The sequence below is a fragment of the Variovorax sp. P2_H12 genome, from assembly GCF_056403395.1.
Window position 1 is genome coordinate 112,623 of sequence record NZ_JBFUFO010000005.1, and the last position, 54,438, is coordinate 167,060.

Consider the following 54,438-nt stretch of genomic DNA (forward strand, 5'->3'; position numbering starts at 1 on the left):
TCGGCCGCGGTGCAGGAGAAGATCAACGCCGTCACGGCCGGCTTCGGCGGCGGCACCCGCATCGCCACCAGCGTGGCCGACTTCCACGCCGTGCATGCGCGCGCACAGCTGCAGCGCAACGCGCGCGTCTGGGTGCTGTCCGATGGCTTCGATGCCGATCCACCGGAACGGCTGGCGCAGGAACTGGCGCGCGTGCGCGCGCGCGGCGCACGGGTGCACTGGTTCCATCCGTCCGAGGCGCCGCCGGCATCGCAGGCGATGCAGGCGGTGATGGCGCAACGCGAACTTGTGGACGGTTTCTCGCGTCTCAACAGTCTGAGCGATCTTGCCGATCTCGCGAAGCACCTGCGCTGAATCGCCCGCATCCCCCTGAAGGAGAAGATGACATGAGCCACGCAGACACCGTCCTCGAGGCCGCGCGCCGGCTGCAGCAGGCCGGCACGCCCTGTGCGCTGGTCAGCGTCGTGAAGGCGCTGCCGCCCGCGTCCGCGCATCCGGGCGACAAGGCGGTCGTCACCGCCGACGGCGAGATGCGGGGCTGGGTCGGCGGCGGTTGCGCGCAGCCGGCGGTGATCCGCACCGTGCGCCAGGCGCTGGCCGACGGGCGGGCCCGGATGATCCGCATCGCGCCGGCCGAGGAGGGCCACGAACGCGACCTGGGCGACGTGCTCGAGTTCGGCATGGCCTGCCATTCCGGCGGCACGCTGGAGCTGTTCGTCGACCCCTTGCTGCCGCGCGCTGAACTGGTGGTGATCGGCAATTCGCCGGTGGCGGCCAGCCTGGTGCAGCTCGGGCCGCGCGTCGGCTTCGCGGTGACGCTGGTGGCGCAGGGCGCGAAGGCGGCGGACCACCCCGATGCCTGCCGGGTCATCGACCGCGACGATGTCGCCACCGTGGGCCCGCAGATCGGCGCCGGCGCCTGGATCGTCATCGCGACGCAGGGGCGCCGCGATCTGCAGGCGCTCGGGCTGGCGCTGTCGCTGAACGCGCGACAGGTGTCCTTCGTCGCCAGCGCGCGCAAGGCCCGGGTGCTGAAGGATTCGTTGATCACCGCGGGCGCCGATGCGGCCGCCGTGGCCGCGATCGTGGCACCGGCGGGCTACCCGATTTCGGCATCGACGCCGGAGGAGATCGCGCTGTCGGTGCTGGCGGCGGTGGTGGCGAATCGGCGCCGGTCCGCCGCGGCCCCAGTGCTCTGCGCCACGCAAGAGGCTTCGACCGACGACAGGCCGGTCGCCGCGCTGCCGGCCCGCTCGCCGTGCTGCGGAGGCTGACATGGGCTGCATCCTCAAGGGCGGCGGCGGGCTCTATGCGCGCCTCGTCGTGGGTGCGGTGCTGCTGGCGGCGGGCGCCGGCACCCGGCTCGGCGGACGGCCCAAGTCGCTGCTCGAACTCGGCGGCGTGCCGCTGATCCGGCGCCAGCTGATCGCGCTGTCGGGCGCGGGCGTCGACGAGGTGGTCGTGGTGCTGGGCCACCATGCGGAAGCGATCGAGGCGGCGGTGCGCGAATTTCCGGTGACGCTGGCGCGCAACCCGGCGCCCGACGACGGCCAGGCCTCGTCGGTGCGCATCGGCCTGCAGGCCCTCACGGGAAAGCTCGACGCGGTGGTCGTCGCGCTGGCCGACCAGCCGATGATCAATGCGCAGGACATCACGGCGCTGATCGGTGCTTTCAAGAAGCGCGGTGAGGCGTCGATGGTGGTGCCGCGCGTGGCCGGCGAGCCCGGCAACCCGGTCATCTTCGAGGCCGAGTTGCGCGACCAGTGGCTGGCCGGGGATGTCAACGGCGCCTGCCGCCGCTGGCGCGAGACCCATCCCGAGCGGGTGCACTGGCTCGACACCGACAACCAGCGCTACCGTGTCGACATCGACACGCCGGAAGACCTCGAGCGCTTCGCGAAGCGCACCGGCCACATGCTGCGCTGGCCCGCCGCGCTGGCGGCCGCCTGAATCCCGCGAGGCGGCCCCTGGCCGAAGGCTTCGATGGGCCGCTATTGCTGTTCGACGTTCGCCTTGACCGCGATGCGCTTCCACAACTGGATCTCGCTCGCCTGGAAGGCGCGCATCTCGTCCGGACCGCCCTGCATGACCTCGGCGCCGATGCGCTCGTAGAACTCGCGCGTCTCGGGCATCGTCTCGATCTTCGTGAGCAGCGCCGCCAGCCTGTCCGTTTCGGCCTTCGGCGTCCTGGCCGAGACCATCGCGCCGACCCAGGTGTAGGCCGCGAAGCCCGGCAGGCCTGCCTCGCCGGCCGTGGGCACCGAGGGCAGCGCGGGTATGCGCTTGTCGGCGGCCACGGCGAGCGCATGCAGCTTGCCCGACTTGGTGAGCTCCTGCACGCTGGTGATCTCGGCGAAGGCCATGTCGACCGTGCCCGCCACGACCGCGATCACCGCCTCGCCCGCACCCTTGAACGGCACGTGGCTGGTCTGCACCCTGGCGGCGTCGTTGAAGAGCTCGGACATCAGTTGGTAGCCCGCCGAACCCGCGCCGTAGTTGAGCGCGCCCGGCTTGGCCTTCGCGCCGGCGATCAGTTCGGGCAGCGTCTTGTACGCCGAGTTGCCGGGCACCACGATCAGCGCCGGCGCTCGCATCATCATCGTGAGCGGCGCGAGGTCGGCGACGGGGTCGTAAGGCAGCGACTTGAACAGCGCCGCGTTGACCGCCAGCGTCGAGTTGCTGCCGACGAAGACGGTGTAGCCGTCGGCCGGTGCACCGAGCACGGCCTTCACCGCGATGAAGCCATTGGCGCCGGGCTTGTTCTCGACCACCACCGGCTGGCCGGTGAGTTCGCCGAGCTTGCGGCCGAAGTAGCGCGCCGAGGTGTCGGTGCCGCTGCCCGGCGGGAATGGCACGACGAACTTGATGGGCTTCGACGGGAAGTCCTGGGCGGCCGCAGGGCCCGCGCCGAGCACCAGGCCCAACGCCAGCAGCGGCGCCATGAAGAGAGGACGGGCGGTCATGAGCTTCACCTTCAGTCGAGCGTCACGCCCGTGGCCTTGACGACACCGGCCCAGCGGGCCAGTTCCTTCTTCACGTAGGCGCCGTATTCCTGGGGCGTGGAGCCCAGCGGCTCGGCGCCCTGCAGCGCCAGCCGCTCGCGCACGTCGGGCGACTTGAGCGCCTTGACGATCTCTGCGTTCAGCCGCTCCACCACGGCCGGCGGCGTGCCGGAGGGCACCATCACGCCCTGCCAGGCGCCCACTTCGAAGCCCGGCATGCCGGACTCCGCGAGCGTGGGCACATCGGGAAACAGCGACATGCGCTTGGCCGTCGTCACCGCCAGCATCTTCAGCCGCTTGTCGCGCACGAAGCCCATCACCGAATTGACGGTGTCGGTCATGAACTGGATCTGGTTGCCGACCAGGTCGACGTCGGCCGGCGCGCTGCCCTTGTACGGCACGTGCGTGGCGTCGATGCCGTTGGCCTGCACGAACTGGAACGCGCCCAGGTGCGTGACGTTGCCGTTGCCGGCGGAGCCGTACGAGAGCTTGCCCGGATGCGCCTTGGCGTAGGCCACGAACTCCTTGACGTTGTTGGCCGGGACCGACGGGTGCGCGACGAGCGCGAGCGGCACCACGGCCACCAGCGCGACCGGTGCGAAGTCCTTCTGCACGTCGTACGACACGCTCTTGTAGAGCGCGGGGCTCAGCGTGATCGACGAGGTGTTGTAGAGGAGGGTGTAGCCGTCGGCCGGCGCCTTGGCGACCATCTGCGCGCCGATGTTGCCGTTGGCGCCGCCGCGGTTGTCGACCAGGATGTTCTGGCCCAGCTGCTCGCCGAGCTTCTGCGCGAGCACCCGCGCGACCAGGTCGGTGGGCCCGCCGGGCGGGAAGGGCACGACCATCGTGATCGGCTTGGTCGGGAAGGCCGCCGGGGCTTGCGCGAAGGCGCCCGAGCCCGCGAGGGCGAGCAGCGCGGCGCTCGCGGCCAGGGTGGCTGCGCGCCGCGTCGCTAGGCGATGAAAGAGGATTGACATGTCTTTGGGTCTCCGATGATGTTCTTGAAGTTCACGGGTCCGCCACGCTGCGCGTCGTATGAAACCGGCGCAGCCCAGCCCAGGGATACCGCGGATCTGGCTTTGCCAGGCCGCTGGTATCGCCCCCTGGGGGGAGGCGCCGCCAGGCGCATCGGGGGGATTTCCATCTCAGCGGCCCGCGAGAAGGCGGCGCGCGTCGTAGTGCATGACGCACCGGCCATGCTGGTTGAAGACCTCGATGCGCGAATCGACGATGGCGCGGCCGCCCTTCGACGTCGGCCGGATGCCGGTGACTTCGATCGCCGCCTCGATGCTGTCGCCGACGAGCACCGGCGCATGGATCTTCTGCACCAGTTCGAGCATCGCGAGCCCGGTGCCCTGGATCATGGTCTGCAGGATGAAGCCTTCGATCAGCGTGTAGGTCAGGGCGGCCGGCACCGGCCGGCCCGCGATGGCGCTGCCTTCGTAGTCGGCATCGATGAAGATCGCCTCGAGCATGCCGGTCACGCCGATGAAGTTGACCAGGTCGGTCTCGGTGACGGTGCGGCGGAAGGTCCGCAGGCGCTGGCCGACCGCGAGGTCCTGCCAGACGAAGCCCTGGCCCAGGCGGGGCAGGGCGGCGTGCTCGGGCGAGCGGTCGGGTGGGGCGTTCATCTCTGGTTCTCCGTGGGCATGGTGGTGGGTACGGGGGCCGCGGCGCCCGCCGCGCCGTCGGCCATCAACGCGTCGATCCGGGAAGCCGTCAGGCCCGCCGCTGCGAGGCTCTGGCGCGTGTGCTCGCCAAGTCGCGGCGGCATGCCGACCGCGGGGCGCTGGCCGTCGAACTTCACGGGCACGCCGGGGAAGCGCACCGTTCCCATGTGCGTGTCTTCCAGTTCGGTGAAGAAGCCGGTCGCGGCCAGATGCGGATCGTCGGGCAACTCGTCGAGATGGCGGACGGGTGCGGCCGGGATCTCCAGCCGCTCGCAGGTGGCGAGCCAGTGCGCGGTGGTGCCGCGGGCGACGAATCCACCCGCCAGAGCCAGCAGTTCGCCGATGTGGCGCGTGCGCGCCGCCATGTCGGCGAAGCGCGGGTCCGCAGCCAGGCCGGGCTCGCCGACTTCGGCGAAGAAGCGCTGCCAGTGCTGGCTGGTGTACGGCATCATGCAGATGTGCCCGTCGGCCGTGCGCCAGGGGCGCCGCCACGGCGTGAGCACGCGCGGATAGCCGGCGGGGCCGAGCGGCGGCTCGAAGTGCCGGCCATACATGTGCTCGACGAGGTTGAAGGCCACCATGGTCTCGAACATCGGAATCTCCACGAACGCGCCGTGCCCCGTGCGCTCGCGCCGGAACAGCGCCGCCAGGATGGCCTGCGCGCCGACCAGCGCGCAGGTCTTGTCGGCGGCGATGGTGGGCAGGTAGCGCGCCTCGCCGCCCTGCTGCGCCATCAAGGCCGCCAGGCCCGACATGCCCTGGATCACGTCGTCGTAGGCCGGCCGCCCCGCATAAGGGCCGCCCTGCGCGAAGCCGTGCAGGCCGGCATAGACCAGGCGCGGAAAGCGGGCCATGAGCGTCTCGGGATCGATGCCCAGCGGAGCCAGCTTCTGCGGCCGCATGCTGTGCATGAACACGTCGGCGTCGGCGAGCAGCGCCATCAGCGCCTCGCGGGCCGCCGGGCGCTTGAGGTCGAGCACCACGCTCTTCTTGCTGCGGTTGCTGCCGAGGAACATCGCCGACATGCCGGCCTCGGAGGCCGGACCGGTGTGGCGGGTCGAATCGCCCTCGGGCGGCTCGATCTTGATCACCTCGGCACCGTAGTCGGCCAACGCCTGGCTCGCCAGCGGACCGAACACCACGCTCGAGAGGTCGAGCACCTTCACGCCTTGCAGGGGCAGCATCGTCTGTTTGTCTCCTGGGCGCATTCTGCGAAGCGGATTCGTTGCCGTCCAATATCAAATTGCTGCTCTGTGATACCTTTCAGAGATCATGGATGCACGCCAGCTTCGTCACTTCATTGCCCTGGCCGAGACGCTCAACTTCCATCGCGCGGCCGAGCGGCTGCACATGGCGCAGCCGCCGCTGTCGGCGTCGATACGGCGGCTGGAGGAACAGGTGGGCGTGCAGCTTTTCATTCGCAACCGGCGCGGCAGCGAACTGACGGCGGCCGGCGCGGCCGCGCTGGAGAATGCGCGCCGCGCGGTGTTCCACACCGAGCAGTTCGCGCTCGCGGCGCAGGCCGCCTCACGCGGCGAGGCGGGCATCCTGCGCGTGGGCTTCGTGGGCTCGGCCACTTATGCACTGATGCCGCGCCTGCTGCCGCGCTTCAGGCAACGCTATCCGGGCGTGCAGCTGCAGCTGGCCGAGTCGACCACGGCGCGCATCGTCGGGATGGTGGAGAGCGGCGACGTCGACGTGGGGCTGGTGCGCTTCCCCATCGGCCGCGCCTGCAAGGCGCGCATCTTTCCGGCCGAGCGCGATGTGTTCATGGCGGCGCTGTCGGTCGATCATCCGCTGGCGCGGCGGCGTCGGCTCACGCTGGCGGACCTCGCGCCGGAAACCTTCGTGATGTACGGCGCGATGGAAGTGCCCGGCCTGCATGCCGCGGCGCTGCTGGCCTGCCAGCAGGCCGGCTTCATGCCGAACGTGCAGCAGGAGGCGGTGCAGGTGCAGACGCTGATCAGCCTGGTGGAAAGTGGCCTGGGCGTGGCGCTGGTGCCCTCGGTCGCAGCGCGGCACGCGACGCGCAGGATCGTCTTCAAGCCGCTCACGGGGCCGGGCGCGCAGACGGCGATCGGGATCGCCCTGGCGCTGCCGCCGGGCGGCCAGACCTCCGCGGCGCAGCGCTTCCTGGAGAGCGTGCTGGAGTTGCCGGGCGAGTAGCGGCTGCCTCCATGGCGCATGCGGCGCGCCACGGCGACTGCGGCGAGCTCAGGCGTAGTCGAGCGGCAAGGCCGTCGTGTACTTGATCTGCTCCATGGCAAAGCTCGAACTCACGTCGGACAACTCGATCTCGCGGATCAACCGCTTGTAGACCGCGTCGTAGGCCGCGATGTCCGGCACCACCACCCGCAGCAGGTAGTCGGTGTCGCCGCTCATTCGGTAGAACTCGACGATCTGCGGAATGGCCGCCACCACGCTGCTGAAGCGCTTGAACCACTTGTCGTTGTGCTGGCTCGTGCGAATGGCGACGAACACCGTCACGCCCACGTTGAGCTTGCCGGGATCGAGCAGCGCCACGCGCTGACGGATATAGCCCTCGCGCTCGAGCCGCTGGATGCGCCGCCAGCAGGGCGTCGCCGACAGGCCCACCTGTTCGCTGATGCTCTGCAGCGAGGCGCTCGCGTCGTCTTGCAGCACTTCCAGGATGGCCTTGTCGATCTTGTCCATCGAAGTATTCCAATCCAATTTTCTGCGGTGGGTGAGTAATATTTTGCTCGCGTCCGGATCGCGCACAATGGGCACTCGGGTCTTGGTTGGAATAATTTTCCAGGCTATATGAATATAGCGCAAAGTTATATTTGCGAATCGCCCATCATCCGCTCATAACTTACTACTTGGCATAGACATTGCCTTTGCAAGGTGTCCGCTTTTCTTTCCTGCCGAGAACCGAATGACCTGCTCACTGATCACTGATTTCCCGCCGAACCGGGCCGAGCTCGCCAAGGCAGCTCACATCGGCATCGACTGAACGCCCGGATACGATATTTATCCAATGACCACCCCTTCTCTCTCCCATTCCCAGGCCGCACCCGGCGGACTGGCCGCGCTCGAGCAGCGCCTGGCCCAGGATCTCGAATGCCTGGGCTGGCCGGCACGCGACTGGATGCCGCAGCAAGCGGCCGAAGATGGCCTGTCCGTGCTCGACGTCGCCATCATCGGCGCGGGCCAGGCCGGTCTGGCCGCGGCGGCTGCGCTGGCCCAGCAGGGCATCCACGCGGTGGTCTTCGACCGCGCGCCGCGCGACTTCGAAGGCCCCTGGGCGAGTACCGCGCGCATGGAGACGCTGCGCTCGCCCAAGGAACTCACCGGTCCGGCGCTCGGCCTGCCGGCACTGACCTTCCGTGCCTGGTTCGAGGCGCAGTTCGGTGCCGACGCCTGGACCCGGCTCGACAAGATCCCGCGCCTGCAGTGGATGGACTACCTGCGCTGGTACCGCCGCGTGATGTCGGTCGACGTGCGCAACGACACCGCCATCACCGCCATGACACCGCGTGCCGACGGCAAGGTGCTGCTCGAACTGCGCACGCCGGGCGGCGCATCGCGCGCGCTGGCGCGCCGCGTGGTGCTGGCCACCGGCCGCGACGGGCTCGGCGGCCCTGCCATTCCGGCCTTTGTGCGGGCGCTCGACCGCACGCGCTGGGCACATTCCTCCGACGTGATGGACTACGGTCGCCTCGACGGCCTGCGCGTGGGCGTGGTCGGCGCCGGCTCCTCGGCCATGGACAGCGCGGCGACGGCACTGGAAGCGGGCGCAAAGAGTGTCGACCTGCTGATCCGCCGCGACGACCTGCCGCGCATCAACAAGTCCAAGGGCGCCGGCGTGCCGGGCCTGACGCAGGGGCACTTCGACCTGCCCGACGAACTCAAATGGCGCCTGCGCCACTACATCAACGTATCGAACGTGCCGCCGCCGCACGGCAGCACGCTGCGCGTGTCGCGTCATCCGAACGCGCGCTTCAACTTCGGCTGCCCGATCCTGTCGGTCGAACCGGACGGCCAGGCCCTGCGCGCGAGCACGCCCAGGGGCGAGTTTGTCTTCGACTTCCTGATCGTGTCGACCGGCTTTCGCATCGACTGGAGCGTGCGCCCCGAGTACGCGGCCATCGCGCCGCACGTGCGTGCCTGGAAGGACCGTTTCACCCACGCGCCCGGCCAGGACGACACGGAACTGGCCGACTCGCCCGACCTCGGGCCGGTCTTCGAACTGCAGGAGAAGACCACGGGCGCCTGCCCCGGCCTGGACCGCATCCATTGCTTCTGCTACCCGGCGGTACTCTCGCACGGCGCCGTCTCCGGCGACATCCCGGCCATCAGCGACGGCGCACGACGGCTGGCGAACGGCATCGCGAGCCTGTTCTACCGTGAGGACTTCGAGCATCACTTCGCGCGGCTCGAGGCCTACGACGATCCGGAACTCCTCGGCAACGAGTGGGTGGCCGCCTGAGCGCGCGCTTTTCTGTTTTCGACGTTTCAACCCTCCAGGACCCCACATGACAATTTCCTCCCCCGTCGACGTGATCGACCACGCGGTGCCGCTCGCGGCATCGCAGACGACGCACGCCGTGCGCCACCAACGCACCAAGGTGGTGGCCGCCACGCAGGCGAGCTACGAAGGCATGTTCACGCCCGAGGTCGAAGGCATCTCGGTCGTCGAGCGCCTGCTGACCGCCTTTCACGCCTGCCGCCTGTCGAAGTCGGCCAGCCTGGGCGCGCACTACCGCGAACGCCTGGTCGCCGAGAAGGCAGACCCCGCGCTGATCGACGCCGTCGGTGCCGGCCGCACCACCGCGCTCGGCGACGCGCGCATCGAAACCATCCTCGGCTTCACCACCAAGCTGATCGAGCGCCCGATCGAGGGCGACCGCGATGCGGTGCAGGCGCTGGTCCGCGCCGGCCTGAGCACGCCGGCCATCGTCGCGCTGGCGCAGCTCGTCGCCTTCCTCTCCTACCAGGTGCGCGTCGTGGCAGGCCTGCAGGCGATGGCCGCCGCGGAGGGCGCGAAATGAGCGGAGTCATCCAGATCAACGGCTTTACCAACGAAGTGCTCGACTGGGCCTCCTGGCTCGACACCGTGCAGCTCGAAAGCGCCACGCCCGAGCAGATCGCCGCGCTCGACGAGATGAGCCCGACGGCCAAGCAGTCGGCCTACTTCCTGCTGCTGGCGCACCAGCCGGAAATTCTGCTGCAGCGCTCGATCGCCTTCAACGCGATCATGTTCGCGCCCGGCGGCATGCCGCGCGCAGAACGAGAGCTCGGCGCCACGGTGGAATCGCGCATCAACGGCTGCGTGTACTGCACCTCGGTCCATGCGCAGCGCTTCGAGCAACTGGCCAAGCGAAGCGACGTGATCGAGCAGGTCTTCGAGGACCCGGCCACCGCCGGCACAAGCGCGCGCGAGAAGGCCATCGTCCAGTTCTCGGCCGAACTCACGCTGCGGCCCGACGCGCTGTCCGCCGAGCATGTGCAGGCGCTCAAGGCCGTGGGCCTGAGCGACCTGGAAGTGCTCGACCTCGTCCATTCGGTGGCGCTCTTCGCCTGGGCCAACCGCCTGATGCTGAACCTCGGCGAGCCGATCTTTCCGGCGCCGGCCGAAGCGGCACCCGCATGACGCGCCGCAGCCCCGGCGCTTTCCCCCTGTCTCGCCTCCCGTTCTTCCTCTTTCCAGGAGCTTCCATGAAATCCATCCTCCGCACGGCGGCGCCCGCCCTGCTGGCCGCCGGCCTCGCGCTGGCGGCGTCGGCCGCTTTCGCGCAGAACAAGATCGTGATCGGCTACCAGCTGCCGCTGTCGGGTGACAACTCGCAGTACGGCACGCTGTTCAAGAACTCGGCCAATCTCGCGCTGGGCGACTTCAACAAGGCCGGCAAGCTCAAGGGCAGCACGGTCGAGATCCGCTTCGAGGACAGCAAGAGCGACGCCAAGGAAGGCGTGAACATCGCGAAGAAATTCGCCGACGACCCGGCCATCGTGGGCGTGCTGGGCGACTTCAACTCCACCGTGTCGATGGCCGCCGGCCAGGTCTATGCGCAGCAGAAGCTGCCGCAGCTGTCGCAGACCGCGTCGCATCCCGACTTCCTGAAGATCAGCGACTGGCAGTTTCGCAACATCACGACGATGGACATCGAGTCGCCCTTCATCGCCAAGTGGCTGGCCGAGAACGGCCTGAAGAAGTACGCGGTCGTCGCGATCCAGAACGACTGGGGCCTGAGCGCCGTGAAGGCCTTCACCGAAGCCGCCAAGGCCGCGGGCACGCAGATCACGAGCACCGAGTTCTTCAACCCGGGCAACCGCGACTTCCGCTCGATCATCACCAAGCAGAGCCGCGACAAGCCCGATGCGATCGTGATGTTCATGTTCTACGAGGAAGGTGCCTCGTTCCTGCAGCAGCGCACGCAGCTCGGCGTCAAGACGCCGACCTACGGCGCCTCGTCGATGTACGCGCCCAAGCTCATCGAGCTGGCCGGCCCGAGCGCGGACGGCGTGAAGTTCCCGACCACCTTCGTGGCGAGCAACCCGGCGCCGAAGGTCAAGGCCTTCGTCGACGACTACAAGAAGCACTACAGCGCCGAGCCCAGCATGTTCGCGGCGCAGGCCTTCGACGCCACCAACATCATGCTCGATGCCATCGTCGCGGCAGGCCCGAACCCGACGCGCCAGAAGGTGCGCGACGCGCTTGCCGCCACCAAGGGTTTCCCGGGCGTCACCGGCGACACCACCTTCGACCCGAAGACGCGCGAACCGTCCAAGGGCCTGACCCGCATGGAAGTCCGCTCGGGCGCCTTCACCGTCGTCGCCCAGTAAAGCCATCGGCCGCAGGAGGAGGGCTGGGCGGTTCCTGCGCCTCGCACGTCAAGGAAGAATATGTTCGATGCAATCTTGGTGCAGCAGCTCGCGAACGGGCTGAGCCTCGGGCTCGTCTACGCACTGATGGCGATCGGCTTCACGCTGATCTTCGGTGTGCTCAACGTCGTCAACTTCGCCCACGGCGAGATCTACATGCTCGGCGCCTACGCCGGCCTGCTGTTCATCACGAGCACCGCGCCGCCGCTGTTCGCGGTGCTGCTGTTTGTGCTGGCCGTGGGCGCGGCGCTGGGCTTCAGCCTGGAGCGCATCGCCTTCCGGCCGTTCCGCCGCTTCCGGGACGAGGCCTCGCTGAAGTCGAAGGCGATCCGCGAGGCGACGCTGCTGTCGTCGCTGGCGCTGTCGATCGTCATCCGCGAGCTGGTCGAGAAGTTCTTCGGGGCGAGCATGCAGACGATTCCGCAGGCGTATCTGCTGATGACGCCGATCGAGATCGGCCCGATCTCCTTCTCCAGCGGCCAGTTCGTGATCTTCGGCCTGTCGATCGTCATGCTGGCGGGCCTGTACTTCCTGCTGTTCCGCACCCGCATCGGGCTGTCGATCCGCGCCGTGGCCAACAACCCGATGGGCGCGATGTACGTCGGCCTGAACACCGAGCGCACCATCGTCGCGACCTTCGTCATCGGCTCGATGATGGGCGCCGTGGCCGGGCTCGTGGTCGGCCTGTACCAGGGCTCGATCTTTCCGTCGATGGGCTTCACGCCGGGCGTGAAGGCCTTCGTCGCGATGGTGATGGGCGGGCTCAGCTCGATCGGCGGCGCGGTCGTCTGCGCGCTGATCCTCGGGATGGCCGAGGCGCTGACCACCACATTCTTCGCGCAGGGCTGGGGCGACATGGTCGCCTACCTGTTCCTGCTGATCACGCTGGTGTTCTTCCCGACCGGCCTGTTCGGCGGCGGGCGCGAGCGCGCCTGAGCACCGGCCCACGCAGTCCCCCATGAAATCTTCCCGAACCCTCACGCTCGCGCTGCTGGCCGTGCTGATGCTGGCGGTGCCGGCGCTCGGCCTGCTGGTCGGCGGCGGCTACATCTTCCGCATCGCGACCACCATCTGCGTGTTCTCGATCCTGACGCTCAGCGCCAACCTCATCACGGGCACCACCGGGCTGCTGTCGCTCGGCCATGCGGCCTTCTACGGCATCGGCGCGTACACCGCGGCGCTGCTGGGGACGGTGCTGCACTGGCCGGTGTGGCTGACGCTGCCGGTGGCCGGCATCGTCACGGCCTGCGCGGGCATCCTGCTGGCGCTGCCGACGATGCGGCTGGTCGGCATCTACTTCGCGGTCGCCACGCTGGGCGTCGGCGAGATCATCCACGTCACGCTGCTCAACTGGGTCGGCTTCACCCGCGGGCCGATGGGCATCAGCGGCATCCCGCCGCTGCACCTGCCGGGCCTGCCGGCCAACAGCGACATGGCGGCCTATCTGGTCACTGCGCTGTGCCTGGCGGCCACCGTGGCCGTCGTGCACCGGCTCTCGCATTCGTACTTCGGCAACGCGCTGCGCGCAGTGCGCGAAGACGACCAGTGCGCCGAAGCCATGGGCCTGAACGTCGTGCGACTGAAGGTCCAGGTGTTCGGCTTCTCCTGCTTCTTCGCCGGCGTGGCGGGTGCGCTGTGGGCGCACAGCACCGGCTACGTGTCGCCGGCCGATTTCCGCTTTTCCGAGTCGATCCTGATCATCTCGATGATCGTGGTCGGCGGCCTCGGCAGCGTGCCCGGCGCCATCATCGGTGCGGTGCTGCTGATCGGCCTGCCCGAGCTGATGCGCCCGATCGGCGACTTCCGCATGATCGTCGTCGGCCTGGTGATGTTCCTGTCGATCATGTTCCGGCCCAAGGGCCTCTTCGGCGAAGTCTCGGCCATCGAACTGGTGCGCAAGCGCTTCGGCGCGGCCTGGCGCGCCAACGGGCAGCTGGGCTGGCGCTGAGCGGGAGCCAAGGCAAACGACATGACCCATCTTCTCGACATCGACAACGTCTCGCGGCACTACGGCGGCCTGACCGCCGTGGGCGAGTTCAGCGGCCACATCGCCAGGGGCGAACGCGTCGGCCTGATCGGCCCCAACGGCGCGGGCAAGACCACACTGTTCGACCTGATCACCAGCTACACGCGCCTGTCTTCCGGCGACGTGCGCTTCGAAGGGCGCTCGATCTCTGCGCGCAAGCCCCACGAGGTGGCGCGCCTGGGCATCGCGCGCACCTTCCAGAACCTGCGCACCCTGCCGAACGTGACGGTGTTCGACAACGTGTCGATCGGCGCGCTCGGCCACGTGGGCCACAGCCCGTGGAACAGCCTGTTCGCGCGGCGCGCCATTTCCGAGCGCATCAGTCGCCTCACCATGCAGGCGCTCGAGCGCACCGGCCTCGAGTCGCTGGCCGGCGAACTGGCCGCCAATCTGTCCTACGGCAAGCGCAAGTACCTCGAGATCGCGCGGGCGCTCGCGCTGCAGCCGACGCTGCTGATCCTCGACGAACCCGCGGCCGGCCTGAACGACACCGAGACCGCCGAGCTCGCCAGCTTCGTGCGGGCCCTGTCGGCCGAAGGCATGACGATCCTGCTGGTCGAGCACGACATGGGCTTCGTCATGAACCTGTGCGAGCGCGTGATGGTGATGGCCTCGGGCCAGAAGATCGCCGACGGCCCGCCCGGCGTGATCTCGCAAGACCCGAAGGTGCTCGACGCCTACCTGGGCAGCGACGTCGAGGAAGACGCGCCGGCCGCCGTGACAGCCGCCGTGCCATTGGGAGAACCCGCATGAACGAAGCGCTGCTGCGCGTCAGCAATCTCGGGGTCCGCATCGGACAGCAGACCATCCTGCACGACGTGTCGATCGAGGTGCCGACAAGCGGCATCGTCAGCGTGCTCGGCAGCAACGGCGTCGGCAAGACCACGCTGATGCGCGCGCTCTCGGGCGTCTACAAGGTCACGTCGGGCCAGGTGATGTTCGAAGGCCGGGACATCACGAACCGGCCGCCGCACGAGGTGGTGGCCGGCGGCCTGGCCCAGGCGCCCGAAGGCCGGCAGATCTTCTCGGCCATGACCGTGCTCGAGAACCTGAAGCTCGGTGCCGGCAAGCGCCCCGCGTCGGAGTTCGCGCACGACCTCGAGCGCATGCTCACGCGCTTTCCGCGCCTGAAGGAGCGCATCGCGCAGAAAGCGGGCTCGATGTCCGGCGGCGAGCAGCAGATGCTGTGCATCGCCCGCGCGCTCATGAGTCGGCCGCGGTTGCTGCTGATGGACGAGCCATCGATGGGCCTGGCGCCGATCGTCGTGCGCCAGGTGTTCGAGCTGGTGCGCGACATCCGCGCCGAAGGCACGGCCGTGCTGCTGGTCGAACAGAACGCGCGCGCGGCACTTCGTGTCGCCGACCACGCCTATGTGATGGACAGCGGCCGCATCGTGCTGAGTGGCGACGCGGCGACCATGGCGACGGACGCGCGCGTCAGCGCGGCCTATCTGGGTGGCCACGCGGGTTGACCTTCCTGCCCCGGGCCAGGAGATGGGCGCGCTCGTTCCGTAGAATGCCCGCAAGGGATGGGTCTTCAGCCACGCCACGAAGCCCGCGATCGACCCGGCAGCCTGATCGGCCGGCACCGCGGACGCGAAGGCATGGGTGGCAATCTGCGAGATGGGGGCAAAGTCATGCACCGGTTCGTCACGGACATCCTTGAACGTCATCGGCGCCGGCGCCGGCACGGGTACGACGATGGGCAATAGCTCGGGCCCGCATGCCATCCGCCGCTGAACCCGCCACCCCCTCCGATGCCGGGAGGGAGCAGGTCTCCATGCATGACCTGCTGCGTTTCGAGCGTCTGCTGTCGGATCTCTCGAGGAGCTTCATCGGGCTGCCGCCGCAAGGCATCGATGCGGCGATCCAGGACGCACTGGCGCGCATCGTGTCCGCGCTGGGGATCGACCGCTCCACCCTCAGCCGGGTGTCCTCGCTGAGCGGCCGGATCGAGGTCACCCATTCATTCGCGGTCGACGGCGTCGAACCGATGCCCCATGCCCTGTCGGCACGCGAGACGACCCCCTGGGTCCTGGCGATGGCGCTGGCCAACAAGCCGATCGTGTTCACGCGCCTCGACGACCTGCCGCCGGAAGCGGCACTCGACCGGGAGACCTATCGCAGCATCGGCCTCAAGTCGCACGTCACCATGCCGATCGTGGTCGGCGGGCAATTGCACGGCGGGCTGAGCTTCGGCTGCGTGCGCGAGGAGCGGGTCTGGCCGGATGCCCTGCTGACCCGGATGCGGCTGCTGGCGGAGGTGTTCGGCAGCGCATTGGCGCGCAAGCGGGCGCAGGAGGAACTCGACAACGCGATCGGCTTCGAGCGGCTTGCAAGCGGCATCCTGGCTTCCCTGGTGCTGGCGGAACCCGGCCAGGAGAACCTTGCGATCGGCATCGGCCTGCGGCAGATCGGCCAGTTCATGGGCGCCGAGCAGGTCGCGCTCTGGCAGCGCGTCGCCGGCGAGGCCCGATTCGGCGGCACGCAGCAATGGCATGCGGAAGGCTTCGCGCCTCCCCTGGGCCTGGGGGACACGCCCGTGCTTGCCTGGGTGGGCGACAGGGTCGCCGCGGGCTGCATCGTGCGGCTGGGCCGGATCGCCGATCTGCCGCGCGAGGCGGAGGCCGACGGGGCGGCACTGGCGGCCACCGGCGTCTGCTCGCTGCTGGTGGTCCCGATTTCGGTCTCCGGCAGGGTCTCCGGCGCCCTCTCGATCGCGAGCATGCAGCGCCCGAACGAATGGCCCGACGCGCTGACGCCGGGCGTCAGCCTGCTCGCCGAAGTCTTCGGCAGCCTGCAGGCGCGCGAGGCCGCCGAGCGCCGCAAGCTCGCCGCGGAGGTCGAGGCGGCGCATTGGCGCGAGCGCCTCGCCCACCTGGTGCGCGTTCACACAGCGGGCGAAATGTCCGTGGCGCTGGCCCACGAGATCACGCAGCCGCTCGGTGCGATCGAGAACTACGCGCTGGCCGCGCGCCGCCGTGCGTCCGAACCGGCGCCCGACCTGGCTCGGGTGATGGATCTGCTGGACAAGGTCGTCGGCCAGGCGACGCGCGCCGGCGACGTGGTGACGCGCATGCGCAGCATGGCGCAGCGGCACGAACTGGACCCCAAGCCGATCGACATCGAGCAGGCGATCGCCGAATGCATCGGCATGGTGAAGATGGACTGCGAGCTGCGCGACATTCGCATCCGGTCGGCGGCGGCGAACCGATTGCCGGTGGTGGTGGTCGACGAGATCCATCTGCAGCAGGTGGTCCTGAACCTGCTTCGCAATGCGATGGAGGCGATCGCGCTCCCGGGTTCCGGCAGCGCGAGAGAAATCGGCATCGTCATCGCGCCGAACGAGCGCGGCGAGGTTCAGGTGGAGGTCGGGGACAGCGGCGCCGGCATCGCCGAAGGCGACCTGGAGCGGGTCTTCGAGTCCTTCTATTCGACCAAGTCCAGCGGCCTGGGCGTCGGCCTGGCGATCTGCCGCAAGCTGATCGAGGCGCACGGCGGCACGCTGTGGGCCGCGCACAATCCCGGCGGCGGAGCCCTGTTCCGCTTCACCCTTCCCGTCACCCCACCCGCAGACTGACGCCATGACCGAACCCACCGTATTCATCATCGACGACGACGAAGGCTATCGCGATTCGGTCCAGGAGCTGGTGAGTTCGGTCGGCCTGCCGACCGAGACCTTCGGCTCGGCGCTGGATTTCCTCGAGGTGTTCGATCCCGAACACCCGGGCTGCCTGGTGCTGGACGTGCGCATGGCGCGCATGAACGGTCTGGCGCTGCAGGAGCGCCTGATCGCGATGGGGGCGCGCATTCCCATCGTCTTCATCAGCGGCCACGGCGACATCGCGATGGCGGTCAAGGCGGTCAAGGACGGTGCGGTGGATTTCGTCCAGAAGCCGTATCGCGAGCAGCAGTTGCTCGATGCGATCGACGAGGCGCTGAGGCGGAATGCGGCACACCGCGCGCCCGCCGGGGATGCGCAGCAGGGGGTCGCGAAGCGGGTCGAGGCCTTGAGCACGCGCGAGCGCGAGGTGATGACCCTGGCCCTGCAGGGCTTGCCGAGCAAGCTGATCGCCAAGGAACTGGCCATCAGCCACCGCACGGTCGAGCAGCACCGCAGCCGCCTCCTCGAGAAGCTGGGCGTCGGCTCGATCAACGAGCTGTTGCGGCTCGGTGTCGACGGTGAAAGCCGCCGCTATTCGAGCGCCGAGGCCGGGCCGAAGAACTCGTAGCGCGTCTGCCGGTCCGGCACGCCCAGCGTGCGCAGGGCGGTCTTCACCTGCTGCATGAACGGCTTCGGGCCGAGGAAGTAGGCATCGACGTCGCGCGTCGTCGCGGGCAGCCACTGGGCGAGCTTGTTCACATCGAGGCGCCCCACGGCATCCGGTGCATCGGCTTCGGCCTGGGTGTCGTGAACTTCGTCGTAGCAATAGAAGCGCTCGAGCTGCGGATGCTTGTGCGCGAGCGCATCGATGACCTGGCGGAAGGCGTGCACGCCGCGGGTGCGCGCGCAGTGGATGAAGTGCACCGCGCGTGTCGTCTTCAGCGCGGCCTCGAGCATCGCCAGCGTCGGCGTGATGCCCACGCCGCCGCTGATCAGCACCAGCGGCCGATCGCTCGGTTCCAGCGTGAAGGCCCCCGCCGGCGGGAACAGCTCGACCGTGCTGCCTTCGCCGACCTGGTCGTGCAGGTGGCCGGAGGCGACGCCGCCGGTCTCGCGCTTGACGCTGATGCGGTAGGTCTTGCCGTTGGGCGCTGCGGACAGCGAGTAGTTGCGCCGGATCTCGTTGCCGTCGACCACGAGCCGCAGCCCGATGTACTGGCCGGGCTTGAAATCGAGAATCGGCTGGCCGTCGGCCGGTGCCAGGTAGAACGAAAGGATCTCCTCGCTCTCGACTTCCTTCTTCACCACCACGAAGGGCCGTGCGCCGCGCCAGCCGCCGGGCGCTTCGGCACGCTCATCGTAGGCCTGCTTCTCGGCACCGATCAGGATGTCGGCGAGCTGGCCGTAGGCCGCGCCCCAGGCGGCGATCACCTCGTCGGTGGCGATCTCGGCGCCCAGCACTTCGCGGATCGCGCGCAGCAGGCAGGCGCCGACGATCGGGTAATGCTCGGGCAGCACCTGCAGCGCGACGTGCTTGTTGACGATCTGGCCCGCGAGTTCGCCGAGCGCCTCGAGGCGGTCGATGTTCTTCGCGTACATCAGCACGCCGTTGGCCAGGGCGCGCGGCTGCTCGCCGCTGGCCTGGTGGGCCTGGTTGAAGAGCGGCCGCACTTCGGGATGCTCATCGAGCATGATCCGGTAGAAGTGGGTCGTCAGCGCCTCGCCTCCCGTTTCGAGCAGCGGGACGGTGGCGGTGACGATGGACTTTTGTTGCGCGGTCAGCACGGGAGGGGCTCCTTGGGGTTCACATGGGATGCCGTGTTCCTTGCAATCCCCGTTCCAGGCCCGATGGCCTTGCAAATCAAGGACTTGGCGCTGCTGTTGTCTTTTTGACCTGGATAGAATCGAGTCATTATGACCTCTCGCCATGTCCAAATGACTGCTGACAAGCTGCTCGAGGCGGTCGCCCCCCTGGTGGCGGACATGGGCGCCGGTCTGCCCGGCGAGGAGCTGTACCGCCGGCTGTTGCAGTCCCTGCGCGTGCTGCTGCCCTGCGATGCGGCGGCGCTGCTGCGGCTGGAGGACGGCAGCCTGCTGCCGCTCGCGGTCGACGGACTGAGCCGCGACACGCTGGGCCGTCGCTTCCGGATCGCCGAGCACCCGCGCTTCGCGGCGCTGCTGGGCGCCGGCGGGCCCTTGCGCTTTCCCTCCGACAGCCCGCTGCCGGACCCGTACGACGGCCTGGTGGAGGGCGTACACGGCGACCTGGACGTGCACGACTGCGTCGGCTGCCCGATCCAGCTCCACCAGCGGATCTGGGGGCTGCTCACGCTCGATGCTCTGCAGCCGGACCGCTTCTCGCGCGGGGACCTCGCGGCGCTGCAGCTGTTCGCGAGCTTGGCAGCGGCCATCGTCACGGTGGCCGGGCGCATCGAGCAGCTCGAGGACCGCGTGGCGCTCGAAAGCCTGCGCGCGGAAGGCTTCAGGCTCGCCGCCGCGCCGCGGGCGCGCGAACTGATCGGCCGCAGCGCGGCCATGCGCCGGCTGCTGGCCGACATCGCGCTGGTCGCCGGCAGCGAGCTCTCGGTGCTGATCCAGGGCGAGACCGGCGTCGGCAAGGAGCTGGTGGCCGAGGCGATCCATGCCGGCTCCGCGCGCGCGGCGCGCCCCATGGTCAGCCTCAACTGCGCGGCCCTGCCCGAGACATTGGTCGAGAGCGAGCTGTTCGGCCATGTGAAAGGCGCCTTCACCGGGGCTTCCGGCGACCGGCCGGGCAAGTTCGAACTGGCCGATGGCGGCACGCTGTTCCTGGACGAGGTCGGCGAGCTGTCGATGCCGGTGCAGGCCAAGCTGCTGCGCGTGCTGCAGAGCGGCCAGCTGCAGCGGCTGGGCTCCGACCGCGAGCACCGCGTCGACGTGCGCCTGATCGCGGCCAGCAACCGCGACCTGGCCGAGGAGGTGAAGGCCGGGCGGCTGCGGGCCGACTTCTTTCACCGCCTGAGCGCCTTTCCGCTGCGGGTGCCGCCCTTGCGCGAGCGCGGGCGCGACGTGCTGCTGCTCAGCGGCTTCTTCCTCGAGGAGAACCGGTCCCGGCTCGGTTTCGGCGCCGCGAGGCTGGACGCCAGCGCACAGGCGGCGCTGCTGGCCTATGGCTGGCCGGGCAATGTGCGCGAACTGGAGCACCTGCTCGGGCGCAGCGTGCTGAAGGCGCGGGCACGCCATCCGCAGCGGCCACGGGTCCTGAGCCTGACGGCGGAGGACCTCGATCTGGAGGCGGCGCCGCAAGCGCCTCGGCCCACGGCAGCGCCCGAGGCCCAGGGCGTCGCGCCGGCCGCCGGGCGCCGTCGGCTGCGCGAAGGCGAGCACCTGAGCGACGCGGTCGACCGGCTCAAGAGCGAACTGGTGCAATCGGCGCTGGCCGACAGCGGCGCCAACTGGAGCGCGGCCGCGAAGTCGCTCGGGATCGACCGCGGCAACCTGGTGCGGCTTGCGAAGCGGCTCGGTGTCGCAGCCGCTCAGGCGCCCGGCACGGCGGACTGAACCGCCTCGCGCAGCAGCTCGGCCAGCCGGGCCACCGGCCCTCTGGCTGCCGGCGGTGCCGCTTCAGGCCAGAACGCGCAGGCGCGCGGGGCCCGCTTCGGTATGGCCGATCGCCGCCGCGGCGCCGAAGCCCTCGTCGCGGAAGATCTTCAGCACGGCGTCGACCGCCTCGGGCGCACAGCTCACGAGCAGCCCGCCGGAGGTCTGCGGATCGCTCACCAGCGCCTGCGCGGTGGCCGGCAGGCCGGCCGCGAGGTCGACCTCGGCACCGTAGCCGCTCCAGTTGCGGCCCGAGGCGCCGGTGACGAAGCCGTTGGCGGCCAGCGCTTCCACGCCGTCGAGCAGCGGCACCTTCGACCACTCGACCACGGCCGTCAAGCCGGCGCCGCGCGCGAGCTCCAGCGTGTGGCCGGCCAGCCCGAAGCCGGTGACGTCGGTCAGCGCGTGCACGCCGGGCAGCGCCGCCAGCGCGATGCCGGGCGTATTGAGCCGGGTCGTCGTGTCGATCAGCTGCCGGTAGCCGGCGTCCGGGAGCTGTTCCTTCTTGAGCGCCGCCGACAGCACGCCGACGCCCAGCGGCTTGCCGAGCACCAGCACGTCGCCGGCGCGCGCGTCGGCATTGCGCTTGACGTGGGCCGGGTTGACCAGGCCCATGGCCACCAGGCCGTAGATCGGCTCGACCGAGTCGATGGTGTGGCCGCCGGCGATCGGAATGCCGGCCGCGCGGCACACGTCCTGGCCGCCGCGCACGATCTCGCCGATGGCTTCGAGCGGCAGCTGGTTGACCGGCATCGCGACCAGCGCCAGCGCCATGATGGGCCTGCCGCCCATGGCGTAGACGTCGCTGATCGCATTGGTGGCGGCGATGCGGCCGAACTCGTAGGGATCGTCGACGATCGGCATGAAGAAATCGGTGGTCGCGATCAGGGCCTGGGTGTCGTTGAGCCGGTAGACCGCGGCGTCGTCGGCGGTTTCGATGCCCACCATCAGCTCCGGCGGCATCAGGCCGCCGGCGCCGCTCTTGAGGATCTCCGAGAGCACGCCGGGCGCGATCTTGCAGCCGCAGCCGCCGCCGTGCGAGAAGCTCGTGAGGCGCAGCGGGGCCAGCGGGTTGACGGGGGAGGGGGGGCGGATGTCGGTCATGGTGTCGGACGGATCGGTGGAAGGCCCATTATCGAAGCGCCCCGCGTCCGCGTCTTTCTACAATCGAAGGCTGTCGACCATCTTTCCGAGGCGCCTGCTTCGTACCCCCATGAAAACACTCTCCCGCCTCGCCCTCGTGCTGGCCCTGTCCGCATTCGCCATGGGCGCCCTGGCCCAGGGCAAGGTGCTGCGCGTCTCCGCCATCCCCGACGAGGCGCCGACCGAACTGCAGCGCAAGTTCAAGCCGCTGGGCGATTACCTGCAGAAGGAGACCGGCATGGAGGTGCAGTTCACCCCTGTCACCGACTATGCGGCGGTGGTCGAAGGGCTGGCGACGAACAAGCTCGACCTCGCCTGGCTCGGCGGCTTCACCTTCGTGCAGGCCCGCATCCGCACCAACGGCGGGGCAGTGCCGATCGTGCAGCGCGCCGAGGACAAGGTCTTCACCAGCAAGTTCATCGTTCCGACCGACAGCAGCGCCAAGACCCTGGCCGATCTCAAGGGCAAGACCTTCGCCTTCGGCGCGCCGTCGTCCACCTCCGGCAGCCTGATGCCGCGCTACTTTCTGTTGCAGGCCGGCATCGATCCCGAGAAGGATTTCAAGACCGTGGCCTATTCCGGCGCGCACGACGCGACCGTGGCCTTCGTGGCCGCGTCGCGGGCCGAGGCCGGCGTGCTCAACGCCTCGGTCTGGGACAAGCTGGTCGAGAACAAGAACCCGAACGCGGCCAAGGTGCGCGTGCTGGCGACCACGCCGACCTACTACGACTACAACTGGACGGTGCGCCCGGGCCTCGATCCGGCCGTGACGAAGAAGCTGACCGAGGCCTTCCTGAAGCTCGACCCGGCGAACCCGGCCCACAAGGAGATCATGGATCTGCAGCGGGCCAGCAAGTTCATCCCGACCCAGTCGTCCAACTACGACGGCATCGAGGCGGCCGCCAAGTCGGCGGGCCTGGTCAAGTGATTCGGCTGCGGCCTGCTGCCGGACCGGCCGCGTGAGCTTCGCTCTTGAAGCGGTCGGCCTGGTGCATCCGAACGGCCACCGCGCGCTGAGGGATGTGTCGCTGGCGGCCGGCGGCGGCGAACGGCTCGCCATCATCGGCCCCTCGGGCGCCGGCAAGACCACGCTGCTGCGCGTGCTGGGCGCGGCGCTGCGGCCCGGCGAGGGCGCGGTCCGGGTGCTCGGCGATTCGCCCTGGCAACTGCCGGCACCCGCGCTGCGCCGGCTGCGCGCGCGCATCGGGACCGTGCACCAGAGCCCGCCGATCGCGCCGCGGCTGCGCGTCGTGACCGCGGTGCTCGCGGGGCGGCTCGGCCAGTGGTCCACGCTGCGCGCGCTCGGCTCGCTGCTGCGTCCGTCCGACCTGCAGGGGGCGCACGAAGCGCTGTCGCGGCTGGCGCTCGAAGACCGGCTCTTCGAGCGCTGCGACCGCCTGTCGGGCGGCCAGCTGCAACGCGTCGGCATCGCCCGCGTGCTGTACCAGCGTCCGGCGCTGCTGCTGGCCGACGAGCCGGTGTCGGCGCTCGACCCGACGCTGGCCGACGCCGCGCTGCAGCAGCTGGTGATGCAGAGCGAGGCGAGCGGCGCGACCCTGGTGGCGTCGCTGCATGCGGTCGACCTGGCGCTGCGCTGGTTCCCGCGCATCGTCGGCATGCGCGAAGGGCGGGTGATGTTCGACCGGCCGGTCGGCGAGGTCGATCGGGCGATGCTGCAGGCGCTCTACGCATGACGGATGCCCGGACGCTTCGCGACCCGGCGGCGCGCCGGCGCCTGGTCGGCGGGCTGGCCGCGCTGGCGATCGCCTGGCCGCTGCTGCAGCTGTCGGAGTTCCATCCCTCGGCCCTGTTCGGTCCCGGACAGCTGCAGGTGATCGGCGGCTTCCTCGGCGGCTTCCTGCCGCCGGCGACCGCGCCCGACTTCCTGGCGCTGCTCGCCAAGGCCACGCTCGAGACTCTGGCGATGGCCACGGCCGGCACCGCGCTGGCCTTCCTGATCGGCGCACCGCTGGCATTCGTGACCACCCGCGCGCTGTCGGTGTCGCGCATCGGCCCGGGGCCGGGCCGCGTTCGCGGCGCCGCGCTGCGGCAATTCGCTCGCTCGCTGCTGATGGTGCTGCGCGCGATCCCCGAGATCGTCTGGGCGCTGATCTTCGTGCGCGCCCTGGGCCTCGGTCCCGCGGCCGGCGTGCTGGCGCTCGCGATCACCTACGGCGGCATGCTCGGCAAGGTGTATGCCGAGGTGCTCGAGTCGACCGACACGGCGCCGGCGCGGGCCCTGCTCGAAAGCGGCAGCGGACGGCTGTCGACCCTGTTCTACGCGCTGCTGCCGAACTGCGCCCAGGAACTCACCTCCTACACCGTGTACCGCTGGGAATGCGCGGTGCGGGCCTCGGTGGTGATGGGCTTCGTGGGCGCCGGCGGCCTCGGCCAGCTGATGGACCAGTCGATGAAGATGCTCAACGGCGGCGAGGCCAGCAGCATCCTGGGGGTGTTCCTGGTGCTGGTGCTGCTTGCGGATGCGCTGAGCAACGCGTTGCGGAAGCTGCTGGGATGAGCGCCGTTTCTTCAGCTTCGCCGCCGCGCTGCCTTCGCTGCTGGGTGGTGACGGGCCTGGTGCTGGCCGCGGTGGTCGCGAGCTTCGTCTATCTCGCCGTCGACTACGGCGCGCTGTTGACCGCCGAGTCGCTGTCGCTCATGGGCCGGTTCATTGCCGAGTTCTTCCCGCCCGATGTGTCACCTGCCTTCCTGTCGAAGACCGCGTGGGGCGCGCTGCAGACGCTCGCGGTGTCGGCGCTCGGAACGCTGCTGGCGGCGGCGGCCGGCGCGCTGCTCGCGCTGCCGGCCTCGGGCCGGGCGGGCTTTGCCTTGCGGCAGCTGTGCCGCTTCGCGCTCAACTTCCTGCGCAGCGTGCCCGAGTTGGTGTGGGCCGCCCTGATGGTGCTGGCGGCCGGCATCGGCCCCTTTGCCGGCGCCCTGGCGCTGGCCCTGCACACCACCGGCGTGCTGGGCCGCCTGTTCGCCGAGAGCCTGGAGAATGCGCCGCGCGAGCCCGAGCAGGCGCTGGCGCTGAGCGGCGCCGGCGCGGCCGCCGCCTTCAGCTACGGCAGCCTGCCGCTGGTGCTGCCGCAGTGGGTGGCCTACACGCTGTATCGTTGGGAGATGAATATTCGAATGGCCACCGTACTGGGTTTCGTGGGCGGCGGCGGCCTGGGCCAGCTGCTCTACTTCCACCTGTCGATCTTCCAGCAGCAGCAGGCCATGACGGTGCTGATCGCCATGTTCGGCCTGGTGGCGCTGGTGGACATGGCCAGCGCCCGGCTGCGGCGCGGACTGGGGCCGGCCTATGCGTGAAGACGGCAAGCGGCACCGCCCGCCGACGCGCGTGGCGGACATGCACGCCTTCGACACCCTGATCGACGCCCGCTCGCCGGCCGAGTTCGCGCTGGACCACATTCCGGGCGCCATCAACTGCCCGGTGCTCGATGACGAGGAGCGCCGCATCATCGGCACCCTGTACAAGCAGACCGGCGCCTTCGAGGCCCGGCGGCTCGGCGCCGCGATGGTCGCCGCCAATCTCGCCCGCCACCTGCGCGAACGGTTCGCTGACCGGCCCCCGAACTGGCGGCCGCTGGTCTATTGCTGGCGCGGGGGCTTGCGCAGCGGCTCGATGGTGACCTGGCTGCGGCTGGTCGGCTGGGACGCCCAGCAGCTCGCCGGCGGCTACAAGAGCTTCCGCCACCACGTGCTGGCGCAGATCGAGGCCACCTGCCCGCAGTTGCAGCTGCGGGTGATCTGCGGCGCCACCGGCAGCGCCAAGACCCGTGTGCTGCAGGCGCTGGCTGCGCGCGGCGAGCAGGTGCTCGACCTGGAGCACTACGCCAGCCACAAGGGCTCGCTGCTGGGTGCGTTGCCCGGCCTGCCGCAGCCTTCGCAGAAGCAGTTCGAGACCCGCATCGCGACCTGCTTCGAGGCGCTGGATCTTTCGAGGCCCCTGTATGTGGAGGGCGAGAGCGCGCGCATCGGCCGGCTGTCGGTGCCCCTGCCGCTGGTGGCGCGGATGCGCGAGTCCGAGTGCATCGAGGTGCAGGCCGACCCGGCTGCGCGGCTGGCCTACCTGCTGCGCGACTACGCCTACCTCGGCGACGACCGCGAGGCCCTGGCCGGCCAGCTCGACAAGCTCAAGGAACTGCAGGGCAAGGCGGTGGTGGAACGCTGGCAGCAGTGGGCGCGCGAGGGCGACCTGGCGCCGCTGTTCGCGGAACTGATGGCGTTGCACTACGACCCGCACTACGAGCGGTCGCAGGCGCGGCATTTCAGCCGATGGCCGCAGCGCGAAGCGGTGCCGGCGTCGGATCTTTCGGACGCCGGGATCGAAGCGGTGGCCGAGGGCGTGCGGTCCATCGAGCTCGACGACTCGCCGGCTTCGGTCGCGGGCCCGGCAGTGGCGCAGTAGCGGCCCCCCGGCCGCTTCAGGCCCGGTCCAGCGCGTCCAGCGCCGCGTCGCGTGCCATCACCGCCGCGTACTTCTGTTCCATGTCGAACAGGTTCGCCTCGTGCGGGCCGAGCGCGCGGTCGCCGACGCAATCGGAGACCACCAGCGGCCGGAAGCCGTGGGACATCGCGTCGACCACGCTGGCGCGCACGCAGCCGCTGGTCACCGCGCCGGCCACCACCAGCGTCTGCACGCCGCGCTGGCTCAGCCACGCGGCCAGCGAGGTGCCGAAGAAGGCCGAGGGCACGGTCTTGCGCACCACCAGCTCGCCCGCGCGCGGCGCCAGCTCCGGCACGATCGCGCTGTTCGCGTCGTGCTCCTTGAGGCCGAGCATGCCGGGCACCTTGAGCGAGAAGATGTTGTGGTCGGCGCCGTCGTCGGCGTAGACGATCCGGCTGTGCGCGATCGCCCAGCCGCGCTCGCGCGCGGCGGCCAGGAGCGGCACCGTGCGTGCGATGGCCGCGGGGATGTTGCCGCCGCCGAACACCGCCGGGTCCGCGAAGCCGTTGACGAAATCGACGATCAGCAGGCCGACCGGGCCCTTCAGTGGCAGCGCGGTGCCGAAGCCCTGGCGCTCGTAGGTCTTGATCTCAGCGTGCATCGTGGTTCTCCCGGCCGTCCAGCACCTGGCCCTCGCGCACCATGTCCTCGCCGTCGAGGCGCACCGTGCACTTGCGCAGCGGAATGTCGATGTGGCAGGCCGTGTTGCGGCTGCCACCGGCCTCGTTGTTGGGGCCGAGCGAGAACAGGAAGTTGCCTTCGTAGGCCCGCGCGTCCATGCCGATCGTGGCCTCGCGGTCGTACAGGCCCAGCGTCGACCAGCGCGCGCGCGGCTGCAGGCCCCAGCCGATGTGGGAGATCGCGTAGGCCTCGGGATCGCGGAACGAGGCCATGTAGTCCTCGAGCAACTCGGCATCGACACCGCCCTCGATCTTCACCGCGTAGCCGTTGTCGACCGTCAGAACGATGCGCTCCGCCGCATAGGACTTCTGCGGCAGCAGGATGTCGCCGCGGTCGATCACGATCCGGCCGCTGGCGCCGCCTTCGTCGGGCCAGGTGAGCGCGAAGCCGCTCGGCCAGTGGTCCCAGCGCCCGGGCTCGTCGACGAAGCCGTACTCGCTGATCGCGGGGTACTGGCCGAGCTTGCAGCGCAGGTCGGTGCCGGCCGCCGACACCACGTGCATCTCGCGCGCCGCGGTGATGCGCGCCGCGGCGGCCTTGACGCGCACGCGGTCCGCCAGGGTCGGCACCATGCGCACCAGCACCTCGGGCGGCTCGACCGCCAGCAGGATCCTGGTGCCGGCCGACAGGATCTCGTGCTGCTCGGGCGAGAACAGCAGGGTCATCAGGTCGAGCACCAGGTCGCTGGCCTTGAGGGCCGCGATCGCCGCCGGGTTGCCGGTCAGCGGCGTGGTGCCGAGGTAGGCCAGGCTGTCGCGGCTCAGCGCCTTCTCGGCATTGACCGGCGGCAGGTCGAGCCGGTTGACGATCGCGCCCATCGCCTGCGAGGCGATCAGCGCGCACTGCAGCGTTTGCGGATGGGTGGCGGCGCTGGTCAGCACGGTCACGCTCTGGCCGGCCTGCAGGTTCGAGAGGGTGAGCACCTGTTTCCAGGCGTCGATCAGTTGATGGTCGCTGACGGGCATCGCGTGCTCCTTTGAAGAGGGGTTCAGTTCGCTGCTGCTGCTGCTGCTGCTGCTGCCGCTGCCGCTGCCAGCGGCTGGCCGAGGAAGTCGCCGAAGGCGCGGTAGAAGCCGGCTTCGTCGTCCCACGGGATCATGTGGCCCGCACCGGGCACATGGGCGGTCTGCAGCGCGGGCATCAGGCGGCGCAGTTCGTCCTGGTCCTCGGGCCGGATCACGTCGCCGCGGCCCGCGACCATCAGCAGGGTCGGCACCGCGATGTGCGACAGGTCGGCATGGACGTCGTCCTGATGGAAGCTCTCGTAGGTGCTGACGATCGCGCGTTCGTCGCAGGTGTGGAGCCACTCGGCGCGCAGCCGCAGCTGGGCGTCGGTCCAGGTCGGCGAGAAGGACCTCAGCGCCTCGAAGCCGGCGCCGTCGCGCATCAGCCGGATCGAGTCGATGTACCAGGCGAGGTTGGCCGGGTAAGCGCGGCGTCCGGGGCCCGACACCGGCGGGTCGACCAGCACCAGGCGCCCCAGCCCGGCGGGGCACAGGCGCGCGGTGCGGATGCCGATGCGCGCGCCCATCGAATGCCCGACCAGCGCGTAGTTCTCGAGGCCGAGGGCCTCGGCGAAGGCGCCGACGTCGCGGGCGCAGGCGTCCAGGCCGTAGTCGAGCGCGGCCGAAGACTCCGAGAGGCCGCGGCCGCGGACGTCGAGCACATAGGTGTCGAAGTTGCGGCCGAACTGCTCCGCCACGAAGCCCCAGGTCACGGCCGGGCTCGTGATGCCGGGGACCAGGACCACGGGGCGGCCCTTGCCGCCGTAGCGCAGGTAGTGCTGGCGGATGCCGTTGGCGCGCAGGTTGGCGCCGTAGAGGAAGGTGCTGTGGGTCATGTGCGGGCGCTCCGGATCAGTAGGCGCCCGACAGCAGCGCGCCGGCGCCCGGCACCACCGGCTCGAGGTCCAGCGCCTTCAGCATGGCGTAGGTGGTGGCGATGGCGGCGGTGACCACCGGCTTGCCGGTCATGGCCTCGACCTTGGCCACCGACGGCAGCGACGGCATCTGCACGCAGGCCGACAGCACGATCGCATCGACGTCGCGCGTGTCCATGCCGGCGACGATGGCGGGCAGCCGGGCCGGGTCGTGCCGGCCGACCTCGAGGTTGTCGGGGATCTCGAGGGCGCGCCAGTCGCTGACTTCGATGTCCTCGTGGCGGATGTAGTCGACCACCAGCTCGGTCAGCGGCTTCATGTAGGGCGCTACCAGCGCGATGCGCCGGGCGCCCATGACCTTGAGCGCATCGACCAGCGCGCCGGCGCTGGTGACCACCGGCGCACTGCCGCCGTTGTCCGCCGTGCGGGCGTGCAGCCGGGCCTGGGAGCTGCGGTGGTAGCCGTGGCCCATCGACATGATGGCCACCAGGCAGGCGTAGCCCAGCACGTCGACGCGGGCATCGCTGAGTTCGAGCGCGCAGCGGTCGGACTCGGCGTCCATGGCCGCCAGCTCTTCCTTCCTGACCGTCTTCATGCGCATGCGGCTCGAGTGGAAGGTGAAGCGCTCGGGCCGCACCGCCTGGCGGGCCAGGAGCATGGCCGGGATCTCGGTCTCCATCGTGGTGTTCGAGCTCGGCACGATCTGGCCGATGCGGTAGGTCTTGGTCATGGGGGTCTCCGGTGAATGAAGGGGAAGCGCTCAGTCGGCGTTCAGCTTGAGAAGGCGTTCGGCGTTGCCGTGGCAGACCAGCGCGCGCGTGCCCTCGTCCATGGGGGCGGCTTCGATGAAGTCGGCGGCGACGGCGGTCGACTCGTAGGGGTAGTCGACCGAGAACATCACGGCCTCGGCGCCCATCTCGGCGATGGCGCCGGCCAGGGCGGCGGGCGAGCAGACGCCCGAGGTGGTGATCACGATGTTGCGGCCGATGTATTCCGACGGCGCGCGCTGCAGGGTCAGGCCGTGCGGGTAGGCGGCGAAGCGGCTGTCGAAGCGCCAGCGCTGGAAGGGCAGGCCTTCGCCCATGTGGCCGAGGATCAGCTTGAGTTGCGGGAAGCGATCGAACACGCCGCCGAAGAGCAGCCGAAGCGCGTGCGTCGCGGTCTCGACGCCCCAGCCCCAGGTGGCGCCGTTGAGCTCGGCATGGCCGTTGAACGAGGCCGGCACGGCCGGGAAATCGATCGGGTGCAGGTACAGCGGGACGTCGAGGGCCTGCAGCCGTTCCCACACCTCGTCGTAGGCCGGGTCGTCGTAGTAGCGGCCGTGGGTGTGGCCGTTGACCAGCGCGCCCTTGAAGCCGAGCTGACGCACCGCGCGCGTCAGCTCGGTCGCCGCCGCCTTCGGGTCCTGCATCGGCAGCGCCGCGAAGCCGGCGTAGCGGGTCGGATGGCGCGCCACCTGCCGTGCCAGGAAGTCGTTGTTCTCCTGCGCACTGGCGATCGCGAGCGAACTGCTGGCTTCGCCCTGGACGCCCGGCCCGGTCTGCGACAGCACGGTCACGTCGATGCCGGCGCGGTCCATCTCGCCGAGGCGGATCTCGTCGAAGTCGGCCAGCCGGCTCGCGAGCTCGGCATAGACCGCCTTGTCGATGTGCTGCAGGAAGGACTTCGAGTAGCGCTCGAAGCCGGGCGCCATGAAATGCTCTTCGAGCGCGATCTTGCGAATCCTTGTCATCTTGGTTGCTCCGGGTGGTGAAAGTGAAAGGGAAGGGCCGCGCTACAGGTCGAACAGCAGCACTTCGGTGCCGTCCGCCTCGGCGACGAGTTCCAGCGCTTCGTGATGGGTGAAGCGCAGGCCGTCGCCGCTGCGCAGATGCAAGCCGGGGTCGACGCTCAGCGCGCCCGCCACCACGTGCAGGTAGCCCAGCCGGTGCGCTGCGAGGCCATAGCCCAGTGCGCTGCCGCGCGCCGGCCGGCCGACGAAGAGCAGCGCCCGCTGTTGCACGGTGGCCGAGCCGTCGCGGCCGTCGGGCGATGCGATGAGCTGCCAGGTCTCGCGCGCGCCCGCGGCGTCGATGCGCACCCGCTCGCAGCCGGGCGCGAGCCCGCGGGCCTGGGGGTAGAGCCAGATCTGCAGATGCCGCTCGGCGTCCACGCTCGACGCGTTCATCTCGGCATGCTCGATGCCGCTGCCGGCCGTCATGCGGTGCAGTTCGCCCGGGCCGATCACATAGTCGTTGCCCAGGCTGTCGGTGTGATGGATGCGGCCTTCGATCGGATAGGTCAGCGACTCGATGTCGCGATGCCCGTGCCAGGCGAAGCCCCGGCCCGCGGCGACCCGGTCCTCGTTGAGCGCGCGCAGCGAACCCCAATGCGTGTGGTTCGGATCCTGGTAGTCGCCGAAGCAGAAGCTGAAGCGCGCCTGCAGCCAGCCGTTCTCCAGCGCGCCGCGCTGATGGGCGCGGCGGACATTGCGCTCGCTCAAGCTTCTGGTCTTCGAGGGTGTTGGCTGTGGCACGGCGTCTATACAATCATCAGTGTGCTAACAAACGGGGGTCCAGGTGCCGTCGAACAAGCGTCAGTCCGGTCAGGAGCGCGCGGTGGATGCCCCGGACATCCCCATGACCACGGTCGACCCTGCCAAGGAACTTCTCTTTGCGCGTCCCGGCTTCCTGGTGCGCCGGCTGCACCAGATCCACGTCGCGATGTTCTTCGAGGAGTGCAAGTCGCAGAACGTCACGCCGGTCCAGTACGCGATCCTCACGGCCGTCTCGGTGCTGCCCGATCTCGACCAGACCTCGCTGGGCCACGAGGTCGGCCTCGACCGCACGACCACCGCCGACGTGGTCAAGCGGCTCGAGGATCGCGGCCTGGTCGAGCGCCGGCCCAACCCTTCCGACAAGCGCACGCGCCACGTGCGCCTGACGGCCGAGGGGCAGACGGTGGTGGACTCGCTGCGCGGCGACATGGCACGCGCGCAGGAGCGCCTGCTGGCGCCCCTGCGCCCGGCCGAGCGCACGATGCTGATGGACCTCATGAAGATCCTGGTCGAGGCCAACAACCAGTACAGCCGCACGGTGCTGCGCGCCATCTGAGGCGTGACGGGCCGGACGGCTCACAGCGGGTAGACCAGGTCGTTGGCGATGATCGTGGTGTCGTAGATGGCCTGGCGCTCCCGCAGCAGCAACCGGCCTTCGACGCGCACGAAGCGGTCGTAGTAGGTGCCCGCCATGTGCACCGTGCTCGGACCCTCGACCAGGGTCTGCAGCAGCAGGAAGTTGGCCTGCGCCTCAATCTCCCCCGCGTCCGATTCGGCGGTGACGCGGGTGTTGGTCACCAGGTGCAGGTTGTAGCGCGGCGCGAACATCTGCGTCTTGGCGATCGCCACCGCGCGGTCGTGCATCATGTTGCGCCCCTGCGCATACACCAGGCCGACCGGCATGCCGAGCTCGGCGTTCTCGCGCGCGGTCACGCGGTAGATGCCGTCGGCGGCGAAGAACTCGGGCCAGGCCTCGACCTGGCCGGCATCGAGCACCGCGCAGTACTCGGCATTGAAGTCCTCGATCTCGTGGCGCAGCGCGGTGGCGCGCGCCGGGTCGATGCGGCGTTCGCGGAAGAGGGACCGGGTCATTGCTTTCATGGCTTCAGAACCCCATCACTTCGCGGTAGTAGCCGTACATGGCGCGGATCGCGGCTTCCGAGATCAGCGAGGTGGAGCTGCCGACATTGCCGGCATCGAGCTTGAGCACGTTGGTCTCGGTGCTCGAGCGGCGCACGCCCTCCTGCACGAACTTCATCGCCTCGTTGTCCTCCAGGCCGAGAAAGCCGGCCGGGCCCATCAGGTTGCCCTGGCGCAGCCGGTGCTGCGTCATCTCCTCGGTGTCGTCCTCGTAGCCGAACATGGTCCACAGCATCAGCATGCTGTTGGGGCCGTTGGGCACGATCTGCCGCACGCCCAGCGTGTTCATCTCGCGCTGCACGATCAGGTTGGGCCAGATGGTCTGCATGGTCACCGACCAGGGCGAGTCGAACTCCTTGACGAAGTCCAGGAAGCGGTCGTCGCGCAGGCGCATGCCCTCGTGGTAGGAGCGCATCTCCTTCTTGTTCTCGTCGCTGATCGCGGCGTACTTGTCCTCCTTCTTGGCCGAGGCCATGGTGCCGTGGCGGCCGTGCACCGGGTCGGCGATCATGGCGGCGTCGTTGCCCGCGACCAGCAGGCCGAAGACGACCAGGAAGGAATGCAGCAGCGTCGCGTGGTAGGGGTCCTTGAGGTTCTCGTGGTACATCTTCCAGTTGCACGGCAGCTCGTTCTTGTAGTAGCCGTGCACCTTCAGGCGCTTGCCGTTGAAGACGACGTCGAAGTCCTTCAGGATCTCCGGCGTCATGTAGTCCTCGAGCGATTCCATGTCGCTCGCATAGGACGCGAAGACCACGCCGTTGCGGGTCGCGACGTGCAGCTTGCGCAGGCCGTGGTCCTCGTTGCGGAAGTCCTTCGGCATCCCCCCCTGGCGGTTCACGCCGCGCTTGAAGGGCACGCCCTGCAGGTTGCCCTTGAGGTCGTAGGACCACTGGTGGTAAGGGCAGACGAACTCGGTCGCGTTGCCCTGGCTGTGGCGGCAGAACTCGGCGCCGCGGTGGGCGCAGCGGTTCTCGAAGACGTTGATCGAACCGTCCGCCGCGCGCGACACCACCACCGGCGTGGCGCCGACATAGGAGCGCTTGAAGTCGCCCGTGTTCGGCACCTCGGCCTCGAGCGCGACGAAGTTCCAGGAGCGGCCGCGAAAGATCTTCTCCATCTCCTGGTCGTACACGGCCTCGCTGGTGTAGACCCAGTCGGGGATGAAGTGCGCCGCATCCTCGGGCCACTTGCAGGCGGCGAGTTCGGCGTCCTTGGTGTTCGGGGTGCGGTTGATGACCGCATGGGTGCTGTACATGGCGGGATCCAGTCAGGAGAGTGAGGGGCTGGCCGCGGCCGCCAGTGCGTCGCGCACCAGTTGCCGCGGGGGAATCGAGGTGTCGCGCAACCGCGCGGGGTCGCAGGGGATGCGTCGTTCGATCAGGCTTCGAAGCGGCCGCAGGTCGCCGCCGGCGTTGACGGCGATGGCGTGCGCGAGCCGGCCGTCCGGGTCGAGCCCGAGCAGCATGAACTTCGGCGTGCCGTCGATCGCTGCGTCGCCGCGCATCTGGTAGGTGGTTTGCGCGGTGGGCAGCCCGAGCATCTGGATGTTGCAGCCGAACTGGTCGGTCCAGAACCAGGGCGTCGCGGCGGCCTCGGTCGGCACGCCGAGCATCGCCGCGGCGGCGAGCCGCGCCTGCTCGTTGGCGCTCTGCCAGGATTCGAGGCGGATCTCTTCGCCGACCAGCGGCTGGAGCTGGCTCGCGCAGTCGCCGGCCGCGTAGATGTTCGGCGCGCTGGTGCGGCATTGCGCATCGATGCGGATGCCGCCGTTGTGCGGATGCAGCGCGAGGCCGCAGCCCTCGGCCAGGGCGACCTCGGGCGTCTGCCCGATCGCGACCACCAGCAGCGGCGCCTGGAGGGTGCTGCCGTCGTCCAGCCGCAGGGCCACGCCGTCGGCATTCGGCGCGATCGAGACGCAGCTGCGGCCGAGCCGGAGGTCGACGCCCGCGCCGCGCACGCGCTGCGCGAGCCAGCGCGAGAATTCGGGCGGCACCGCGCGCGGCAGCACCCGTGCAGCGGCCTCGATGACGGTCACGCCGAGTCCTGCCGCGCGCGCGGTGGCAGCCGCTTCGAGACCGAGGAAGCCGGCGCCGAGCACGGTCAGCGCGGACTGGCCGGCCATCGCAGCGCGCAGCGCCTGCGCATCGGCCAGCGTCCGCACGTAGTGCACATGCGGCGTGCCCGGCGGCACCGAGGGCAGCGTGCGCGCCCGGCCGCCGGTCGCGATCAGGCAGCGGCTGAAGGGCAGCACCTGTCCGTTGCTGCAATGCGCCAGCGCGCGCTCGGCATCGAGCGACGCGATGCCGACGCCGAGCCGCAACTCGATCGCCTGGGCCTCGTGGAAGCCTGCGGGGTGGATGCCGAGGCGGCCGTCCATCCCGGCATCGGCCAGGACCGCCTTGGTGAGCGGCGGGCGCTCGTAGGGCGGCGACGGCTCGTCGCCGACCATCACGATGCGGCCCCGATGGCCGAGCGTGCGCAGCGCGGCGGCCGCGGTCGCGCCGGCCTGGCCGGCGCCGATGATCAGGAAGGGCGCTTCGTCGGTCATGGCCGCGCGCTCAGGCATCGACCAGGACGTCGCCGCCCTCGACCCGCACCGGGTAGATCCGGATCGGCTGGGTGGCGGGCGCGCACATGGCTTCACCGGTGCGCAGGTCGAAGCGCGCCTGGTGCAACGGGCACTCGACACAGCCGTCTTCCACGTAGCCATCGGACAGCAGCGCGTACTGGTGCGTGCAGACGTTGTCCGTGACGTGGAACTCGCCGCCGCTGCGGAACAGCGCGAGCTGTGTCTCTCCCAGCGCGATCGGCATGACTTCGTCGTCTTGCAGCTGACTCGTGGCAGCGATCCTGATCCAGGCCATGGGGCGTCCTTTGAAACGTACACTGAATTGATATCGTCAGTGTACTGAAGAATATTCTGAGGGTGCAAGCATTTTTCTGTTTCTTTTCGGAGGCGGCGCGTTTGCACTCATTCAGTGCTATTTACCTCTGTGGTGCACCTGAATAAGTACCAGGTAAGGATGTTTTGGTGCACGGGAAAACGCGAAGAAAATGTCGTTGACACGGAATAATCAACTCAGCATACTGACGATTCTCAGCCCCACATCCCAGGAGTTATTCATGCAAAGACGCCGCTTTTTCGAGAAGACCGGAGCGCTGGCGGGCCTCGCCACGCTCGCGGTTCCTGCCATCGCCCAGACCGCTCCGACCGTCAAGTGGCGCATGTCCACGAGCTGGCCCAAGAGCCTGGACACCATCTATGGCTCGGCCGACCGCCTGTGCAAGCGGGTCTCCGAACTGACCGAGGGCCGCTTCGAGATCCGTCCGTTCGCGGGCGGCGAGATCGTGCCGCCGGCGCAGAACATGGAAGCGGTGAGCAACGGCACCATCGAGTGCAACCACGTGCTGGCCTCGGCCTTCATCGGCAAGGACACCGCGATCGCCTTCGATACCGGCCTGGCCTTCGGCCTCAACGCGCGCCAGCACAACGCCTGGATGCACTTCGGCGGCGGCATGCCGCTGGTGCGCGCGATGTACAAGCGCTACGGCATCGTCAACTTCGTCAGCGGCAACGTCGGCGTGCAGATGGGCGGCTTCTATCGCAAGGAGATCAAGTCGGTCGCCGACCTGCAGGGCCTGAAGATGCGCATCGGCGGCATCGGCGGCATGGTGCTCGAGAAGCTGGGCACGGTGCCGCAGCAGATCCCGGCGTCGGACATCTATTCGGCGCTCGAGAAGGGCACCATCGATGCCGCCGAATGGATCGGCCCCTACGACGACGAGAAGCTCGGCTTGCAGCGCGTGGCGCAGCACTACTACGCGCCCGGCTGGTGGGAGGGCAGCGCCTCGATCACCTCGATGGTCAACGAGAAGGCCTGGGCCGCGCTGCCGGCTTCCTACAGGGCCGCCTTCGAGTGCGCCTGCTCCGAAGAGACCATGAAGATGCTGGCCGACTACGACGCCCGCAATCCCGAGGCGCTCAAGAAGCTGATCGGGCAGGGCGCCAAGCTGTCCTACTTCCCGAGGGACGTGATGGTCGCCGCCTTCAAGGCGTCGGAAGAACTGTGGGTCGAGCTGTCGGCCAAGAACCCCGAGTTCAAGGCGATCTTCCCCAAGTGGCAGCAGTTCCGCCAGAACGAGGCCAGCTGGTTCCGCGTGGCCGAGAACGCGCTCGACAACTTCACCTTCGCGGAACTCGCGAAGAACAAGGGCTGAGCGGACCGAAGGGACACACCGTCATGAACTCGCTGCTGCGCGCTTCGCGCCTGATCGATGCCCTGAACACGGCGGTCGGCAAGGCATCGTATTGGCTCATCCTGGTCGCGGTGCTGATCAGCAGCGGCAACGCGGTGGTCCGCAAGGCCTTCAACATGAGCTCCAACTCGCTGCTGGAGATCCAGTGGTACCTGTTTGCGGCGGTGTTCCTGCTCTGCGCCGGCTACACGCTGCTCAACAAGGAACACGTGCGGGTCGACCTGATCCACTCGCGGCTCACGCGGCGAAAGCAGCTGTGGGTCGAGATCTTCGGCACGCTCTTCTTCCTGGCGCCGATGACCCTGCTGATCCTGGTGCTGTCCTGGGCGCCCTTCGTCGATGCCTACACCAGCGGCGAAGTCTCCTCCAACGCCGGTGGCCTGATCCGCTGGCCGGTGAAGCTGCTGATCCCGGTCGGCTTCGGCCTGCTGCTGCTGCAAGGGGCCTCCGAAGTGATCAAGGACGTGGCCGAGCTGCGCGGCCTCGACCGCAGCGCCCCGAAGGCCGCCTGAGACGGCCGCATCCCTGACCCCCGGACCCCACGATGATTGAATTCCTCACCACCTACCTGGCGCCGATCATGTTCGCGTGCCTGGTGCTGCTGCTGCTGATCGGCTACCCGGTGGCCTTCGCCGTCGGCGCCAACGGGCTGATCTTCGGCCTCGTCGGCATCGCGCTCGGACTGATCGAGCCCTCCCTGTTCCAGGCGCTGCCCGAACGCGTCTTCGGCATCATGTTCAACGAGACGCTGCTGGCGATCCCGTTCTTCACCTTCATGGGGCTGATCCTCGAGCGCAGCGGCATGGCCGAAGACCTGCTCGACACCATCGGCCAGGTGTTCGGCCCGGTGCGCGGCGGCCTCGCCTACGCGGTGATCTTCGTCGGCGGCCTGCTCGCCGCCACCACCGGCGTGGTCGCGGCCTCGGTGATCTCGATGGGCCTGATCTCGCTGCCGATCATGCTGCGCTACGGCTACGACAAGCGGCTTGCCAGCGGCGTGATCGCCGCCTCCGGCACGCTGGCCCAGATCATTCCGCCTTCGCTGGTGCTGATCGTGCTGGCCGACCAGATGGGCAAGTCGGTCGGCGACATGTACGCCGGCGCGCTGGTGCCCGGGCTGGTGCTCACCGGCCTGTACGCGGTCTATGTCTTCGTCTACTCGATCGTCAAGCCGGAGGCGGCGCCCGCGCTGCCGCCGGAGGCACGCACGCTGCGCGGCGGCGCGCTGGCCTTCAGGGTCCTGACGACGCTGGTGCCGCCGCTGGTGCTGATCTTCCTGGTGCTCGGCACCATCTTCCTGGGCATCGCGACCCCGACCGAGGGCGGCGCGATGGGCGCGGCCGGCGCGCTGCTGCTGGCGCTCGGCCGGCGCAAGCTCTCGCTGGCGCTGCTGCGCCAGGCGATGGACAAGACCGCCAAGCTGACCTGCTTCGCGATCTTCATCCTGGTCGGCGCGACCGTCTTCGGCCTGGTGTTCCGCGGCGTCGACGGCGATCTCTGGGTCGAGCACCTGCTGCTGCACCTGCCGGGCGGTCAGCTGGGCTTCCTGATCGTGGTCAACCTGATGGTCTTCCTGCTGGCCTTCTTCCTCGACTTCTTCGAGCTGGCCTTCATCATCGTGCCGCTGATCGCCCCGGTGGCCGACAAGATGGGCATCGACCTGATCTGGCTCGGCGTGCTGCTGGCGGTCAACATGCAGACCTCCTTCATGCACCCGCCGTTCGGCTTCGCGCTGTTCTACCTGCGCTCGGTGGCGCCAAAGCAGGTGCTGACCAGCGACATCTACCGCGGCGCGATCCCGTTCGTGCTGATCCAGCTCGCCATGGTGGGGCTGGTGATCGCCTTCCCGGGCATGGTGACCGGCAATGTCCACAAGGCGGCGAAAATCGACCTCGAGACGATCAAGATCGAGATGCCGCACCAGGGCGAGGGCAGCCCGTCGGCCTACCCGGGCGACGATGCCCCCTCGCCGTTCGACAGCAGGAAGCCTTGAGCATGGACACCACCCCCTCCCATCACCCCGGCGACCCGAACGCGCAAGGCGTGGGCGCGCGCGTGCTGCGCAAGGAAGACGCGCGCCACCTGCACGGCAAGGGCCAGTTCGTCGCCGACATGAGCCTGCCGGAACTCAGCGAGGTGGCCTTCCTGCGCAGCCCGCTGGCACACGCCAGGATCGTCTCGGCCCGGCTGCCCGAAGCGGGCGCCGAGCGCGTCGTGCTGCGCGAGGCCATGCCCGATGCGCGCGACATCGTGGCCGACTCCACGCTGCCCACCTACCAGTCCTCGGCCCAGCCGCCGCTGGCCTCGGGCAAGGTGCGCTTCGTCGGCGAGCCGGTCGCGATGGTGTTCGCCCGCACGCGCGCCGAAGCCGAAGACCTGGCCGAGCAGATCGAGATCGAGTACGACGAGCTCCCGGTCTACGCCGACGCCGACCGCTCGCGTGCCGCCACCGGCGAGCTGATCCATCCGCAATGGCGCGACAACACCTTCGTCACGCTGCACGCCGACATGGAGTTCGAGGCGCATGCCGCCCAGGCGGCGCTGGTGGTGCGGCGCGAGGTCTCGCTGGCCCGCCAGTGCATGGTGCCGATGGAAGGCAAGGCGGTGCTGGCCTACTGGGACCACCAGGCCGACCAGCTGGTGGTGGTCAGCGCCACCCAGGTGCCGCACATGATCCGCACCGTGCTGGCCGAATGCCTGGGGCTCGAGCAGGGGCGGGTGCGCGTGATCTCGCCCGATGTCGGCGGCGCCTTCGGCTACAAGTGCGTGCTGCAGCAGGAAGAACTCTGCGTCGCCTGGCTGGCGAAGACCTACCGCAAGCCCTTCCGCTACCTCGAGGACCGGCGCGAGCACCTGATCGCGGGCGCCAACACGCGCGAGCACAGCTACCAGATGACCGCCTACGCCGATGCGCGCGGCCGCCTGCTGGCGCTCGACGCCCGCATCACGATCGACGGCGGCGCCTATTCCGTGTGGCCGTTCACGATCGGGCTCGAGCCCGGCCAGGCGGTCGGCAACCTGCCCGGGCCCTATGCCTTGCGTGGCTACCGCTGCGTGACCGAGTGCGTCGCCACCAACAAGCCCGGCTTCGTGCCCTATCGCGGCGTGGCGCGCACCGGGGTCTGCTTCGCGATGGAGCTCACGCTCGATGCCATTGCCCGCGCGGTCGGCCGCGAACCGTGGGAGGTCCGGCTCGAGAACCTGGTGCCGGCCTCGGCCATGCCCTATGTCAACGTCGCCAACAAGCACTTCGACAGCGGCGACTATCCGGCCAGCCTGATCAAGGCGCGCGACCTGATCGACGTCGACGCCGTGCGGCGGCGCCAGGGCGAGACGCAGCCGGATGGCCGGCTGATCGGCGTCGGCTTCGCCACCTACACCGAGCAGTCCGCGCACGGCACCTCGGTGTTCGCGTCCTGGGGCACGCCGGTGATCCCGGGCTTCGATTCGGCGACGGTGCGGATCACGCCCGACGGCGGACTCGAGATCCGCGTCGGCGTGCACTCGCACGGCCAGGGCATGGAGACCACCTTCGCGCAGATCGCGCACGAGATCCTCGGCGTCGATATCGCCCACATGAAGCTGGTGCACGGCGACACCGGGCAGACGCCGTTCTCCACCGGCACCTATGCGTCGCGCTCGCTGGTGATGTCCGGCGGCGCGGTGGCGCGAGCCTGCAAGGCGCTGGCGCCGCGCGTCCTCCACATCGGCGCCCACCTGCTGGGCAGCACGCCGGATGCGGTCGTGCTCTCCGGCGGGCGCATCGCGGCCGGGGAGCGGAGCGTCTCGGTGGCCGAGGTGGCGCAGGCCTGGTACCTGCGCCCCGACCGCCTGCCGCCCGACGTCGACCCGGCCGGGCTCGAGGTGACGACCGGCTTCAAGCCCAAGGTCGACACCGGCGCCTTCACCTATGCGACCCATGCGGTGACGGTGGCGGTCGACCCCGAGACCGGGCACGTGGAGATCCTGGACTACGTGATCGTCGAGGACTGCGGCACCATGATCAACCCGATGGTGGTCGAGGGCCAGACCTATGGCGGCGTGGCGCAGGGCATCGGCACCGCGCTCTACGAGGAGACGCCCTACGACCGCAACGGCCAGCCGCTCGCCTCCACCCTGGCCGACTACATGCTGCCGGGCGCGACCGAGGTGCCGGCGATGCGCATCCACCACTTCGAAACCCCGTCGCCGCATACGGAGTTCGGCGCCAAGGGCATGGGCGAGGGCGGCGCGATCGCGCCGCCGGCGGCCATCTTCAACGCGGTGAACGACGCGCTGCGGCCGCTGGGCGCCGAAGTCTCGCAGACGCCGCTGACCCCTCGCCGCCTGCTCGAGGCGATCGAGGCGGCGCAGGTCGTCGAGAACAGGAAGGTCGCATGAGGAACACCCGATGAAAGCCGCGAGCTTCGAATACCAACGCCCCGCGACGCTGCCGGCCGCCTTGCGCGTGCTGGCCGACGCCGGCGGCGCCGCCAAGGTGATGGGCGGCGGCCAATCCCTCGGGCCGATGCTGAACCTGCGCCTGGCGCGGCCGAAACAGGTGGTCGACGTCTCCTCGCTCGGCGAGCTGCGGCAGGTCACGGCCGACGGCGACCAGCTGCGCATCGGCGCGGCCGTGACGCATGCCGAGATCGAGGATGGCGTGCACCCCTTGCTGCGCGACGGCCTGCTGCAGTCGGTGGCCGGCGGCATCGCCTACCGCGCGATCCGCAACCGCGGCACGCTCGGCGGCAGCCTCGCGCACGCCGACCCCGCAGCCGACTGGGTGCTGGCGATGGCCGCCCTCGGCGCTCAGATCGAGATTTCGTCGGCCGCCGGCACCCGCCGCGTGCCGATGGAGCGCTTCATGCACGGTGCCTACACCACCGACCTGGCCGACGGCGAACTGCTGACCGCGGTGCGCATTCCCAGGCTGGGCGCGGCGGCGCGCTGGGGCTATTTCAAGTTCTGCCGCAAGACCGGCGAGTTCGCGGAGGCCAGTTGCGCCGCCGTGTTCGATCCCTCGCGCAAGCTCGCGCGCATCGTGCTGGGCGCGCTCGACGGCGCGCCCCAGGCCTTGCCGGCCCTCGCCGCACAGGTGGCGCGGGCCGCCGCGATGCCGCCGCGCGAAACCCTGCAATCGGCCATCGCCGCGGCGCTGCCGGGCAAGGATGCGGTCGACCGCAAACTGAGGGTCGCGGCGGTCGAGCGCTGCCTGCACCAGATCTTCATTCCGGAGCTTTCCACATGACGACCATCGCCGTCGAACTCAACGGCCGCGAACTGCGTCGCGACGTGCCCGCACGCATGCATCTCGCCGATTTCGTGCGCGAAGAAGGCCGCCAGACCGGCACCCATCTGGGTTGCGAGCACGGCGTCTGCGGCGCCTGCACGGTGCTGGTCGACGACCGGCCGGTGCGCTCGTGCATCGCCTTCGCGGTGGCCTGCGACGGCCAGAAGGTGACCACCGTCGAGGGCTACGACCGCGACCCCGTGATGGCGCTGCTGCGCTCCGCGTTCTCGCGCCACCATGCGCTGCAGTGCGGCTATTGCACGCCCGGCATGCTTGCCACCGCGCGCGACATCGTGTTGCGCTTTCCCGAAGCCGACGAGGCCCGGGTCCGGCTCGAGCTGTCGGGCAACCTGTGCCGCTGCACCGGCTACGTCGGCATCGTCGCGGCCATCCGCGACGTGCTCGACCAATGCCGCGATGGCGGTCAGGCCGACATCGCGGCGATGCGCGAAGCGCTGCAGGTCCACGGCGGCAAGGCGTCGGGGCTTGCGCCGGTGCAGGGTTTTGCGGCCTTCGAGGCCGCGGACACGGGCGTCGCCGCGGTGGCGGCGGCACCGCGCAGCGAGGCGCCTTCGACGGAGGCTGCGTCGGCCAACGGCACCCGGATCCAGGGCGGGTTTTCGGTGCCGTTCCCGGCCGCCGAGGTCTGGCGCTTCATGGCCGACCTGCCGGCCGTCGCCGCCTGCCTGCCGGGCGCCGAACTCACCGAGCACACCGGCGACCGCGTGAAGGGGCGGGTGGCGATCAAGTTCGGGCCGATGTCGGCCAGCTTCAACGGCGCCGCGCGGCTCGACCGCGACGACAGCACGCGCAGCGCGGTGCTCAAGGGCGCCGGCCAGGATTCGCTGAGCCAGTCGCGCGCCAACGGCGACGTCGCCTACCGCCTGACGGAGGTGTCGCCGACCGCGACCCGGGTCGACGTCGACCTGCTCTATTCGCTGCAGGGTCCGCTGGCGCAGTTTTCGCGCTCCGGCCTGGTCAAGGACTTCGTCGGCCGCCTGATCCAGGAGTTCGGCAAGAACGTGGCGCTGCGCATGGACCCTGCGCGCTCGGGCGATGCGCCCTTGCCGCCGGCGCGCCTGAATGCCTTCAGCCTGGGTCTCGGCGTCCTCTGGGCGCGCATCCGCCGCTGGTTCGGAGCCGGCGACTAGCCCGCAGTTTTCTCGTGTGTCCCGGCATCCCGGCGCGTTTTCGCAGGATTCGCGCCGAGGGCGCAGCTTTGCCCGTTGATGGGTCTTTTTGATCTTGGAGAGAACGATGATGAATGGCTCGCTTGCTAGAATTTTTCGCGCAGCGCTCGCATGCCTTTGCCTCGGCGCCATGGCCGCGGCCAGCGCCCAGGCCCCCGAGAAGCTCAAGGTCCGGCTCGACTGGACGCCCTGGGGCGTGCATGCCGCGGTGCACCTGGCCCAGCAGAAGGGCTGGTTCAACGCAGCCGGGCTCGACGTCAGCCTCGAGGACGGCAACGGCTCGGTGACCACGGTGCAACTGGTCGGCGGCGGCGACCAGTTCGATGTCGGCCACGCGGCGCTGGCCTCGATGATGATCGCGCGCGACAAGGGCGTGCCGGTGAAGGCGGTCGCGGTCTTCGCGCGCCTCAGCGACGTCGGCCTGCTGGTGCCGAAGGACGGCGGCATCCAGGGCCCCAAGGATCTGAAGGGCAAGAAGGTCGCCTACACCGCGGGCTCGCTGGAGGCGCCGTTCATCGACGCCTTCCTGGCCGCCGGCGGCCTCAAGCGCAGCGACCTGGAGCTGGTCGGGGTCGACGCCGCGGGCAAGGCCGCCACCTATGCCGCGGGCCGCACCGACGCCGCGTTCTCCACCATCCCGTTCTTCCTGCCCGTGGTGTCGCTGACCCGGCCTTCGGATGCGATCCGGTTTGCCGACTACCAGCTCAACATGCCGAGCTTCGGGCTCTTCGCCACCGAGTCCAAGCTTGCGGCGCGCGGCCCGGCCATCGGCAGGTTCGCCAGCGTGGTGGCCGCATCGTGGACCTACGTGCTGAACGGCCACGAGGACGAAGCGGTCGAGGCCATCGTGGCGCAGCGGCCGCAGGCCAAGCTCGACAAGAAGGTGGTGCGGGCGCAGATCGAAGCGCTGCGGCCGTTCTTCCAGTCGCCGGCGGCGGCCGGCCAGCCGGTCGGCGTGCCGGTGGCTGCGGACTGGACGATCGCGGTGAAGACCCTGACCGATGCCGGCCTGATCAAGTCGATCAAGGACGGCAGCGACTTCTTCGTGCCGGGCCTGGTGCGGCCGGTAGTACTGAAGCCGGCGGGTGCGCAGTGAGCGCGGCGGCCATCCACGCGGACGGCGTCCGCAAGGTCTACCCCGGGGAGCGCGCGCTGACCGCGCTGGACGGCATCTCGCTGGACATCCGGCCGGGCGAGTTCGTCAGCATCCTCGGGCCCAGCGGCTGCGGCAAGAGCACCTTCCTGCGCTGCGTCGCCGGCCTGGAGCCGGTGACGGCCGGAACGCTCAGCGTCGACGGTCGCAAGGTGGCGGGGCCGCCCGACCACCTGGGCATGGTGTTCCAGCGCGACGCGCTGCTCGAATGGCGAACCATCGAGCGCAACATCCTGCTGCCGATCGAGTTCGCCCGCAAACCGACGCAGGCCTACCGGGCGGCCATGGCGCAGCTGCTCAAGCTGACCGGCCTGTCGGACTTCGGTGACCGCTATCCGCGCGAGCTGTCGGGCGGCATGCGGCAGCGGGCCGCGATCTGCCGCGCGCTGATCGACCAGCCGGGCCTGCTGCTGATGGACGAGCCCTTCGGCGCCCTCGATGCCCTGACGCGCGACCAGATGAATGTCGAGCTGCAGCGCATCTGGCTCGAGACCCGCAACACCGTGATGTTCGTGACGCACGGGATCTCGGAGGCGGTGTTCCTCGCCGACCGCGTGGTGGTGTTCTCGCCCCGGCCGGGCCGCATCGCCGACATCATCGAAGTCGACCTGCCGCGGCCGCGCCGCCTGGCGGTGCGCGAGACGGCGCAGTTCGGCGCCTACACCGGCCGCATCCGCGACCTGTTCCACGACATGGGGCTGATCAACGAAGAGCCCGCCCACGCCCTCGAGGAGGCTGCCTGATGAACCCGTGGATGGCCAAGGCCAGGCAATGGCTAGTGGGTGCGCTGTCGATCGTCGCCTTCCTAGCGGTGTGGGAAGTGCTGGTGCGGGTGCTGCACGTGCGGCCGGTGACGCTGCCGCCGCCGACCGCCATCCTCGGCGAGCTCGGCGGCGAGTGGCGCTGGTACCTGGACCACGCGCTCTACACCCTGCTGACCACGCTCGGCGGCTTCGCGCTGTCGGTGGTGGTCGGCGTGGCGCTGGCGATGCTGCTGGTGGGCTCGCGCTGGTTCGAGCATGCGATCTACCCGCTGATCGTGGCCCTGAACAGCGTGCCCAAGGTGGCCATCGCGCCGCTGTTCGTGATCTGGCTCGGCACCGGCTCCGAGCCCAAGATCGCGATCGCCTTCCTGATCGCGGTCTTCGCGGTGATCGTCGATGCCGTGCACGGGCTGCGCTCGGTGCCGCAGGATGTGCTGGACCTCGGCACCGTGCTGAAGGGGTCGACGCTCGACTTCTTCTTCAAGGTCCGGCTGCCGTGCGCGTTGCCCTCCATCCTGACGGGCATGAAGGTGGCGATCTCGCTGTCGCTGGTGGGCGCCATCGTGGGCGAGTTCGTCGCGTCGCAGCGCGGCCTCGGCTACGTGATCCTGAGCGCGCAGGGCACCTTCGACACGCCGCGGGTGTTCGCGGCGGTGTTCATGCTGGCGATTCTCGGCATTGTGCTCTATGGCGGCCTGGCCTGGGCCGAGCGGCGCGCCACGCCCTGGCGCCGCATCGATGCCTAGGGCGGCGCTGCCGCGTTCCAGGGCAGCGACCCCAGCCTCCGGCGCGAATTCCACGGTCGGCGCGGCGTTGCCGCTGTTCGGTGCGGCGCCGTGAGGCGGCGCCTGCGCATAATGCGCGCGAAGGGCTGTCTTTCGATACTTGGAGTCACTGTCCCATGCGCCTTCTGATCGTCGAAGACGACGCCCTGCTCGGCGACGCGCTGGCGACCGGCCTGCGCCAGCTCGGCCACGTGGTCGACTGGTTCGGCAATGGCACCGACGCCGACGCGGCGCTCGCCGGCGCGCCCTTCGATGCGATGGTGCTCGACCTCGGCCTGCCGGGCGGCGACGGCATGGAGTGGCTGCGGCGCTGGCGAGCGCGCGGCCTGAAACTGCCGCTGCTGATCCTCACCGCCCGCGACGGCATCGGCCAGCGGATCGCCGGGCTCGATGCGGGTGCCGACGACTACCTGGTCAAGCCGATCACCATCGACGAGTTGGCCGCCCGCCTGCGCGCCTTGGTGCGCCGCGCCGCCGGTCAGGCGCAGGCTGTCTGGCAGCATGGCGCGCTCGAGTACGACCCGGCCACCAAGGTCGTGCGCTGGAAGGGCGAACAGGTCGAACTCACCGGCCGCGAACTCGCGGTCCTCGAGGCGTTGCTGAGCCAGTCGCAGCGCGTGCTCTCGAAGGCAAAGCTGCGCGAGAAGCTCTATGACTGGAGCGGCGCCGAGCCCGAGGGCAATTCGCTCGAGGTCCACATCCATCACCTGCGTCGCAAGATCGATCCGGGCATCGTGCGCACGGTGCGCGGCGTCGGCTATGCGCTCGGCTCCGGCGAGAGCTCATGAGCCTCCAGCGACGGCTTCTCATCTATCTGTTGGTTTGTGCGCCCTTGGTGTGGTTCGTTGCGCTCTACTTCTCCATCAGCCGTGCCCGCCACGAAGTCAACGAGTTGTTCGATACCGAGCTGATAAGGCTCGCGAGGCAGGTGCAGTCGACACTGGGCCCGACCTTTCCCGACACGCCGTTGCCGCTGCCGCCCGCGCCGGCCGAAGGCAGCAAGGATGCCGGCGAATCGGACCTGCGCGACCTCGCTGTCGTCGCATGGGACACGAAAGGCCGCCTGCTGCTCGCCGACCCCGAAGGCGTGGCGCTGCCGCACCGGCCCGACGCCAGCGGATTCGTCGACGAAGAAGTCGGCGGCCGGCCCTGGCGGGTCTACTACCTGCCGTCCATCGACGGCAAGCGGCTGGTGGCGGCCGGCCAGGGCGCCTACGAGCGCGACGAGCTGGTGTATGGACTGACCATCACGCAGGTCGTGCCGTGGCTGCTGCTGCTGCCGATCCTGCTGGTGGTCATGGCGTGGGCGGTGCGCCGCGCTCTCTCGCCGATGCACCAGCTGACGGCCGAGCTGTCGGGCCGGAAGGCCGAAGACCTGCAGTCGGTGCCCGACGACCGCGCCCCCGCCGAACTCAAGCCCCTGCTGGGCGCGATGAACGGCCTGTTCGCACGCATCGAGCAGTTGCTGGTGCGCGAGCGCCGCTTCACCGCCGACGCCGCCCATGAGATGCGCACCCCGCTCGCGGTGCTGCGCGCGCAATGGGACGTGGTGCGCCGCTCCGGCAGCGCCGCCGAACGGGCAGAGGCCGAGGCCAAGCTGAGCGCCGGACTCGACCGCATGGGCCGGCTGGTGACGCAGATGCTGGTCCTGTCGCGCGTGGAGTCGGGCGTGGCGCCGGCGCTGACGACCGAGGTGCAGTGGCCGCCGATCGTCGAGCAGGCCATGAGCGACTGCCTGGCGCTGGCCGAGCGCCGCCGCATCGAGCTGGCCTGCGAATGGCCGCCGCGCGGAACCCATCCCCTGCCCCTGCTCGGCGACCCCCACCTGCTCACGGTGATGCTGCGCAACCTGCTGGACAATGCCGTGCGCTACGCGCCAGAAGGTACGGACGTCGTGCTTCGCATCGGGCGCGAGCATCTCGAACTCGAGAACGCAGGCCCGCCGCTGTCGGCCGAGCAGCTCGAGCGCCTGGGCGAGCGCTTCTACCGGCCCGACGGGCAGAAGGAAGGAGGCAGTGGCCTGGGCATTTCGATCGTGCGGCGCATCGCCGAACTGCACGGGCTCGAACTGACATTCGGCACGGACGCCAATGGCCAGGGCGTCAAGGTGATGCTGCAGTTCGATGCGGCTCACCGCTGAGACGCGTCCGCCTCTACTTGGCCTTGGCCTTTTCCATCAAGACGCGAGCCTCTTCCCGCCGCCCTGTGTCGGCCACCTGCCGACCGGGTCGTGCGGGTGCCTGCAGCGCACGTTCGAGATAGGGCATGGCCTGCTCGGGCTGCTTCGCCTCGATGAGGTACTCCGCATAGAAGAAATTGGGATCGATGCCCTTCGGATTGAGCGACAGCGCCTTCTGCAGCAGCTCCTTGGCCTTGGCCTTGTCGCCGAAGCCCACCGGCCATCCCGGCACCTTGTAGTACAGAACACCGAGGCTGTTGTAGGCCGAGCCGTCGAGCACGTTGCCGTTGATGGCAATCGCCGATTCGTAGAGGCTCTTGGCCTGCTTCACCAGGCCCAGCGCGCCGAGCCCGCCTTTCTCGCCAGCCCAGGAACTCACGATGATGCCTTCCCAGACCAGCGGCTCGGCGCGGTCCGGGTAGGTCTCGCTCACCTTGCGTGCCTTGGCGGCCAGCGTCTCGAAGCGCTTCTCGCGTTCGGCGGCGGGCGTCTGGTAGCGGATCACTTCCCAGTCGTGTTGAAGTTCGACGACGTCGTCGTCGGCCCCGGCGGCGCGGGCCGGTCGCGGCAGCAGCGCCGCGATGGAGGCAGCGGCAAGCAGGGCGCCCAGCCATTGGCGGCGCGCCATGGCCGGCATCGAGGCGATGTTGAAAGCGGGTCGTGTCATCTGTCGTCCTTGATTCTTCAGAGAGCGCTGTTCATCAGCGAATGGATGTCGTCGGCGGCCGGCGCGCCAACCACGTCGGGACATTCCAGTACCGGTGGCGCCGCTTGCGCGACCGGCGGCAGGCTGCGGCGATGCTTGTCGAAGGCGTTGTCCAGCAGGCCGGGGGCCAGGCCGTTGAGCCGCACGGCCAGCGCCTCCGGAAAGCCCAGGAAGCGTTCGGCCGCGCCGCTCTCCATCAGGTCCAGCAGCGCCTCCGCGGCGACCTGGGGCTTGTCCATCGCGGTGCCGGTGGCTTTGTTGTAGCTTTCGACCGCGCCGCTGTTGAAGCGGGTTCTCGTGCTGCGCGGGCCGAGGTACTGCACGCACACCCGGGTATCGCCGAGCTCGCGGCGCAGCGACTCGGCAAAGCCGCGCAGGCCGAACTTGCTCGCGCTGTAGACGCTGAAGCCCGGCAGGCCCAGCCGCCCCAGCACCGAGCCGATGAAGATGACCTGTGCCTTCGGCAGGCTGCGCAGGTGCCCGAGCAGGGCCTGGGTCAGCAGCATCGGCACCAGCAGGTTGAGATGCAGCACCTGCGCCATGTCGGTCGCGCCGAGCGCCTCGATGCGGCCGAAGCCTGGCACGCCGGCGCCGTGAACGACGACGTTGCAGCCCCAGCCGGCGGCCACCTCGGCGATGCCGGTAAGGCTGGCGACGCGCGTCAGGTCGGCGCAATACCACTCGACCCGGGGCCGCGGCACGTTGCAGTCGCGGACCAGGGCGCGGGCTTGCGTGGCGAGCCGCGCCGGCGACCTTCCGACCAGCATCACCGACGCCCCGGCCTTCACCAGTTCGGTGGCGGTGGCACAGCCGATGCCACCACCGGCACCGGTCAGAACGACCCTGCTCTCGTTGGGTTTCACGCGGCGACTCCATGCGATGGGGCGGCAGTCGCCGCTGGGGCCGCAGTGGCCGAGGGCAGCGGCAGGCCGCGGAACACATCGCCATAGAGACGATAGAAGGCGCGCGCCGCATGCACGATGTCGGCCTGGTCCTCGGGGCTTTCGATGCGATCCATCAGCAGCGCGAAGTGCGCCGTGTGCTCCTGGTCCAGCGTGCCGTGCGAGCGCAGATAGCTGAAGGCGGCATCGGGCAGTTGCAGGGGCTTCTGGATCTGGTCCGCGGCCAGCAGGGCCAGCGACACGCTGGTGCCTTCGAGCACGTGGACCATGCCGAAGAATCCGAGCGGGTTGCGCCGGGCGATGGTGTCGTAGGCGTAGGCCACCATGACCTCTGTGGCATGGCCCGGCGGGCCGTCGCGCACCGCTTGCGCATCGCCGCCGCAGGCCCGGATGTCGTCGAGGATCCACAGGTCGTGGCCCTGCTCTTCCTCGATGTATTCGTCGAGCGGGCCGCACAGCCAGTCGCTGCGCAGCGGCAGGGCCGCCTTGCAAGCATGCAGCAGCGGGACCGTGTGGCGCACATGGTGGTAGGCCTCGCGCAGAAAGGCCAGGTAGCTGGACAGCGACACTTCGCCGCGCAGGCATCCCTGGATGATGGGCGTGCCGAGCAGCCCCATGCGGGCGTCGGCGGTGTGTTCGATCAGGCGGGCGTAAAAACTCATGGATTCTCCGGTCGGTGTGTCAGGTCGCGCTCAGGCCGAGGGCATCGAGATGAAGACTCAGGATCGCTCCGCGCTGCGGCCGACCATTGGCCGTGGCCATGCCGGATGTGGCGTCGAAGCCGGCCCGGCCGCGCACCCAGCGCTGCACGCGGGCGTAGTCGGGCAGCGTGGCGTTGGCGGCGTCCACCGCGGCCTGCAGCGCCGCGTCGGGCGCGTCGGGCCGCACCGGCCAGAGCACGGCGCTCAAAGCCGGCTGCCCATCGCCGAATACCACGGCCTGCGCCACGGCGTTCTCGCCGCGCAGCGCGGTCTCCACCCACTCGGGCGAGACGTTGCGGCCGAAGGTGGTGATCAGCAGATGCTTCTTGCGGCCGCTGACGTGCAGGAAGCCGTCGGCGTCGATCTCGCCCAGGTCCCCGGTGGGCCACCACTGCCCCGGTTTCGACCGGTCGCCCAGGTAGCCGCTGAACAGGTTTCCGCTGATCTCGACCTCACCGTCCGGCGCTAGGCGCAGCTTCGCATGGGGTAGTGCGCGGCCGGCGCTGCCGGGCAGGTCGGCGCCGGGAAGGTTGAGCGTCTGCACCGATGCGCCTTCCGACAGGCCATAGCCCTCGTAGGCCGGAATGCCGAGCGCCCGCGCGGCCTGGATCAGCTTGACGCCGACCGCCGCGCCTCCCACGGCCACCAGCTTGAGCGAATCGGGCGCGCGCTGGCCGTTCTGCATCAGGTAGCCCGCCCAGACCCTCAGCATCTGCGGCAGCAGGATGATGCTATGGGGCTGCTGCGCCACCACCGCCGAATGGAAACGGGCCGCATCGAAGCTCGACGAGCCGCTGAGGCCCAGTTGCTGAAGCGGCAGCGTGACGCAGGTCGCGCCGCGCGCCAGCGGCGCCATGAGGCCTGCGATGTTCTCGAGCAGCACCGCGAAGGGCAGGGCGCACAGGTGGCGGCGGATGTCGAGCGGCTCCATGGCCTGCACCAGGCCTTCGGCCACCGTGCGCATCGCCTCGGCGTCCAGGCACACGCCTTTGGGCGCACCGGTGGTGCCGGAGGTGAAAGTGATCTTGGCGGTGCCCGCGGGCATCGGCGGTGCGGCCGCAGGCCGTCTGAGGCAGGACAAGGTTTGCTGCGCGACGGCACAATCGGAGGCCGGTGCCTGCGGCCAGCGGGCCGCAATGGCAGGCAGCGTGAGCACCGTGTCCGCGCCGGCGGCGCTGAGTGCATGGGCGATCTGCTCGGGCGTGAAGAACACCGGCAGCGGCACGTGCACCACGCCGGCTCTTTCGGCCGCCAAGTCGGCGACCACCCAGGCCGGAGAATTGTCGAGCAGTGTGGCGACAACGCGCGTGTCCTGCGATTCGAGGTGCCCCGCCAGGCGGTCCACCTCGTCGTTCAACTCGGCATAGGTCCAGCGGCGCAGGCCGTCGTCCAAGGCCACAGCGGAGTCATCGGCTGCCGTCCTCATTCGTCGGCCCTCGAATCGTCCGGGCTGCGCCCGCGGTGGCGCCGCAGCGCACGCCTCAGGCGCCCTGCGAGCACCACGGGCTGGTGTTCGTAGTAGCTGCCCCATTGCGCCGCCTCATCGCCCAGGGCAGCCGGATCGGCGGCACCCAGCGTCAGCGGGACGATGCCGAGTCGCAGGAGCATCTTGCGCAATTCCTGTGTGACCGTGCCGACCACCCATTCGAATCCCTCTGCGGCCAGATGGGGCGCCAGCAGCTGGATCAAGCGCCGGCCCTCGCCGCTGCGGCTGGCCGCGAGATGGCCGACCTCGACGATGCGTTCGCGTGCCGGGCACGCTTCGCCATTCGCGGCGAGCAGCGCGTCGACCGGTGCGCTCAGGTAGCGCTCGAGAAACAGCGTATTGCTGGCGGCATTGCGATAGCCTGCGGCTGCGAGCAGTTCGCCGTTCTCGCGCAGGCCTACCAGTACCGGGGCGAACTGCGGGACCTGTGCGTCGTAGCGCCGGGCATAGATGTCGCGGATGAAAGCCTCGACCGCACCGCGGCGCGGATCGGCAGGTCCGTGCGCCGTGAGTTCGAGCACAGGCGGCATGGGGATCCGGGCCGGAAGAGCGTGGCTGCGTGACAACGACATGAGCATGAATTTCCTCCGAACGCCCACGGCAAACGGCGGGTCGGTTCAGCGGGTGGATGCTCGCGGTTGCGGATTAACGCCAGATTAAGGACCTTGCGATTTGCGCCGGGCCGCCACGGGCGGGCGTGTGAATCCTGTTGTCGATGGTGCCGGCCATCGCGGCGCTTTCGGCCTTGCCACCTTGCGCCGATGGACCCTCGCGACCTGCTGCGCCAGGTCGGCACGGCACATACCCCGGAGGCCTGCATTTCGAGATGACGGGGCAGGACGTCACCGAATGCCGCGGAGGCGCGCAGGCGTCGACGGACGAGGGCCTGTCGGCGCGCTATCGAAGCGCCTGCGACCCGCGCCTGAACGGGTCGCAGAGTCTGGAGCTGGCTTTCCTGATTGCGGACGTGCTCAAGTCTGCGCGCGGGTAGAGCGTCAAGAACTCCGGTGTCAGGAAGCTGCGCGGCCCTATCGCTCGGGCCGCAGCCGCGCAATCAGCCGCCGAATCGCACCAGCGATGTCGCGCTTGGCCGCAACGATCGGGTCGGCACCGAAGATCGCGCGCTGCTCGGCCAGAGCGGCGTGCAGCGCCGCATGGTTCTTCTCGTTGTAGACCCAGGTGCCGGACACGATGTGTGCGCCCGAAGTCACAGGGGTGATGCGAAGGTCCTCGACCCCGATCCGCTCCAGTGCCGCTGCACGCAGAACCGCTTGCTGCGCGGGGCCGCCAACCCCGTCGATCGGGCGGGGAAAGGCGAAGCTGATGGCCTGAACCTGCGGGTAATGCTCCGACATGAAAGCGCAGATCTCGAAGAAGATCAGGCGTCCGAAGTGCCTTCGCTCTTCCAGCATTCCCTGCGTGGGGGTGAACGCCTCGACGTGGATCTGGGTTCCGCCGTTCAGAACGAGCACTGGGTCCAAGGTCGCCAACAGGACACGTCCCTCATGGACACACATGGGGTCGCCGAGTTGATAGAAGGCATCGTTTGTCCCGGTGATCCGAATTTTCGTGAAGGTCATGTAAGGCGAATGCGACGGGCTTTCGCCCATCCCCGCGCGCCGTTCCTCGCTTGCCTTGGAGTTGGTAGGACGACTGTACTGGGAAGAAGGGCATGGTCCTTCGAATCGGCAGGCTCCGAGCGTTCTATCGTGACTTTTTTCGCGTCGGAGGAAAGATTGATCTGGCGCAATTCGGGCATGCGGCTCGGCCTTAGGATTTCAGCCGGGTTCTGAAGTGTGGTGGTCAACGCGCCGATGCCGAAAGATGGCCCCCGTACAGGTCTCGAAGAGCTCGCGGCAAGGACTGCGACGGGCTGGAAGAATCAATCGCCAGGAGAACTGCCATGGCCAAGACCGACAAGAACGATCGTGCGAACGCTTCGCCTCGAGCGGCAGCGCCTTACACGACGGTCCAGGAACGGCGTACCAAGGGAAAGGCACTGCGCGACAAGGTGCCGCGCGCCACGCATGCGGGGTGGAAGGCACCGAAGGACCGGCGCGACCCGATCGAACTCCTGCGCGAGACCAACGAGGGCCGCATGATCGACCTGGTCCCGATTCGCTTCGGACGCATGTCGGCGTCGCCGTTCGCCTTCTACCGCGGCGCTGCCGCGCTGATGGCCGCGGACCTCGGCACGACGCCGAGCAGCGGGATCCGGGTGCAGGCGTGCGGCGATGCCCACCTGATGAACTTCGGCGGCTTCGCGACGCCGGAGCGCAACGTGATCTTCGACATCAACGATCTCGACGAGACGCTGCCGGCCCCCTGGGAGTGGGACCTCAAGCGGCTTGCCGCGAGCGTGGTGATTGCGGCGCAGCATCTGCGTCTGCCCGACAGCGACGCGGCACGCGTGGCGACGGATGTCGCGCGCGAGTATCGCGAAAGGATGGCCGACTATGCGTCGATGCGGGCACTCGATGT

General features: G+C 69.5%; 57 protein-coding genes (2 of these 57 running past the window's edge). 34 read left to right on the top strand and 23 right to left on the bottom strand.

The genetic code is table 11. The annotated features are described in order from the left end of the window. The 3 genes in view from AC1DYK_RS04995 to AC1DYK_RS05005 are tightly spaced (at most 32 nt apart) and all read left to right on the top strand, a layout consistent with a single transcriptional unit that may run on beyond the window. A protein-coding gene (locus AC1DYK_RS04995) for a vWA domain-containing protein (protein ID WP_478165251.1) crosses the window boundary here: on the top strand, positions 1-354 show its final stretch. The gene continues 813 nt to the left of window position 1, outside the view; only the last 354 of its 1,167 coding nucleotides appear in the window; its start codon lies beyond the left edge, outside the window; its stop codon occupies positions 352-354. Positions 355-386: 32 nt separating this feature from the next. Further along, complete coding sequence (locus AC1DYK_RS05000) at positions 387-1,274, top strand: XdhC family protein (RefSeq protein ID WP_478165252.1); 888 nt, start codon at positions 387-389, stop codon at positions 1,272-1,274. Position 1,275: 1 nt separating this feature from the next. Next, on the top strand, positions 1,276-1,950 hold the full coding sequence (locus AC1DYK_RS05005; protein WP_478165253.1) for a nucleotidyltransferase family protein: 675 nt from the start codon (positions 1,276-1,278) through the stop codon (positions 1,948-1,950). Positions 1,951-1,991: 41 nt separating this feature from the next. Here the strand turns inward: AC1DYK_RS05005 and AC1DYK_RS05010 are convergent, their stop codons facing one another. The 4 genes from AC1DYK_RS05010 to AC1DYK_RS05025 all read right to left on the bottom strand — a co-directional run bounded on the left by AC1DYK_RS05010 (position 1,992) and on the right by AC1DYK_RS05025 (position 5,856). Next, entirely contained in the window at positions 1,992-2,963 is a 972-nt protein-coding gene (locus AC1DYK_RS05010) for a Bug family tripartite tricarboxylate transporter substrate binding protein (protein WP_478165254.1), read from the bottom strand. 11 nt (positions 2,964-2,974) lie between these two features. Then, positions 2,975-3,979 (bottom strand): tripartite tricarboxylate transporter substrate binding protein, encoded by a 1,005-nt coding sequence (locus tag AC1DYK_RS05015; protein ID WP_478165255.1) that lies wholly within the window; start codon positions 3,977-3,979, stop codon positions 2,975-2,977. Positions 3,980-4,147: 168 nt separating this feature from the next. Further along, on the bottom strand, positions 4,148-4,633 hold the full coding sequence (locus tag AC1DYK_RS05020) for a MaoC family dehydratase (protein ID WP_478157646.1): 486 nt from the start codon (positions 4,631-4,633) through the stop codon (positions 4,148-4,150). Continuing rightward, positions 4,630-5,856: a CaiB/BaiF CoA transferase family protein gene (locus tag AC1DYK_RS05025; protein WP_478165256.1), complete on the bottom strand. Its 1,227-nt coding sequence runs from the start codon at positions 5,854-5,856 to the stop codon at positions 4,630-4,632. Before AC1DYK_RS05025 ends, AC1DYK_RS05020 begins: the two co-directional genes overlap by 4 nt. 88 nt (positions 5,857-5,944) lie before the next feature. Between AC1DYK_RS05025 and AC1DYK_RS05030 the strand changes: the two genes are divergently transcribed. Next, positions 5,945-6,838, top strand: coding sequence for a LysR family transcriptional regulator (locus AC1DYK_RS05030; RefSeq protein ID WP_478165257.1), 894 nt, complete (start codon positions 5,945-5,947; stop codon positions 6,836-6,838). Between the two features lie 48 nt (positions 6,839-6,886). On the opposite strand, the gene AC1DYK_RS05035 is transcribed toward AC1DYK_RS05030, so the two are convergent. Beyond that, positions 6,887-7,345, bottom strand: coding sequence for an Lrp/AsnC family transcriptional regulator (locus tag AC1DYK_RS05035; RefSeq protein ID WP_478165258.1), 459 nt, complete (start codon positions 7,343-7,345; stop codon positions 6,887-6,889). Between the two features lie 325 nt (positions 7,346-7,670). Between AC1DYK_RS05035 and AC1DYK_RS05040 the strand changes: the two genes are divergently transcribed. From AC1DYK_RS05040 to AC1DYK_RS05085, 10 genes are all read left to right on the top strand, one after another. After that, positions 7,671-9,122, top strand: a complete 1,452-nt coding sequence (locus AC1DYK_RS05040) for a SidA/IucD/PvdA family monooxygenase (RefSeq protein ID WP_478165259.1) — start codon at positions 7,671-7,673, stop codon at positions 9,120-9,122. Positions 9,123-9,168: 46 nt separating this feature from the next. Beyond that, positions 9,169-9,684 (top strand): CMD domain-containing protein, encoded by a 516-nt coding sequence (locus AC1DYK_RS05045; protein ID WP_478165260.1) that lies wholly within the window; start codon positions 9,169-9,171, stop codon positions 9,682-9,684. Then, positions 9,681-10,286: a peroxidase-related enzyme gene (locus AC1DYK_RS05050; protein ID WP_478165261.1), complete on the top strand. Its 606-nt coding sequence runs from the start codon at positions 9,681-9,683 to the stop codon at positions 10,284-10,286. The genes AC1DYK_RS05045 and AC1DYK_RS05050 overlap by 4 nt, the downstream gene beginning before the upstream one ends. 65 nt (positions 10,287-10,351) lie before the next feature. Next, complete coding sequence (locus AC1DYK_RS05055) at positions 10,352-11,479, top strand: ABC transporter substrate-binding protein (RefSeq protein WP_478090005.1); 1,128 nt, start codon at positions 10,352-10,354, stop codon at positions 11,477-11,479. 60 nt (positions 11,480-11,539) lie between these two features. Beyond that, entirely contained in the window at positions 11,540-12,454 is a 915-nt protein-coding gene (locus tag AC1DYK_RS05060) for a branched-chain amino acid ABC transporter permease (protein WP_442283445.1), read from the top strand. Positions 12,455-12,476: 22 nt separating this feature from the next. After that, the gene (locus AC1DYK_RS05065; RefSeq protein WP_478090006.1) at positions 12,477-13,466 is read left to right on the top strand and encodes a branched-chain amino acid ABC transporter permease; all 990 of its coding nucleotides are present in this window, start codon (positions 12,477-12,479) and stop codon (positions 13,464-13,466) included. A gap of 21 nt (positions 13,467-13,487) precedes the next feature. Continuing rightward, a complete protein-coding gene (locus AC1DYK_RS05070) occupies positions 13,488-14,297 on the top strand; it encodes an ABC transporter ATP-binding protein (RefSeq protein ID WP_478165262.1) in 810 nt (269 codons plus the stop codon). A gap of 8 nt (positions 14,298-14,305) precedes the next feature. After that, positions 14,306-15,016, top strand: a complete 711-nt coding sequence (locus AC1DYK_RS05075) for an ABC transporter ATP-binding protein (protein WP_478090013.1) — start codon at positions 14,306-14,308, stop codon at positions 15,014-15,016. A 308-nt stretch (positions 15,017-15,324) separates the two neighbouring features. After that, positions 15,325-17,124 (top strand): GAF domain-containing sensor histidine kinase, encoded by a 1,800-nt coding sequence (locus AC1DYK_RS05080; RefSeq protein ID WP_478165263.1) that lies wholly within the window; start codon positions 15,325-15,327, stop codon positions 17,122-17,124. A 4-nt stretch (positions 17,125-17,128) separates the two neighbouring features. Next, positions 17,129-17,776 (top strand): response regulator transcription factor, encoded by a 648-nt coding sequence (locus AC1DYK_RS05085; RefSeq protein WP_478165264.1) that lies wholly within the window; start codon positions 17,129-17,131, stop codon positions 17,774-17,776. Here the strand turns inward: AC1DYK_RS05085 and hmpA are convergent. Continuing rightward, entirely contained in the window at positions 17,740-18,933 is a 1,194-nt protein-coding gene (hmpA, locus tag AC1DYK_RS05090; protein WP_478165265.1) for an NO-inducible flavohemoprotein, read from the bottom strand. The genes AC1DYK_RS05085 and hmpA overlap by 37 nt on opposite strands. Before the next feature lie 150 nt (positions 18,934-19,083). Between hmpA and norR the strand changes: the two genes are divergently transcribed. Next, on the top strand, positions 19,084-20,688 hold the full coding sequence (gene norR, locus AC1DYK_RS05095) for a nitric oxide reductase transcriptional regulator NorR (protein WP_478165266.1): 1,605 nt from the start codon (positions 19,084-19,086) through the stop codon (positions 20,686-20,688). A 63-nt stretch (positions 20,689-20,751) separates the two neighbouring features. Here the strand turns inward: norR and selD are convergent, their stop codons facing one another. Beyond that, entirely contained in the window at positions 20,752-21,831 is a 1,080-nt protein-coding gene (selD, locus tag AC1DYK_RS05100) for a selenide, water dikinase SelD (RefSeq protein WP_478165267.1), read from the bottom strand. 109 nt (positions 21,832-21,940) lie between these two features. Here selD and AC1DYK_RS05105 point away from each other — a divergent pair, with 109 nt between their 5' ends. The 5 genes from AC1DYK_RS05105 to mnmH are packed head-to-tail and all read left to right on the top strand — an operon-like array spanning position 21,941 to position 26,287. Continuing rightward, positions 21,941-22,798, top strand: coding sequence for a putative selenate ABC transporter substrate-binding protein (locus AC1DYK_RS05105; protein ID WP_478165268.1), 858 nt, complete (start codon positions 21,941-21,943; stop codon positions 22,796-22,798). Between the two features lie 31 nt (positions 22,799-22,829). Beyond that, positions 22,830-23,564: a phosphonate ABC transporter ATP-binding protein gene (locus AC1DYK_RS05110; RefSeq protein WP_478165269.1), complete on the top strand. Its 735-nt coding sequence runs from the start codon at positions 22,830-22,832 to the stop codon at positions 23,562-23,564. After that, positions 23,561-24,388, top strand: a complete 828-nt coding sequence (locus tag AC1DYK_RS05115; protein ID WP_478165270.1) for a PhnE/PtxC family ABC transporter permease — start codon at positions 23,561-23,563, stop codon at positions 24,386-24,388. Before AC1DYK_RS05110 ends, AC1DYK_RS05115 begins: the two co-directional genes overlap by 4 nt. Further along, positions 24,385-25,185, top strand: coding sequence for a phosphonate ABC transporter, permease protein PhnE (gene phnE, locus AC1DYK_RS05120; protein WP_478165271.1), 801 nt, complete (start codon positions 24,385-24,387; stop codon positions 25,183-25,185). Before AC1DYK_RS05115 ends, phnE begins: the two co-directional genes overlap by 4 nt. Continuing rightward, a complete protein-coding gene (mnmH, locus tag AC1DYK_RS05125; protein WP_478165272.1) occupies positions 25,178-26,287 on the top strand; it encodes a tRNA 2-selenouridine(34) synthase MnmH in 1,110 nt (369 codons plus the stop codon). The genes phnE and mnmH overlap by 8 nt, the downstream gene beginning before the upstream one ends. A 16-nt stretch (positions 26,288-26,303) precedes the next feature. On the opposite strand, the gene AC1DYK_RS05130 is transcribed toward mnmH, so the two are convergent. The 6 genes from AC1DYK_RS05130 to AC1DYK_RS05155 are packed head-to-tail and all read right to left on the bottom strand — an operon-like array spanning position 26,304 to position 31,368. Continuing rightward, on the bottom strand, positions 26,304-26,927 hold the full coding sequence (locus AC1DYK_RS05130; protein WP_478165273.1) for an N-carbamoylsarcosine amidohydrolase: 624 nt from the start codon (positions 26,925-26,927) through the stop codon (positions 26,304-26,306). Continuing rightward, entirely contained in the window at positions 26,917-27,972 is a 1,056-nt protein-coding gene (locus AC1DYK_RS05135) for a 2,5-dihydroxypyridine 5,6-dioxygenase NicX family protein (protein WP_478086935.1), read from the bottom strand. Before AC1DYK_RS05135 ends, AC1DYK_RS05130 begins: the two co-directional genes overlap by 11 nt. 23 nt (positions 27,973-27,995) lie before the next feature. After that, on the bottom strand, positions 27,996-28,847 hold the full coding sequence (locus AC1DYK_RS05140) for an alpha/beta fold hydrolase (protein ID WP_478165274.1): 852 nt from the start codon (positions 28,845-28,847) through the stop codon (positions 27,996-27,998). Between the two features lie 16 nt (positions 28,848-28,863). Continuing rightward, a complete protein-coding gene (locus AC1DYK_RS05145; RefSeq protein ID WP_478165275.1) occupies positions 28,864-29,616 on the bottom strand; it encodes a maleate cis-trans isomerase family protein in 753 nt (250 codons plus the stop codon). A gap of 30 nt (positions 29,617-29,646) precedes the next feature. Then, positions 29,647-30,618, bottom strand: a complete 972-nt coding sequence (locus tag AC1DYK_RS05150; protein ID WP_478165276.1) for an amidohydrolase family protein — start codon at positions 30,616-30,618, stop codon at positions 29,647-29,649. Positions 30,619-30,660: 42 nt separating this feature from the next. Next, on the bottom strand, positions 30,661-31,368 hold the full coding sequence (locus AC1DYK_RS05155; protein WP_478165277.1) for a pirin family protein: 708 nt from the start codon (positions 31,366-31,368) through the stop codon (positions 30,661-30,663). A gap of 136 nt (positions 31,369-31,504) precedes the next feature. Here AC1DYK_RS05155 and AC1DYK_RS05160 point away from each other — a divergent pair, with 136 nt between their 5' ends. Beyond that, entirely contained in the window at positions 31,505-31,978 is a 474-nt protein-coding gene (locus tag AC1DYK_RS05160; RefSeq protein WP_478165278.1) for a MarR family winged helix-turn-helix transcriptional regulator, read from the top strand. Positions 31,979-31,998: 20 nt separating this feature from the next. Here the strand turns inward: AC1DYK_RS05160 and AC1DYK_RS05165 are convergent, their stop codons facing one another. The 4 genes from AC1DYK_RS05165 to AC1DYK_RS05180 are packed head-to-tail and all read right to left on the bottom strand — an operon-like array spanning position 31,999 to position 35,426. Continuing rightward, entirely contained in the window at positions 31,999-32,514 is a 516-nt protein-coding gene (locus tag AC1DYK_RS05165; protein ID WP_478165279.1) for an aromatic-ring-hydroxylating dioxygenase subunit beta, read from the bottom strand. A 13-nt stretch (positions 32,515-32,527) separates the two neighbouring features. Then, a complete protein-coding gene (locus AC1DYK_RS05170; RefSeq protein ID WP_478157654.1) occupies positions 32,528-33,817 on the bottom strand; it encodes a Rieske 2Fe-2S domain-containing protein in 1,290 nt (429 codons plus the stop codon). 12 nt (positions 33,818-33,829) lie between these two features. Further along, complete coding sequence (locus AC1DYK_RS05175) at positions 33,830-35,110, bottom strand: NAD(P)/FAD-dependent oxidoreductase (protein ID WP_478165280.1); 1,281 nt, start codon at positions 35,108-35,110, stop codon at positions 33,830-33,832. A 10-nt stretch (positions 35,111-35,120) separates the two neighbouring features. Further along, complete coding sequence (locus tag AC1DYK_RS05180) at positions 35,121-35,426, bottom strand: non-heme iron oxygenase ferredoxin subunit (RefSeq protein WP_478086950.1); 306 nt, start codon at positions 35,424-35,426, stop codon at positions 35,121-35,123. Between the two features lie 259 nt (positions 35,427-35,685). On the opposite strand from AC1DYK_RS05180, the gene AC1DYK_RS05185 reads away from it, so the two are divergent. The 11 genes from AC1DYK_RS05185 to AC1DYK_RS05235 all read left to right on the top strand — a co-directional run bounded on the left by AC1DYK_RS05185 (position 35,686) and on the right by AC1DYK_RS05235 (position 48,123). Continuing rightward, a complete protein-coding gene (locus AC1DYK_RS05185) occupies positions 35,686-36,780 on the top strand; it encodes a TRAP transporter substrate-binding protein (protein ID WP_478165281.1) in 1,095 nt (364 codons plus the stop codon). Positions 36,781-36,803: 23 nt separating this feature from the next. Then, entirely contained in the window at positions 36,804-37,331 is a 528-nt protein-coding gene (locus AC1DYK_RS05190) for a TRAP transporter small permease subunit (RefSeq protein ID WP_478086952.1), read from the top strand. A gap of 32 nt (positions 37,332-37,363) precedes the next feature. Next, on the top strand, positions 37,364-38,812 hold the full coding sequence (locus AC1DYK_RS05195) for a TRAP transporter large permease (protein ID WP_478165282.1): 1,449 nt from the start codon (positions 37,364-37,366) through the stop codon (positions 38,810-38,812). A gap of 2 nt (positions 38,813-38,814) precedes the next feature. Further along, positions 38,815-41,199, top strand: coding sequence for a xanthine dehydrogenase family protein molybdopterin-binding subunit (locus tag AC1DYK_RS05200; protein WP_478165283.1), 2,385 nt, complete (start codon positions 38,815-38,817; stop codon positions 41,197-41,199). Positions 41,200-41,209: 10 nt separating this feature from the next. Continuing rightward, positions 41,210-42,049, top strand: a complete 840-nt coding sequence (locus AC1DYK_RS05205) for an FAD binding domain-containing protein (RefSeq protein WP_478165284.1) — start codon at positions 41,210-41,212, stop codon at positions 42,047-42,049. After that, complete coding sequence (locus AC1DYK_RS05210) at positions 42,046-43,242, top strand: xanthine dehydrogenase family Fe-S subunit (protein ID WP_478165285.1); 1,197 nt, start codon at positions 42,046-42,048, stop codon at positions 43,240-43,242. Before AC1DYK_RS05205 ends, AC1DYK_RS05210 begins: the two co-directional genes overlap by 4 nt. 169 nt (positions 43,243-43,411) lie before the next feature. Continuing rightward, a complete protein-coding gene (locus AC1DYK_RS05215) occupies positions 43,412-44,377 on the top strand; it encodes an ABC transporter substrate-binding protein (RefSeq protein WP_478165286.1) in 966 nt (321 codons plus the stop codon). Next, positions 44,374-45,177: an ABC transporter ATP-binding protein gene (locus AC1DYK_RS05220; RefSeq protein WP_478165287.1), complete on the top strand. Its 804-nt coding sequence runs from the start codon at positions 44,374-44,376 to the stop codon at positions 45,175-45,177. The genes AC1DYK_RS05215 and AC1DYK_RS05220 overlap by 4 nt, the downstream gene beginning before the upstream one ends. Continuing rightward, entirely contained in the window at positions 45,177-45,944 is a 768-nt protein-coding gene (locus tag AC1DYK_RS05225; protein WP_478165288.1) for an ABC transporter permease, read from the top strand. The genes AC1DYK_RS05220 and AC1DYK_RS05225 overlap by 1 nt, the downstream gene beginning before the upstream one ends. A gap of 155 nt (positions 45,945-46,099) precedes the next feature. After that, positions 46,100-46,771: a response regulator gene (locus AC1DYK_RS05230; protein WP_478165289.1), complete on the top strand. Its 672-nt coding sequence runs from the start codon at positions 46,100-46,102 to the stop codon at positions 46,769-46,771. Further along, positions 46,768-48,123: an ATP-binding protein gene (locus AC1DYK_RS05235; RefSeq protein ID WP_478165290.1), complete on the top strand. Its 1,356-nt coding sequence runs from the start codon at positions 46,768-46,770 to the stop codon at positions 48,121-48,123. The genes AC1DYK_RS05230 and AC1DYK_RS05235 overlap by 4 nt, the downstream gene beginning before the upstream one ends. Positions 48,124-48,136: 13 nt before the next feature. Here AC1DYK_RS05235 and AC1DYK_RS05240 read toward each other — a convergent pair whose 3' ends face one another. Genes AC1DYK_RS05240 through AC1DYK_RS05260 form a run of 5 tightly spaced genes read right to left on the bottom strand, consistent with a single transcriptional unit; the run spans position 48,137 to position 52,487 of the window. Beyond that, positions 48,137-48,829, bottom strand: a complete 693-nt coding sequence (locus AC1DYK_RS05240; protein ID WP_478165291.1) for a tetratricopeptide repeat protein — start codon at positions 48,827-48,829, stop codon at positions 48,137-48,139. A 17-nt stretch (positions 48,830-48,846) separates the two neighbouring features. Continuing rightward, the gene (locus tag AC1DYK_RS05245) at positions 48,847-49,731 is read right to left on the bottom strand and encodes an SDR family oxidoreductase (RefSeq protein WP_478165292.1); all 885 of its coding nucleotides are present in this window, start codon (positions 49,729-49,731) and stop codon (positions 48,847-48,849) included. Beyond that, a complete protein-coding gene (locus AC1DYK_RS05250) occupies positions 49,728-50,432 on the bottom strand; it encodes a TenA family transcriptional regulator (RefSeq protein WP_478165293.1) in 705 nt (234 codons plus the stop codon). Before AC1DYK_RS05250 ends, AC1DYK_RS05245 begins: the two co-directional genes overlap by 4 nt. A 19-nt stretch (positions 50,433-50,451) precedes the next feature. Continuing rightward, complete coding sequence (locus AC1DYK_RS05255) at positions 50,452-51,897, bottom strand: AMP-binding protein (protein WP_478165294.1); 1,446 nt, start codon at positions 51,895-51,897, stop codon at positions 50,452-50,454. After that, positions 51,894-52,487 (bottom strand): thermostable hemolysin, encoded by a 594-nt coding sequence (locus tag AC1DYK_RS05260; RefSeq protein WP_478165295.1) that lies wholly within the window; start codon positions 52,485-52,487, stop codon positions 51,894-51,896. Before AC1DYK_RS05260 ends, AC1DYK_RS05255 begins: the two co-directional genes overlap by 4 nt. Positions 52,488-52,672: 185 nt before the next feature. Here AC1DYK_RS05260 and AC1DYK_RS05265 point away from each other — a divergent pair, with 185 nt between their 5' ends. Then, a complete protein-coding gene (locus AC1DYK_RS05265; protein WP_478165296.1) occupies positions 52,673-52,948 on the top strand; it encodes a 3-deoxy-7-phosphoheptulonate synthase in 276 nt (91 codons plus the stop codon). A 37-nt stretch (positions 52,949-52,985) separates the two neighbouring features. Here AC1DYK_RS05265 and AC1DYK_RS05270 read toward each other — a convergent pair whose 3' ends face one another. Next, complete coding sequence (locus AC1DYK_RS05270; protein WP_478165297.1) at positions 52,986-53,537, bottom strand: hypothetical protein; 552 nt, start codon at positions 53,535-53,537, stop codon at positions 52,986-52,988. Between the two features lie 323 nt (positions 53,538-53,860). Between AC1DYK_RS05270 and AC1DYK_RS05275 the strand changes: the two genes are divergently transcribed. Then, positions 53,861-54,438, top strand: the beginning of a protein-coding gene (locus AC1DYK_RS05275) for a DUF2252 domain-containing protein (RefSeq protein WP_478165298.1). Its footprint extends 844 nt past the window's final position; 578 of the gene's 1,422 nt are visible here — the first part of the coding sequence; its start codon is at positions 53,861-53,863; its stop codon lies beyond the right edge, outside the window.

Bases quoted from the DNA above. Each gene is read 5' to 3' on its own strand.
- selD (WP_478165267.1), bottom strand. From the start codon at position 21,831: ATGACCGACATCCGCCCCCCCTCCCCCGTCAACCCGCTGGCCCCGCTG.
- AC1DYK_RS05040 (WP_478165259.1), top strand. From the start codon at position 7,671: ATGACCACCCCTTCTCTCTCCCATTCCCAGGCCGCACCCGGCGGACTG.
- AC1DYK_RS05020 (WP_478157646.1), bottom strand. From the start codon at position 4,633: ATGAACGCCCCACCCGACCGCTCGCCCGAGCACGCCGCCCTGCCCCGC.
- AC1DYK_RS05145 (WP_478165275.1), bottom strand. From the start codon at position 29,616: ATGACCAAGACCTACCGCATCGGCCAGATCGTGCCGAGCTCGAACACC.
- AC1DYK_RS05105 (WP_478165268.1), top strand. From the start codon at position 21,941: ATGAAAACACTCTCCCGCCTCGCCCTCGTGCTGGCCCTGTCCGCATTC.
- AC1DYK_RS05035 (WP_478165258.1), bottom strand. From the start codon at position 7,345: ATGGACAAGATCGACAAGGCCATCCTGGAAGTGCTGCAAGACGACGCG.
- AC1DYK_RS05190 (WP_478086952.1), top strand. From the start codon at position 36,804: ATGAACTCGCTGCTGCGCGCTTCGCGCCTGATCGATGCCCTGAACACG.
- AC1DYK_RS05010 (WP_478165254.1), bottom strand. From the start codon at position 2,963: ATGACCGCCCGTCCTCTCTTCATGGCGCCGCTGCTGGCGTTGGGCCTG.
- AC1DYK_RS05210 (WP_478165285.1), top strand. From the start codon at position 42,046: ATGACGACCATCGCCGTCGAACTCAACGGCCGCGAACTGCGTCGCGAC.
- AC1DYK_RS05115 (WP_478165270.1), top strand. From the start codon at position 23,561: ATGACGGATGCCCGGACGCTTCGCGACCCGGCGGCGCGCCGGCGCCTG.
- AC1DYK_RS05180 (WP_478086950.1), bottom strand. From the start codon at position 35,426: ATGGCCTGGATCAGGATCGCTGCCACGAGTCAGCTGCAAGACGACGAA.
- AC1DYK_RS05080 (WP_478165263.1), top strand. From the start codon at position 15,325: ATGCATGACCTGCTGCGTTTCGAGCGTCTGCTGTCGGATCTCTCGAGG.
- AC1DYK_RS05205 (WP_478165284.1), top strand. From the start codon at position 41,210: ATGAAAGCCGCGAGCTTCGAATACCAACGCCCCGCGACGCTGCCGGCC.
- AC1DYK_RS05030 (WP_478165257.1), top strand. From the start codon at position 5,945: ATGGATGCACGCCAGCTTCGTCACTTCATTGCCCTGGCCGAGACGCTC.
- phnE (WP_478165271.1), top strand. From the start codon at position 24,385: ATGAGCGCCGTTTCTTCAGCTTCGCCGCCGCGCTGCCTTCGCTGCTGG.
- AC1DYK_RS05215 (WP_478165286.1), top strand. From the start codon at position 43,412: ATGGCCGCGGCCAGCGCCCAGGCCCCCGAGAAGCTCAAGGTCCGGCTC.
- AC1DYK_RS05015 (WP_478165255.1), bottom strand. From the start codon at position 3,979: ATGTCAATCCTCTTTCATCGCCTAGCGACGCGGCGCGCAGCCACCCTG.
- AC1DYK_RS05140 (WP_478165274.1), bottom strand. From the start codon at position 28,847: ATGACCCACAGCACCTTCCTCTACGGCGCCAACCTGCGCGCCAACGGC.
- AC1DYK_RS05000 (WP_478165252.1), top strand. From the start codon at position 387: ATGAGCCACGCAGACACCGTCCTCGAGGCCGCGCGCCGGCTGCAGCAG.
- AC1DYK_RS05065 (WP_478090006.1), top strand. From the start codon at position 12,477: ATGAAATCTTCCCGAACCCTCACGCTCGCGCTGCTGGCCGTGCTGATG.
- AC1DYK_RS05225 (WP_478165288.1), top strand. From the start codon at position 45,177: ATGAACCCGTGGATGGCCAAGGCCAGGCAATGGCTAGTGGGTGCGCTG.
- AC1DYK_RS05240 (WP_478165291.1), bottom strand. From the start codon at position 48,829: ATGACACGACCCGCTTTCAACATCGCCTCGATGCCGGCCATGGCGCGC.
- AC1DYK_RS05185 (WP_478165281.1), top strand. From the start codon at position 35,686: ATGCAAAGACGCCGCTTTTTCGAGAAGACCGGAGCGCTGGCGGGCCTC.
- AC1DYK_RS05165 (WP_478165279.1), bottom strand. From the start codon at position 32,514: ATGACCCGGTCCCTCTTCCGCGAACGCCGCATCGACCCGGCGCGCGCC.
- AC1DYK_RS05025 (WP_478165256.1), bottom strand. From the start codon at position 5,856: ATGCTGCCCCTGCAAGGCGTGAAGGTGCTCGACCTCTCGAGCGTGGTG.
- AC1DYK_RS05175 (WP_478165280.1), bottom strand. From the start codon at position 35,110: ATGACCGACGAAGCGCCCTTCCTGATCATCGGCGCCGGCCAGGCCGGC.
- AC1DYK_RS05060 (WP_442283445.1), top strand. From the start codon at position 11,540: ATGTTCGATGCAATCTTGGTGCAGCAGCTCGCGAACGGGCTGAGCCTC.
- AC1DYK_RS05265 (WP_478165296.1), top strand. From the start codon at position 52,673: ATGGTGCCGGCCATCGCGGCGCTTTCGGCCTTGCCACCTTGCGCCGAT.
- AC1DYK_RS05150 (WP_478165276.1), bottom strand. From the start codon at position 30,618: ATGACAAGGATTCGCAAGATCGCGCTCGAAGAGCATTTCATGGCGCCC.
- AC1DYK_RS05130 (WP_478165273.1), bottom strand. From the start codon at position 26,927: ATGCACGCTGAGATCAAGACCTACGAGCGCCAGGGCTTCGGCACCGCG.
- AC1DYK_RS05045 (WP_478165260.1), top strand. From the start codon at position 9,169: ATGACAATTTCCTCCCCCGTCGACGTGATCGACCACGCGGTGCCGCTC.
- mnmH (WP_478165272.1), top strand. From the start codon at position 25,178: ATGCGTGAAGACGGCAAGCGGCACCGCCCGCCGACGCGCGTGGCGGAC.
- AC1DYK_RS05070 (WP_478165262.1), top strand. From the start codon at position 13,488: ATGACCCATCTTCTCGACATCGACAACGTCTCGCGGCACTACGGCGGC.
- AC1DYK_RS05235 (WP_478165290.1), top strand. From the start codon at position 46,768: ATGAGCCTCCAGCGACGGCTTCTCATCTATCTGTTGGTTTGTGCGCCC.
- AC1DYK_RS05255 (WP_478165294.1), bottom strand. From the start codon at position 51,897: ATGAGGACGGCAGCCGATGACTCCGCTGTGGCCTTGGACGACGGCCTG.
- AC1DYK_RS05160 (WP_478165278.1), top strand. From the start codon at position 31,505: ATGACCACGGTCGACCCTGCCAAGGAACTTCTCTTTGCGCGTCCCGGC.
- norR (WP_478165266.1), top strand. From the start codon at position 19,084: ATGACTGCTGACAAGCTGCTCGAGGCGGTCGCCCCCCTGGTGGCGGAC.
- AC1DYK_RS05200 (WP_478165283.1), top strand. From the start codon at position 38,815: ATGGACACCACCCCCTCCCATCACCCCGGCGACCCGAACGCGCAAGGC.
- AC1DYK_RS05250 (WP_478165293.1), bottom strand. From the start codon at position 50,432: ATGAGTTTTTACGCCCGCCTGATCGAACACACCGCCGACGCCCGCATG.
- AC1DYK_RS05085 (WP_478165264.1), top strand. From the start codon at position 17,129: ATGACCGAACCCACCGTATTCATCATCGACGACGACGAAGGCTATCGC.
- AC1DYK_RS05270 (WP_478165297.1), bottom strand. From the start codon at position 53,537: ATGACCTTCACGAAAATTCGGATCACCGGGACAAACGATGCCTTCTAT.
- AC1DYK_RS05170 (WP_478157654.1), bottom strand. From the start codon at position 33,817: ATGTACAGCACCCATGCGGTCATCAACCGCACCCCGAACACCAAGGAC.
- AC1DYK_RS05005 (WP_478165253.1), top strand. From the start codon at position 1,276: ATGGGCTGCATCCTCAAGGGCGGCGGCGGGCTCTATGCGCGCCTCGTC.
- AC1DYK_RS05050 (WP_478165261.1), top strand. From the start codon at position 9,681: ATGAGCGGAGTCATCCAGATCAACGGCTTTACCAACGAAGTGCTCGAC.
- AC1DYK_RS05230 (WP_478165289.1), top strand. From the start codon at position 46,100: ATGCGCCTTCTGATCGTCGAAGACGACGCCCTGCTCGGCGACGCGCTG.
- AC1DYK_RS05055 (WP_478090005.1), top strand. From the start codon at position 10,352: ATGAAATCCATCCTCCGCACGGCGGCGCCCGCCCTGCTGGCCGCCGGC.
- AC1DYK_RS05135 (WP_478086935.1), bottom strand. From the start codon at position 27,972: ATGCCCGTCAGCGACCATCAACTGATCGACGCCTGGAAACAGGTGCTC.
- AC1DYK_RS05195 (WP_478165282.1), top strand. From the start codon at position 37,364: ATGATTGAATTCCTCACCACCTACCTGGCGCCGATCATGTTCGCGTGC.
- AC1DYK_RS05260 (WP_478165295.1), bottom strand. From the start codon at position 52,487: ATGCCGCCTGTGCTCGAACTCACGGCGCACGGACCTGCCGATCCGCGC.